The 54351-nt window shown below is 58.2% G+C and carries 42 protein-coding genes (1 of these 42 cut by a window edge); 34 read left to right on the top strand and 8 right to left on the bottom strand.

Annotated elements, in window-relative coordinates:
• Window positions 1–249 precede the first annotated feature (249 nt).
• The 8 genes from GT019_RS22055 to GT019_RS22020 all read left to right on the top strand — a co-directional run bounded on the left by GT019_RS22055 (window position 250) and on the right by GT019_RS22020 (window position 9220).
• The gene (locus tag GT019_RS22055) at window positions 250–711 is read left to right on the top strand and encodes a chemotaxis protein CheX (protein ID WP_161745473.1); all 462 of its coding nucleotides are present in this window, start codon (window positions 250–252) and stop codon (window positions 709–711) included.
• 106 nt (window positions 712–817) lie between these two features.
• A complete protein-coding gene (locus GT019_RS22050; RefSeq protein WP_161745471.1) occupies window positions 818–1597 on the top strand; it encodes an SDR family NAD(P)-dependent oxidoreductase in 780 nt (259 codons plus the stop codon).
• Between the two features lie 19 nt (window positions 1598–1616).
• Window positions 1617–3128, top strand: coding sequence for a DEAD/DEAH box helicase (locus GT019_RS22045; protein WP_161745469.1), 1512 nt, complete (start codon window positions 1617–1619; stop codon window positions 3126–3128).
• A gap of 375 nt (window positions 3129–3503) precedes the next feature.
• On the top strand, window positions 3504–4730 hold the full coding sequence (locus GT019_RS22040) for an S-layer homology domain-containing protein (protein WP_161745467.1): 1227 nt from the start codon (window positions 3504–3506) through the stop codon (window positions 4728–4730).
• Between the two features lie 161 nt (window positions 4731–4891).
• A complete protein-coding gene (locus tag GT019_RS22035; RefSeq protein WP_161745486.1) occupies window positions 4892–5668 on the top strand; it encodes an ABC transporter ATP-binding protein in 777 nt (258 codons plus the stop codon).
• Window positions 5652–6896, top strand: a complete 1245-nt coding sequence (locus GT019_RS22030) for an ABC transporter permease (RefSeq protein WP_161745464.1) — start codon at window positions 5652–5654, stop codon at window positions 6894–6896. The genes GT019_RS22035 and GT019_RS22030 overlap by 17 nt, the downstream gene beginning before the upstream one ends.
• A 576-nt stretch (window positions 6897–7472) precedes the next feature.
• A complete protein-coding gene (locus GT019_RS22025) occupies window positions 7473–8348 on the top strand; it encodes a copper amine oxidase N-terminal domain-containing protein (protein ID WP_328804019.1) in 876 nt (291 codons plus the stop codon).
• Window positions 8349–8365: 17 nt separating this feature from the next.
• On the top strand, window positions 8366–9220 hold the full coding sequence (locus tag GT019_RS22020) for a P-loop NTPase family protein (RefSeq protein WP_161745461.1): 855 nt from the start codon (window positions 8366–8368) through the stop codon (window positions 9218–9220).
• Between the two features lie 24 nt (window positions 9221–9244).
• Here GT019_RS22020 and GT019_RS22015 read toward each other — a convergent pair whose 3' ends face one another.
• On the bottom strand, window positions 9245–9970 hold the full coding sequence (locus GT019_RS22015) for a sulfite exporter TauE/SafE family protein (protein WP_161745459.1): 726 nt from the start codon (window positions 9968–9970) through the stop codon (window positions 9245–9247).
• A gap of 546 nt (window positions 9971–10516) precedes the next feature.
• Here GT019_RS22015 and GT019_RS22010 point away from each other — a divergent pair.
• Window positions 10517–12817 carry a glycoside hydrolase family 97 catalytic domain-containing protein gene (locus tag GT019_RS22010; RefSeq protein WP_161745457.1) on the top strand — a complete coding sequence of 767 codons (2301 nt, stop codon included), beginning with the start codon at window positions 10517–10519 and terminating at the stop codon, window positions 12815–12817.
• A 213-nt stretch (window positions 12818–13030) separates the two neighbouring features.
• Here GT019_RS22010 and GT019_RS22005 read toward each other — a convergent pair whose 3' ends face one another.
• The gene (locus GT019_RS22005) at window positions 13031–14782 is read right to left on the bottom strand and encodes a sensor histidine kinase (protein ID WP_161745455.1); all 1752 of its coding nucleotides are present in this window, start codon (window positions 14780–14782) and stop codon (window positions 13031–13033) included.
• Window positions 14779–16362 (bottom strand): response regulator transcription factor, encoded by a 1584-nt coding sequence (locus GT019_RS22000; RefSeq protein ID WP_161745453.1) that lies wholly within the window; start codon window positions 16360–16362, stop codon window positions 14779–14781. The genes GT019_RS22005 and GT019_RS22000 overlap by 4 nt, the downstream gene beginning before the upstream one ends.
• Window positions 16363–16696: 334 nt before the next feature.
• Between GT019_RS22000 and GT019_RS21995 the strand changes: the two genes are divergently transcribed.
• The 4 genes from GT019_RS21995 to GT019_RS21980 all read left to right on the top strand — a co-directional run bounded on the left by GT019_RS21995 (window position 16697) and on the right by GT019_RS21980 (window position 23089).
• Window positions 16697–17662, top strand: a complete 966-nt coding sequence (locus GT019_RS21995; RefSeq protein ID WP_161745451.1) for an ABC transporter permease — start codon at window positions 16697–16699, stop codon at window positions 17660–17662.
• Between the two features lie 108 nt (window positions 17663–17770).
• Complete coding sequence (locus GT019_RS21990) at window positions 17771–18634, top strand: carbohydrate ABC transporter permease (RefSeq protein ID WP_201755512.1); 864 nt, start codon at window positions 17771–17773, stop codon at window positions 18632–18634.
• 158 nt (window positions 18635–18792) lie between these two features.
• Entirely contained in the window at window positions 18793–20442 is a 1650-nt protein-coding gene (locus GT019_RS21985; RefSeq protein ID WP_161745446.1) for an extracellular solute-binding protein, read from the top strand.
• Between the two features lie 85 nt (window positions 20443–20527).
• Window positions 20528–23089: a glycoside hydrolase family 97 catalytic domain-containing protein gene (locus GT019_RS21980; RefSeq protein ID WP_235948933.1), complete on the top strand. Its 2562-nt coding sequence runs from the start codon at window positions 20528–20530 to the stop codon at window positions 23087–23089.
• Between the two features lie 240 nt (window positions 23090–23329).
• Here GT019_RS21980 and GT019_RS21975 read toward each other — a convergent pair whose 3' ends face one another.
• Window positions 23330–23851, bottom strand: a complete 522-nt coding sequence (locus GT019_RS21975) for a GNAT family N-acetyltransferase (RefSeq protein WP_161745444.1) — start codon at window positions 23849–23851, stop codon at window positions 23330–23332.
• Between the two features lie 258 nt (window positions 23852–24109).
• On the opposite strand from GT019_RS21975, the gene GT019_RS21970 reads away from it, so the two are divergent.
• The 13 genes from GT019_RS21970 to GT019_RS21910 all read left to right on the top strand — a co-directional run bounded on the left by GT019_RS21970 (window position 24110) and on the right by GT019_RS21910 (window position 38391).
• The gene (locus tag GT019_RS21970) at window positions 24110–24988 is read left to right on the top strand and encodes a LysR family transcriptional regulator (RefSeq protein ID WP_161745442.1); all 879 of its coding nucleotides are present in this window, start codon (window positions 24110–24112) and stop codon (window positions 24986–24988) included.
• 217 nt (window positions 24989–25205) lie between these two features.
• Window positions 25206–26075: a transporter substrate-binding domain-containing protein gene (locus tag GT019_RS21965; protein WP_161745440.1), complete on the top strand. Its 870-nt coding sequence runs from the start codon at window positions 25206–25208 to the stop codon at window positions 26073–26075.
• 21 nt (window positions 26076–26096) lie between these two features.
• Entirely contained in the window at window positions 26097–26885 is a 789-nt protein-coding gene (locus GT019_RS21960) for an amino acid ABC transporter permease (protein WP_161745438.1), read from the top strand.
• Window positions 26886–27596, top strand: coding sequence for an amino acid ABC transporter permease (locus GT019_RS21955; RefSeq protein WP_161745436.1), 711 nt, complete (start codon window positions 26886–26888; stop codon window positions 27594–27596).
• Entirely contained in the window at window positions 27593–28345 is a 753-nt protein-coding gene (locus tag GT019_RS21950) for an amino acid ABC transporter ATP-binding protein (protein WP_161745434.1), read from the top strand. The genes GT019_RS21955 and GT019_RS21950 overlap by 4 nt, the downstream gene beginning before the upstream one ends.
• 21 nt (window positions 28346–28366) lie before the next feature.
• The gene (locus tag GT019_RS21945; RefSeq protein ID WP_161745432.1) at window positions 28367–29389 is read left to right on the top strand and encodes an LLM class flavin-dependent oxidoreductase; all 1023 of its coding nucleotides are present in this window, start codon (window positions 28367–28369) and stop codon (window positions 29387–29389) included.
• 93 nt (window positions 29390–29482) lie between these two features.
• Complete coding sequence (locus GT019_RS21940; protein WP_161745430.1) at window positions 29483–30655, top strand: amidohydrolase; 1173 nt, start codon at window positions 29483–29485, stop codon at window positions 30653–30655.
• 326 nt (window positions 30656–30981) lie between these two features.
• Window positions 30982–31461 carry a DinB family protein gene (locus tag GT019_RS21935; RefSeq protein ID WP_161745428.1) on the top strand — a complete coding sequence of 160 codons (480 nt, stop codon included), beginning with the start codon at window positions 30982–30984 and terminating at the stop codon, window positions 31459–31461.
• Window positions 31462–31500: 39 nt separating this feature from the next.
• Window positions 31501–32832: an LLM class flavin-dependent oxidoreductase gene (locus GT019_RS21930; RefSeq protein ID WP_161745426.1), complete on the top strand. Its 1332-nt coding sequence runs from the start codon at window positions 31501–31503 to the stop codon at window positions 32830–32832.
• Between the two features lie 182 nt (window positions 32833–33014).
• Window positions 33015–34250 (top strand): acyltransferase, encoded by a 1236-nt coding sequence (locus tag GT019_RS21925; protein ID WP_161745424.1) that lies wholly within the window; start codon window positions 33015–33017, stop codon window positions 34248–34250.
• Window positions 34251–34797: 547 nt separating this feature from the next.
• Complete coding sequence (locus GT019_RS21920; RefSeq protein ID WP_161745422.1) at window positions 34798–35760, top strand: ABC transporter permease; 963 nt, start codon at window positions 34798–34800, stop codon at window positions 35758–35760.
• A 15-nt stretch (window positions 35761–35775) separates the two neighbouring features.
• Complete coding sequence (locus GT019_RS21915; protein WP_161745420.1) at window positions 35776–36684, top strand: carbohydrate ABC transporter permease; 909 nt, start codon at window positions 35776–35778, stop codon at window positions 36682–36684.
• A 33-nt stretch (window positions 36685–36717) separates the two neighbouring features.
• The gene (locus tag GT019_RS21910; RefSeq protein ID WP_161745418.1) at window positions 36718–38391 is read left to right on the top strand and encodes a type 2 periplasmic-binding domain-containing protein; all 1674 of its coding nucleotides are present in this window, start codon (window positions 36718–36720) and stop codon (window positions 38389–38391) included.
• Between the two features lie 77 nt (window positions 38392–38468).
• Here the strand turns inward: GT019_RS21910 and GT019_RS21905 are convergent, their stop codons facing one another.
• Window positions 38469–40763: a helix-turn-helix domain-containing protein gene (locus GT019_RS21905; RefSeq protein ID WP_161745416.1), complete on the bottom strand. Its 2295-nt coding sequence runs from the start codon at window positions 40761–40763 to the stop codon at window positions 38469–38471.
• 103 nt (window positions 40764–40866) lie between these two features.
• Between GT019_RS21905 and GT019_RS21900 the strand changes: the two genes are divergently transcribed.
• Genes GT019_RS21900 through GT019_RS21890 form a run of 3 tightly spaced genes read left to right on the top strand, consistent with a single transcriptional unit; the run spans window position 40867 to window position 45574 of the window.
• A complete protein-coding gene (locus tag GT019_RS21900; RefSeq protein ID WP_161745414.1) occupies window positions 40867–41898 on the top strand; it encodes a carbohydrate-binding family 9-like protein in 1032 nt (343 codons plus the stop codon).
• A complete protein-coding gene (locus GT019_RS21895; protein ID WP_161745412.1) occupies window positions 41895–44537 on the top strand; it encodes a transglutaminase domain-containing protein in 2643 nt (880 codons plus the stop codon). The genes GT019_RS21900 and GT019_RS21895 overlap by 4 nt, the downstream gene beginning before the upstream one ends.
• The gene (locus tag GT019_RS21890; RefSeq protein WP_161745410.1) at window positions 44534–45574 is read left to right on the top strand and encodes a glycoside hydrolase family 18 protein; all 1041 of its coding nucleotides are present in this window, start codon (window positions 44534–44536) and stop codon (window positions 45572–45574) included. Before GT019_RS21895 ends, GT019_RS21890 begins: the two co-directional genes overlap by 4 nt.
• A 549-nt stretch (window positions 45575–46123) precedes the next feature.
• Here GT019_RS21890 and GT019_RS21885 read toward each other — a convergent pair.
• A complete protein-coding gene (locus GT019_RS21885; RefSeq protein ID WP_161745408.1) occupies window positions 46124–47428 on the bottom strand; it encodes an aminotransferase class I/II-fold pyridoxal phosphate-dependent enzyme in 1305 nt (434 codons plus the stop codon).
• A gap of 228 nt (window positions 47429–47656) precedes the next feature.
• Here GT019_RS21885 and GT019_RS21880 point away from each other — a divergent pair, with 228 nt between their 5' ends.
• Window positions 47657–48442, top strand: a complete 786-nt coding sequence (locus tag GT019_RS21880) for a helix-turn-helix domain-containing protein (protein ID WP_161745406.1) — start codon at window positions 47657–47659, stop codon at window positions 48440–48442.
• A gap of 73 nt (window positions 48443–48515) precedes the next feature.
• On the opposite strand, the gene GT019_RS21875 is transcribed toward GT019_RS21880, so the two are convergent.
• Complete coding sequence (locus GT019_RS21875; protein ID WP_161745404.1) at window positions 48516–49154, bottom strand: pyridoxamine 5'-phosphate oxidase family protein; 639 nt, start codon at window positions 49152–49154, stop codon at window positions 48516–48518.
• A gap of 130 nt (window positions 49155–49284) precedes the next feature.
• Between GT019_RS21875 and pdxR the strand changes: the two genes are divergently transcribed.
• Window positions 49285–50781, top strand: a complete 1497-nt coding sequence (gene pdxR / locus GT019_RS21870) for a MocR-like pyridoxine biosynthesis transcription factor PdxR (RefSeq protein ID WP_161745402.1) — start codon at window positions 49285–49287, stop codon at window positions 50779–50781.
• A gap of 62 nt (window positions 50782–50843) precedes the next feature.
• Here pdxR and asd read toward each other — a convergent pair whose 3' ends face one another.
• Entirely contained in the window at window positions 50844–51632 is a 789-nt protein-coding gene (gene asd, locus GT019_RS21865; RefSeq protein WP_161745400.1) for an archaetidylserine decarboxylase, read from the bottom strand.
• 149 nt (window positions 51633–51781) lie between these two features.
• Between asd and GT019_RS21860 the strand changes: the two genes are divergently transcribed.
• From GT019_RS21860 to GT019_RS21850, 3 genes are all read left to right on the top strand, one after another.
• On the top strand, window positions 51782–52072 hold the full coding sequence (locus GT019_RS21860) for a hypothetical protein (RefSeq protein ID WP_161745398.1): 291 nt from the start codon (window positions 51782–51784) through the stop codon (window positions 52070–52072).
• A gap of 107 nt (window positions 52073–52179) precedes the next feature.
• Complete coding sequence (locus tag GT019_RS21855) at window positions 52180–53331, top strand: glycosyltransferase family 4 protein (RefSeq protein WP_161745396.1); 1152 nt, start codon at window positions 52180–52182, stop codon at window positions 53329–53331.
• Window positions 53332–53699: 368 nt separating this feature from the next.
• On the top strand, window positions 53700–54351 hold the 5' portion of the coding sequence (locus tag GT019_RS21850) for a copper amine oxidase N-terminal domain-containing protein (RefSeq protein WP_161745394.1). Its footprint extends 275 nt past the window's final position; only the first 652 of its 927 coding nucleotides appear in the window; the start codon lies at window positions 53700–53702; its stop codon lies beyond the right edge, outside the window.

Genomic DNA, 54351 nt, shown 5'->3' with positions numbered 1-54351 from the left:
AAGTTTTGCGAGCGAAGCCCGCGGCCGGGAATCCGGCGAGGAAAGCAAAACTGCATCGGAAGCATAGGCTAAGTTTTGCGAGCGAAGCCCGCAGAACAGGCAATTTGAAGCATGGACATGGGGATAGTCGGGACATGAGTTCGACATATTTCCGCAAATATTGCAAGGAATAGTATACTTGGCCTAATTAATCCTGTATAATTGTAAGTAGTTTGAAAGAAATCGTCGAAAAAGGGGCGCTACTTCAAGATGAAGGCTGAGTATATTAATCCCTTCTTAGAATCCGCTAAAATCGTGATCGAACAAGTGATTCAAATCAGACCTTCAACCGGGCAGCTCGGCATTAAAGACATCAAATTCGTAGAGAACTACATATGGATTCAAATCGGCATCAACGGCCAAATGAACGGGGATATCGTATTCGGCTTAAGCGAGCAGGTAGCGCTCAAAATGGTTTCCGCCATGATGGGCGGCTACGCCATCGCCGAAATGGACGAGATGGGCAAAAGCGCGATCTCGGAGCTCGGCAATATGATCAGCGGCAATGCCAGCACGATGTTGTTCAATCAGGGCGTAAAGGTGGACATCACCCCGCCGAAAGTCGTGCATTCCGCGCAGGCCGCAGGCTTTACAGCGACTAAAGCACTGACCATTCCGCTTATCATGGATGGGATAGGCGAACTGGATATCCAGGTCCTAATTGCATCGTAGCATGATTCAAGCTCCTTTGGGAGCTTTTTTTCTTGTCCGTTTTCGTTGCGGGCCGCGGATTCGTTTTGCCTATTTGACCCCGTTGAAGTAAACTGAATGTCAGGTGATGCGCGTGTTACAAGGGAAAATCGTACTGATTACCGGCGCCGCGGGCGGCGTGGGAGCGGAGACGGCCAGGCAGCTGGCCGCGCTGGGCGCCATTCCGATCCTGACGGGGCGCGATATGGAGAAACTGGAACGGTTGTCCCGGTCGATCGGCGGAGAGCATGGCGTTTATGAGCTGGACGTGACGGATTTTGACGCCGTTCAGGACGTGGTTCGCCGGGTTGCGGGGACGTACGGCCGTATCGACGTGCTGCTCAACAATGCCGGCTACGGGGTCTTCGAACTATTCGAGGACGCGCCGCTGGAACGGTTCGAGGCGATGATGGACACGAACTACATGGGCGCGGTGCGCTGCGCGAAAGCCGTGCTGCCGGTCATGCGCGCGCAGGGCGGCGGACAGATCGTGAACGTCGCATCCATGGCGGGCAAAATAAGCACGGCGAAAGCATCCGGCTACGCGGCGACGAAGCACGCGGTGCTGGGCTTTACCAACGCGCTGCGCGCGGAGCTCGCGCCGCTGAACATCGCCGTATCGGCCGTCAATCCCGGGCCGATCGACACGCCCTTCCTGCGGACGGCGGATCCCGACGGGTCCTACGCCAGCCGCGTGCGCGGCTATATGCTGACGCCGGAGCGGGTCGCGGGGGCGATCGTGAACGTGATCCGAAAACGGACGCCGGAGGTGGACTTGCCGATGTCGGCGTCCATCGGGATCCGCTTGTACGGGCTGTTTCCGCGGTTTGCCGACCGGGTCGCGGGCCGATGGCTTAATCGAAAGTAAGCAAACGAGGAGTTTGATGATGACTGTGTCTTGGGAAACGTTGCAGCTGCAGCCGCAGCTGATCGAAGCGTTAAGAAGCAATAAGATCGAATCGCCGACCCCGGTGCAGGCGGATACGATTCCGCTGCTGCTGGCCGGCCATGATATTTCGGCCAAATCGCAGACGGGCTCGGGCAAGACGCTGGCGTACATGCTGCCGGCGCTCCAGTCGGTCGACACGGCGAACGCAGGCGTGCAGGTCATGGTGCTTGCGCCGACGCAGGAGCTGGCGATGCAGATTTTCCGCGTGTCGGAGACGTACGGCGAAGCCGTCGGCGTGAAGACGCAGCAGCTGATCGGCGGCGCGTCCATGCAGCGCCAGGTGGAGAAGCTGCGCGAGCATCCGCATATCGTGGTCGGCACGCCGGGGCGCATCCACGAGCTGGTGAAATCCGGCAAGCTGAAGCTGCACGCCATCCGGTTCGTCGTGATCGACGAGGCCGATCAGGTGTTTAATCTCGGCTCGACGATCGAAGTGGAAACCTTGCTCAAGGGCATGCTGCGCGACCGCCAGATCGCCTTCTTCTCGGCGACGAGGCCGCAGGCGATGGCGGACGTGGAGGAACGCTGGATGCGGGAGCCGCGGCAGGTCAGCGTCGATGCCGACCGTCAGGTCGGCAGCCGGGTGGAGCATTATTACGTCGTCAGCGAGCGGCGCGATAAAGTCGACACGGCAAGGCGGCTCATCCGCCTCTTGAAGCCGGCCTCCGCGCTGCTGTTCATCAACGAAACGGACGAGATCGCGAATTACGAGGCGAAGCTGAAGTACGAAGGCTTCTCGGTGGAGACGCTGTACGGCGATGCCGACAAGCAGCGCCGCGCGGCGACGCTTGCCCGGTTCAGGGACGGGCGCTGCCAGATTTTGCTGGCAACGGACGTCGCGGCGCGAGGTCTCGACATCGTGGATTTGCCGCTCGTCGTGCATCTGGATCCGGCCTTGGACGCCGATCATTACGTGCACCGTTCGGGACGGACGGGAAGGATGGGCAAGCCGGGCACGGTGGTGTCCATCGTTCTTCGCAACCAGCTGTTCATCATGGATAAATTCCGCAAGCAGCTCGGCATCGACCTGCAGGAGAAGACGATGTACCGCGGACGGTTATGGACGCCGGGCGAGGAGCAGGGGAATCGTCCGGAACAAGGCTACCGGCGCGAATCCGCTCCGCGGGTCGGGCGCGAAGGCAATACTTCGGGCGCGCGGCAAACGGACGGGCAGCGGCCGGAGCGGGCAAGCGCGGCGCCGGTTCGTCCAGGTCAGGCGGGCGCTTCGATAACGGCGCGCCGCTCGGCAGGCGGAACGGCCAATGCAGCGGGCGGCCAGACGGCGCGCGCTGCGGCCGGCCAAGGCGGAACGAAGCCTGCGGGCACGCCGAGCAAGCCGGGCGCTACTCCGGCCAAACCCGCGAAGTCCAAAAAAGAGCTGGAGCGGGAACGGAAAAACAAAGGGGCGCCGAAGTGGCTGAAAGCCAAACGCGACGGCGAGCCGCAATAGCACGGCAGCAACCGGAACCAGCCTTGGGCTGTTCCGGTTTTTTTGCATCTTTTGCGTGCAATTGGCGCGGTAAGCCGGGGCTCGTGTCATGCCGAAGCGGACTCGCGCAAGCGTGGACGAAAATGGATAACGAAGTCGTGCTGAAGGCGCGGTTTCGGCCGGACGATGCAGCCGGCTGAAGATTTTTTCTGCTTCGGGGCGGTCGTTGAAAACCCAGCATTATCAGGTATTCGGCCGAAGGCGACAGCAGCCTGTTGTATCGTAAGCCGACAATTGTCGCGGACGGCACCCCCTGAAAGCCCTTGCAGCCTCGCGAAGGATATGAGCGAAGGTAAAAAGCGGCCTGGACCGCATCGCGAGGAGAGTGGCATCACCATGAAAAAAGCCATGTTCAAGAAAGCGGCAGTGACATCGATGGCGTTACTGACCTTGGCAGGAGGCGCGGGAAGCGCATTTGCCGACGGTAAAGGTAACGGGCATGAAGATAAACACAACAGCGGCAAACACGACGATAAAGGCAATATCGGCAAACCCGACGATAAAGGCAAGGGCGGGATCAATCTTCATTTCAAAGACGAGGACGATCTCAAATGGGCCATGGAATATATCATTCGCTTGGCTTCCAAAGGCGTGTTCAACGGCTATGACGACGGCACGTTCAAGCCGCAGCAGCACATTACGCGCATCGAATCCATCGTGGCGGCGGTCCGCTTGATGGGATTGAAGGACCAAGCGGAATCCGCCGCGGAGATGGGCACGAAGCTGAACTTCAAGGACGCGGACCAGTTGAAGAAGAAGTATCCATGGGCGGTCGGTTACGTGGCCGTTGCTTTGGAGAAGGATCTCTTCACCGAGACGGACGATGCGATTCAAGCCGATAAACCGGCGACGCGCGTATTCGCGGCGACGCTGCTCGTGAAGGCGCTCGGCCTGGAAGCCGAAGCGAAAGCGAAGAGCAACTCGCAGCTGAATTTCCGCGACGCGGGCAAAATCCCGGCCGGCTCCGTCGGTTACGTGGAAGTGGCCATCGAGAAGAACCTGATCACCGGCTACGAAGACAACACGTTCCGTCCGAACCAGCCGGTTACGCGGGCCGAGCTGGCGGCTTTGCTTGACCGTACGGACGATCAACTCCCGGATCACGACGCGGCGGCGATCACGGGCAAGCTGAAGGCTTCCGCTTCGAACGGCATCATCACGGTCGTGAAATCCGACAACAGCGAAGTGGCGCTGGCGCTCGATCCGAACGTGTTCGTTTTCCGCGACAACGTGAAGGCTAACGTATCGGCGCTGAAGGCGGGCGACGAAGTGCTCGTGCGCACGTTCCAAAACAAAGTCGTATTCGTCGAAGTGACCAAATCGGCGGTCGACCAGCCGGCGGTGACGACGCAAACCGGCAAGTTCAATTCCTTGTCGCTGAACGCGCAAGGCCAAATCGCCACGATCTCGATCACGAAGGAAGTGAACGGCGGGACGCAGGCGTTGGTACTGAACGTATCCCCTACCGTTACCGTCGTCGGCAACGCGGCCTTGCTCGAGAACGGACATGCCGTCGAGCTGACGCTGCTGAACGGCGTCGTCATCTCCATCAAAGTCGTTTAAAGCGCCTCGCCGCAACGGCTCCGCAGCATTCGAGACCGGTTCCAGTCATGCCACATGACTGGGGCCGGTCTTTCTTATATAGAAGAAACGGGGCGCGCGGAGGAGCGGCGTTTTTCATTTCTTCGAAAATTTGGTAGTATTCAGGGTAGAACAAAGAGGTGATCGCGATGAAACCGGTATTGGAAGTCAAAGGGCTGACAGGCGGATATAGTCCCCGGCGGCCCGTGCTGCATGATTTGAATTTCGAGGTCGGCGCAGGCGAAATGGTCGGGCTGATCGGCTTGAACGGCGCCGGCAAGAGCACGGCGATCAAGCATATTCTCGGACTGATGCAGGCGCATGCGGGCGAGATCCGAATCGGCGGTCATACGCTCGCGGAGCAGCCGGAGGCGTACCGCCAAGCGCTGGCCTACGTGCCGGAGTCGCCGCTGCTCTTCGACGAGCTGACGGTGGAGGAGCATCTGCGCTTGACGGGCATGGCGTACGACGTGGAGGAAGCGCTCTTCGAGAAGCGCAGCGAGAGCCTGCTGGACGAATTCTACATGACGCCGAAGCGGCGCGCGTTCGCTTCGCATCTGTCGAAGGGCATGCGGCAAAAGGTCATGATCATGAACGCGCTGCTCGCGCGCCCGTCGCTGTACGTCATCGACGAGCCGTTCCTGGGGCTGGACCCGCTCGGGATCCGCTCGCTGCTGGATAAGCTGGTGGAGGTCACGAAGGAAGGCTCGTCGGTGTTCATGAGCTCGCATATCTTGTCCACGGTGGAGTCGTACTGCAGCCGGTTCATCGTGCTGCATCAAGGCGCGATCGTCGCGCAAGGCACGCTGGCGGACGTCTGCCAGGCGGCCGGCATGGCCCGCGGCGGCGGCGCGGGATCGCTGGAGGAAGCCTTCTACCGGCTGGTGGCGGATGGGGGATCGCATGGATCGTTCCATTGAGTCGTTATGGCGCAAGCGCGCCGGAGACTTCTGGCGCGGCAGCATCCCGTATTTCCGCGACATGACGCAAAGCGGGCTGCCCGGCGTCGTGATCATGCTCCTGCTCGCGGGGCTGGCCGGCTATGCGGTGCTGCTGCGGAATATGCCGGCCTCCTTTCCGTTTACGTTGGTCGGCGTCATCGCCTTGACGCCGGTCTTGTGCTGGAGTCCCCTCCGCACTTGGCTGCGGGAGGCGGACATCGTCTTCCTGGTGCCGCGCGAGGCGGAGATGCCCGCTTACCTGCGCAGGTCTTTCCGCTATAACGGGCTTGCCTGCGCCGCATTGGTGCTACTCGTCTGCGCGGTCTATATGCCGCTTTATCTGGCGGGACCGGCGACGACGCCCGTGCTGGTCATCGTTATATTCGCGCTGCTGCTCAAGCTGATGAACCTGTTCGCCGCCTGGCGAGAGCGGCAGCTTGTCGGGCGCGCCGGCAGACGGGCCATCCGGCTGCTGCGCTGGGCCTCGACCGCGATTGCCGCGGGCGCGCTGCTGCAGACGGAGCTCTGGAAGACGCTGCTGTATCTCGTCGTGATCGGCGGCTTGTTCTGGCTGCTCTATTCGCGGCAGTCCCGGTATCCGCTGCCCTGGCTGACCTTGATCGCCGAGGAGCAGGTGACGCGCCGGCGCTACATGGCCTTCTTCAGCGCCTTCGCCGACGTTCCGACGGAAACCGCCGCCGTGCGGTCCCGGCGGTATCTCTCCTGGCTGGCACGGTTCGTCTCTTACGGCAAACGGAGCGCGTTTACGTATTTGTACGCGCATACGCTTATCCGCACGGAGCTTGGCGGCATCGTCATGCGGCTAACGGGTCTCGGCATGTTCTCGGGCATGCTGTCCGCTTATTCGGGGCTTCTGCAGGGCTGGGGCTCGGCGGCCGTCTGTCTCCTGTTCGTCTGGCTGAGCGGCATACAGCTGGGTTCGCTGGCGCAGTCGCACAAGCATTCGGTCTGGCGCCTGGTCTATCCGCTGCCGGAGCAGACGCGTCATGACGCCGTGCTGCGCGTCGACCGCATCGCGGCTCTGATCTGCGCGGTCCTGATCTGGCTGCCGCATGGCATTCTGCTGCCGCGCAAAGGAGATCTCGTGCCCGCGCTCATCGCGCTGGCGCTGTCGCTTCTGTACGTGCTCGTGCTGCGCCAGGCGCGGATGAAGCGGCTGCTGAAGTTTGATCCGGAGGACGACTAGGGCTCCGGTGTTTGCGATGAGCGCTCTCGTGGTGCTCCGCACCAAAGTCGCGCTCATTCGCAAAACCTGCGCTGCAGTTTTGCTGGCCGGAGCTCCGAAGCGGGGCTCCGGTGTTTGCGATGAGTGCTCTCGTGGTGCTCCGCACCAAAGTCGCGCTCATTCGCAAAACCTGCGCTGTGCTTTTTGTGGGCCGAGGCTTCGAGCGGGGCTCCGGTGTTTGCGATGAGCGCTCTCGTGGTGCTCCGCACCAAAGTCGCGCTCATTCGCAAAACCTGCGCTGTGCTTTTTGAGGGCCGGGGCTTCGTAGCGGGGCTCGGGCTCCGGTTATTGCGATGAGCGCTCTCGTGGTGCTCCGCACCAAAGTCGCGCTCATTCGCAAAACCTGCGCTGCAGTTTTTCTGGCCGGAGCTCCGAAACGGGGCTCCGGTTTTTGCGTTTGGCGCTCTCTTCCGTGGTGCTGCGATTGCTGCGATTCAATGTCGCGGCGAACTTGGCGGGATCGAGAAACTTTGCGCAACCCTGGTTTACCTTGAGCGCCTAATGAGTGGGAATTGTTTCATAGGGAGCGTGATCGTGGTGAGCGGGGCTAAGCGGGCAATCGTTCTTTTTGTTCTATTGGGCAGTTTCTTTTTTTGGCGTTCTTCGGCGTTTGCCGCGCTTTTCGTAAACGGTCATGCCGTGCAGGACGAAGCGATCACGGTCGAAGGCAGCACGCTTGTCAAACTGCGCGCGCTGACGGATCCGTCATGGCTTGTGTTTGCCTACGACAACAAGACGCATATCGTCACGGCGCATACCAAGGACAACAGCAAGTTCCTGCAGATGAAGGTCGGAGAGAAGACGGCCGCGGTCAACGGCAAGCCCGTCGTGCTCGACGTCCCCGCCGTGGTCAAGAACGGTCTTACTTATGTTCCCTTGCGGTTTATCGGCGAGACGCTCGGCGTGCAGGTAACGAATAATGCCACGGAAAAGCGAGTGATCGTTCGTACGCCTAGAGGGCAATCGGACTATAAGATGCTTATGAACGGCGACCTGACGGAAGCACGGCGAATCGCGATCGGCTTGTCCCGTGTCTCGAACGGCTCCGTCCCTTCGTTTGACGTGAATTGGGAAGGGTGGAGCAGCACGAGCTATTCGTTCCCGGAGGGCGAGACGCTGCGCTTCACGGTGGAAATGGAAGGCGAAACCAGCTACTACGAGGTGAACGACGAAGGGCTTGCCGTGTTGAAAGGAAAGGTTTATCCGGAGAAGAATCAAGCATGGGGGACGGTGCCGAGCTTTGGCGCTTCGGTCTTTTTCTGGGATGAATTCATGGCCGGCCTGTTGGATTACGGAAGAACGGACGAAAACGGAAAACCGCTGCAAACCTGGCGGCTCGGGGATCCGGATAATCCGAACGGCTGGAACATCGTGCCGATCGACGGCGAGCAGCGCATCGATGCAGCGGCATAGGACAGGAGGCTTTACGCATGAACCCGAAATTAGCGTTGATCGAGGGGTTGCCGGGATTCGGGAAAACGACGACGGCTCTGCTCGTTCATGAAATTTTGACGGAAAGGAACCTACGCGCTCCGCTTTTCTTGGAGGGGAATCTGGATCATCCGGCGGATTACGACGGCGTCGCTCTTTTCAAGAACGACGAATGGGACGCCTTATTGGCTGCCCACGAACAGCATAGAGAACTGCTGAATCATCGCAGGATTGCGAAGGCCGGCGATAATCTGCTGCCCTATCGAAAACTGCTCCATGAGTCCGGCTCGATCTTCTCGGATGAATGGCTGCAGGCTATTGTAACGAAAGATATCTACGAATTATCGCTCGATCGGAACAGGCAGCTCGTAACGGATCGATGGCGATCGTTTGCGGAGAACGCTTCGGGCGGCACGGACGTCTTCGTTTTCGAATGCTGTTTTATCCAAAATCCCGTGACGATGGGCATGATTAAACACGGCGCAAGGAAGGAAGACGTCATCGGGTATGTTGTAGAACTGGCGGCGATTGCGGCGCGTCTGGATCCCTTATTGATCTACGTGGAGCAGCGCGATCTTGATCGTGCCTTCGGGAAGGCCGTGGCGGAAAGGCCGAAGGAATGGTCGGAGGGCTTCATCGACTACTATACGAACCAAAAGTATGGCAAAACGCACGGCTTCAAAGGGTTGGATGGAACGTTGAAGGTTCTGCGGGCAAGGAAGGAGCTGGAAGAGGAGATTTACAACGACCTACGGTTAACCAAAGTGAAGGTCGATAATGCTTCGTTCGATAGAGCTGCGTACAAGCAAGTATTAGCGGACATCCTGTCCGATTATTTCAAGCTTGCACGCTAGCCGGCAATGATAGGCGGGCAGCGATTATTGCATCGCCGCCCACAGCATGGCGATTCCGGAGCAGAGCATCAGGATGTCGAGCACATAACGGAACGAAGCGAGGCTCATGCGATGCACGAGGCGCTTGGACAGGAAGGTTCCGAGCATGAGGGAGGACCCGACGATCAAGCCTTGAAGCACGATCTTCGGCGGTAGCGCGCCCAGCTCGCGGAACGTGGCGAGCTTGCTGACGTAGAGCGCCAACGAACTGGCGGATTCCGTGGCCAGGAAGCCGCCCTTCGCGAGGCCGTAGGACGTGAAGGCGGGAACGCTCAGCGGGCCCGTGGAGAGCACGACGCCGGTCAGGAAGCCGATGACGGCCCCGGCGATGGCGAGCTGCCATAACTGGATGCGCAGCTTTTTGGCGTCCAGCCAGCGTTTGACGGGAATCATCGCCAGGAAGAACGCGCCGAGCGCGATATCCACGGCATGCACCGGAAGGACCAATAACGTCCGGGCGCCGACGGCAGCGGCGGGAATGCCCGTAACGGAGTACGCGAAACACGCTTTCCAATCGATTTCGCGCCGCCACGCGAATGCGCGGGTTAGATTCGCCATGACCGCCGCGAGCGCCATGATGGGCACGGCTTCCTTCGGACCGAACGCCATGACGAGCACCGGCAGCAGCATGATGGACGAACCGGTTCCGATCACGCCGCTGATCGCTCCGGCGGCCAAGCCTACCGCCAAGACAAGCAAATACGCTTCCAACTCAAGCACTCCTAGCCGCACGCCGCGCGTATGGCGGGCGTGTCTTTTTGTCTATCTAAATCCTATCACATTGCGGATCGGCAATCGATAGGAGAGAGGACATGCCGGGAGCGCCCCGGATAGTGGCAGTCTTCCTTGCTGGGAGGCTGCCTTTTTTTTGCGCGAGATCGAGTCGGTATCCCCGTCGTTGCGATCGGAGCGCGTGTCCGTTCGCCTCTAGCGCCGACGCAAGATCTTTCGTTTCCGATAGGATTCAGAGGAAATTGTGATAGATGACCTCTCCCCGTTCCCCCGATAATAGAGTCAGTCGACCGGTCTTAGGCGTGGAAAGGAGGGATATGAAGTGAAAGCGAATGCCCAATCATCCTTTGCAAAACAAGCCAACGAATTGATTTTCCTACGGACCGATACCTTGACTCCATAGGGCATTCGCGGATGATCGGCCAAGCATCCGGAATTCGGGACTTCCTTATCGGCAAGCATGCAGGGTTCGATCGGATGGCGTACTTCTTTAGCTTTGAGCGATTAATTGAGGGAGGGAAAATGATGTCATTCAAGAAAGTAGTAAGCTTCATCATGGTATGGACGATTATGCTTACGTTTGTACCTTCGGCGTTTGCGATCGATTCCGGAACGCAGCAAACCACATCGTCGCCTAATGGCTCGCTCACGGCGACGATGTACTTGGAAGGCGGGGAATTATTCTACACCGTTACCAAAAACGGCGCGACAATCGTCGAAAAATCGCGGTTAGGCCTAAAGACCACCGGTGCGGATTTCTACTCGGGCATGTCGTTCGTATCCACCGGCACAACGTCGTGGAACAATACCTACTCGATACCGGGCGGCAAAAAAAGCGTCTACACGGATAACGGGGTACAACGGGAATACGTCGTGTCGAAGGGCTCGGCTCAGCTTAAAATCTACATGCGGGTCTATAACGATGGATTCGGTTTCCGATACTATCTTCCCGGGCAGGGAGAGACGTTTATCGAAAAGGAATATACCGAATACAACTTTCCTAACGGCACAGGCGGATGGGGATACCCGCCGGTCAACACGTACGAGGGAACTTGGCAATATTACAATTCCACGACGTTAGACAGCAGTACGGTTACCATGCCTTTTTTGGCCTCGATCAACAACAACGCTTATTGGGCTTTATTTACCGAAGCGAATGTCTATAACGCCGGCGGGACTTATTGCCCTTCGATTCTCACCGGGAGCTCGGGACAGAACATGAAGTTTTCCTGCGGGGCCGACCAAGCCCAGTACGGAACGCAGATTCAAGCGGCTTTGCCTTTTCAGACGCCGTACAGGGCCGTGATCGTCACCGACAATCTGAACGATCTCGTCAATTCAACCCTGGTGCAAAACCTGAACCCGCCGTCCAAAATCGCCGACACCAGTTGGATCAAGCCGGGTAACGCCGCATGGTCTTGGTGGTCCGAGGACTATTACGGCGACCCGGGCGTTCCCGAAGGCTATCGCGAAGTGCCTTTTACTTACGCGCGCCAAAAAGATTATGTGGATTTCGCAGCTTCAATGGGATGGAAATATGTCACCGTCGACGCCGGATGGGTGAAATGGACCGACGGTACCATCGCGGATCTCGTCCAATACGCCGCCGCAAAGAACGTGGGCATCTTCATATGGGCAAGTCCGTATGTTCATACCCCCTATGGCGCGAGCAGGATGAATTTGCGTACATGGGCGAGCTGGGGCATTAAAGGCGTAAAAGTAGACATGACCGCGAACGAATCGCAGGTCGGGATGAGCTTCCTGGAGTCGGTAGCCGATTATTGCGCCGAGCTTCATCTGATGGTCTATTTTCACAACGCCACGAAGCCGGGCGGAGAAGAGCGTACTTGGCCTAATATTATAGGTTCGGAAGGGGTGCTTGGCTCCGAACGCTACAAATTGTACTGGCCGCCGGCGCCGACCGCCGTTCACAATACCACGCTTCCGTTCACGAGAAACGTGCTGGGCTCCATGGATTACACGCCCGTCGCGCTTAGCAACACGAACAAAAACACGACGCAGGGCCAACAATTGGCGATGTCGATCGTCTATGAAACCAAAATTCAAAATTATGCCGACTCCATCGACATCTACGGCAACTGGAAAGGCACGGAGCTTCTGCACGTCGTGCCGGCCTCATGGGACGAGACCAAGCTCCTTGACGGCTTCCCGGGTAGTCACGTCGTGATGGCAAGGCGAAGCGGTTCGGACTGGTATATCGGGGCGATGACCGACGCCGCGAGGACCGTCACGATTCCTCTTTCGAGCCTGAACCTGGGTTCCGGCAACTATACGGCTTATGTATATAAGGACGGAGCCACGGGAGAATCCATCAGTAAAGTGACAAGTACGGTGACATCCTCCTCCACGCTGACGATTCCTCTTCTAGCAACCGGAGGAGCCGCGGTTTTGATCTCGAAGACTACGGTGCCGAGCATGCCTAACGATCCTTATACGTACTACGAAGCGGAGAGCGCTACGCTTGCCGGCTCCGCTAATGTCGTAAGCTGCGTCAACTGCTCGAACGGCAATAAAGTCGGCAACCTGGGCAGTAATGGAGGCTCCGTGCAATTCAACGTGACCGTACCGGCAGCGGGGGCGTACAAAGTCAAGCTGAATTATCTGACGTCCGACGAGAGATGGCCTAACTACAGTCTGAATGGCGGAGCTAATACGTTGCTTAAAATCAGACTGGATTCGGGAAGCTTTAATGTCGTTCGAAGCTATGTGACAACCATGAATTTGAACGCCGGCAGCAATACGATCAAGTTCTCCTACCCCAATTGGGGGGCTGAAATCGACAAACTCGGAATTCTGGTACCGTAGCGCTCATTCGCGTTAAGGACGCGTTAACCCGGTTTTCTGCTTCGAGGTTTGCCGGAAGCAAGTCTCGAAGTCGGGTGGCTTTCGCTTGCCCGGGATTTGCTCGGAGGCGGCAATCGAACAAAACAAAGCAAAGGCGATGCCGGGGCAACACCCCGTGCACCGCCTTTGCTTTTTTTAGTATCGTCCATGCGCCCGGTTCGACTTTTAGCGATGTCAACCGTTATTCGGAAGTTGCTGCAAAGGGAGGATGATCCTGATTTTCGTGCCGCGTCCGGCTTCGCTATGAATGGTTACGCCGTAGTTTTCCCCGTAAGCAAGCTGCACGCGTTCGTGAACGTTTTTGATGCCATACCCTCCTTTCGATTCCGAGAGCAGCAGGTTCTCTGCTTGTTCGGAAGACATTCCGCAGCCGTCATCTTCTACTTCGAGCAAGAGCGCCGGAACGCCGACGTGTACGGATCGGTAAGCGCGGATAGCGATATTCAGGCATTGTTGATCATCATGCATGGCGTGATTAATGGCATTTTCGACAAAAGGCTGCAGCAGCAATTTTATTATTTTCTGCGCGGATAAGCTGTCGTCAATTTCCCAGCGCTCGATAAAGCGGTTATCAAAGCGCATATGCTGGATAGCCAGATAGTGCTTGGTAAGGGCGAGTTCTTGTTCCAGCGTGATATATTGATACCCCATATTCAGCGAGGTTTGATAGAATCTTGCGAGATGGTTTACGATTTTGCTTACTTCGCCATCGCCGTTTTGAATGGCCAGAGACGAGATGCCCGACAGCGTATTATAAAGAAAATGCGGATTAATCTGGCTTTGCAAGGCATAAAGCTCCGCATCGCGCTTGGCGATTTCCTTGACATACAGCTTGTCTATCAAATCTTTGAGACGCGTGCTCATCTGGTTGAAAGCCGCCCTTAATTGACCGATTTCGTCCGTGCTGTAATCATCGGGCAGGAGGGTGAAATTTCCTTGCTCGATTTGCGCTGCTTGAAGGTTTAATTTACGCAGACGGCGCGAAAGGTATTTGGCGATGACAACGATCATCGAGATGGATAAGACAAGGCTAAAAAGCGCGATGACGACAATTTGCAGAGCCGTTATGCGGGATGAACGCATGATATCATCAAGCGGGGTGAGGGATACGGTTTTCCAACCATGGTACATGGTGTTATACACCAGCAGAGCGGGATGTCCGTTCAGGGTGACGACTTCTTTATTGATTGACAGCTCGGGGCCGATGGCCTCGCTGAAGGACCGGTTTAAAAGCGATTTATCGGACGCGGAGATGATTTGATTATGTTCGTTGAGCAAGAAGACGCGTTTGTTTTGCTCTTCTTTTTCGATTAACCGGTAAAGCAATTCTTCATTGAGACCGATCGTAACCATTCCGTAAGATTGGTTTTGGGTATTATAGTTAAGAATTCGTCCCAAATAAACGACATTTTTCCCGTTTTTTTCTTGAATGATGTTGCTGAATATATTATTTCCATAGGTTTGATTTAATTGAGAAAGAAACTGAGTCGCTAGAAGGTCAGGCGTAATATGTTTGAGAAACAGACCGTCCTCCGGGAGCGTTTCATTGTTTACGTAGAGGTTAATGCTTGAAAGGTTGTTGTTCGCGGACAGCAGGCTGTATAAGAGTCCATCGATATATTTGTAGGCTTCGACGATAGGAATGTCGCTTGAATATGATTTCGTTAGATAAGCTTGCAAGGTTTCATCCGTATAAAGCAATGATAAAATTTGGCCAAGATTGTCCAATTGCGCATTTACGTTGCTGCTGATTTGTTGGTTGCTGCTATACATATTTTCGTAGGTCAATTCCAACAGTCGTTTCTCGGTACGATCATAGAAGAATATCGTAATGATTAGAAGCGGGATGATCGTGACGGCAATGAACATGATTAATAATTTTTGCAATAAAGATGAATGTTTGGAAATTCTTCTCAGTACATTCATGCTCGCTGTCCCTTTTCCGCGTGCGTACGGTATTGGTTGGGCGTGAGCCCCGTGCGTTTGAAAAAGACAGCGCCGAAATAGGAGGGGCTTTCATAGCCGACTCTTTTTGCAATGTCATGAATTCGAAGATTCGTGTCCCGCAGCATGATGCAAGCATTGTCCATGCGGATCTGAGTGACGTATTCGAGCAATGTTTTCCCCGTAATATCCTTGAAAATAGCTCGGAGATAGTTGGGGGAAAGGAAGACCAATTCCGCCAGCATTTCGATCGAAATAACCTGTCCGTAGTTTTTTTGGATGATCCCGCAAACTTCGTCGACAAGCTCGATATGCCGGTCGACTGGAGACGCTTCCAATTCGTCCATCATCATGTTCAATATTTGCCTCATGAGCGTTTTCATCGATTGCATGCTCTCCATCAGGGAAAGGCGTCCAAAGAACTTGGCATCCTGCACGATAATATCCTTCAACTGGCGGTTGTTAGCCGCAATGGCGGACAGCAGCGAATCGAATACCGACTTGGTATCGACAAAAACTTGACTGATATTTCCGGGTGGCAGACCGCCGTCGAAAAAGTCATGGAGCCATTCTTCCGCTTGGTCTCTGCGTTTTTGCTGCACGGCGGCAATCAAGTGCTCCGTTTTCGGAAAAGGCGTCTTGCGCCATGCGACGTCCATGTTTTCCCAGTCGTCGCTGATAAGTCCCGTGCCTTGAGTCGCAACCAGCTGTTTGCGCATTTGCAGCATCTTTGACCATTGCTTCGTAAAGGAATGCAGCGTTAGCGGGCTGCTTGCGAGGAATAGGGAGATCCAATGCATCGCATTCGCATTCTGATTGCGCCAATGCTCAAACGCGGCACGGTCCGATTGCCGAGTGGCAAAGATCCATTGGCCGTCGCGCAGTTTGGTCAGTACGCCGGGGATAAAACTGGGCAATCCGGCGATGAAAAATTCCAATCTTTCCACGAGGGAAAAATCATTGGGAGGTGCATCGATCAGGAGCGGATTCTCTGCCAACAGCATATATTCGTCGATGCTGATAAAAACAAAGGTAAACGTTTTGTTATCGGCGGGAAGATGCAAATGCTGATTGTAAATAGAGGTCACTTCATTCGCTAAGCCGGAGAGCAGATTACCGCCGATCTGGAGAAGCTCGCGCAGATATTCACCGGATTTTATGAGGGTGGAATTGTGATGGTTCTTCTGCTCGTCGCAGCGTTGGCGAACGATCTTCATCATGGCGGCCAGCTCTTCGTGGTCGACCGGCTTCAACAAATAGCCGCAGGCACCGTGTTGCAGCGCGGCGCGAGCATAATCGAACTCATTGTATCCGCTGAGAAAAACGATCTGGATGCTAGGGAAGCGGGCATGCACTTGCTTGCAGAGTTCAATGCCGTCCATGACGGGCATCTTAACGTCGGTAATCAGAATATGCGGTTGCAGGGCTTCTATCTTTTCCATTGCGTCCCGTCCGTTGCTGGCGGTGGCAATGACACGGCAGTGCATTTGTTCCCAGTTCACATAATTGGAAATGTTGTCCAAGGTGAGTCGTTCGTCATCGACTAAAACAACAGTGTACATAGATCCTCCGCGAATATCGTTAATAGTTAAGCGGGAACAAATAAGCCTAGCCCATACGGAAAAGTGAAACTGGAGAAAGTATATGATCGAACGTAGATAATGTCAACGACAAAGAGCGTGGGATGTCCAGCGCCAGCGCACCGGTTCACGGTGGGGGCTGCCATCGCCATCGCTTTTTTTACATTCATCTACCTTAAGCGCATCGCTCATCCTTCAATTGGGCGAAAGTTCTTTCGTTTCGGAGAGAAATCAGAAAATCGTGAGATAGAGATCGAATTTAGGATTCCGTATGATGAATACATCGATAAAAGTTTGGCGAAGAGGAGGCGGGGGAATGGAATTGAAAGATGAAAGCAACGCGGGAATGCCTCTGCTGAAGCATCCTACCGTTAAAAAGATGGTTCGGCAGCGATACGTCTATTTACTATTGATCCCCGGAGTCGTTTGGGCAGCGTTATTTTCTTATGCGCCCATGGTTGGTCTGTACATGGCGTTCACGGACTACAAGCCGGCTTTAGGGAATTTCTGGGGTTCCCTCTTTCATGCGAAATTCGTGGGATTTCAGTGGTTTGACTTCTTTTTCACGGGGCAAGATTTTGGGCGAGTGATGCGCAATACCTTGGTCTCGAGCGTGTTGACGCTGTCTATCGGGTTCGTTGTTCCGATCTTCATTGCCATCGCGTTGAATGAAGTCAGAATCAATTGGTTTAAGCGGGTCGTACAAACAACATCCTATTTCCCCTTTTTTATTTCATGGGTTGTCGCTGCAAGCATCGTGATGACGTTGTTGTCGACCGAAGGACCCGTAAATCAATTCTTGATGAATATCGGCGCCGTCAAACAAGGCGTTTTGTTCATGCAGGAAGGAAAGCTGTTCTGGATCATCATTGCCTTGTCGAATGCGTGGAAGGATATGGGATATAACTCCATCATGTATTTGGCGGCCATTGCCGCGGTTCCGCCGGCGCTATTCGAAGCCGCAAAAATAGACGGCGCCGGTCGCATGAAGCAAATCTGGCACGTCTTGCTGCCGACGATACGGCCAACGATCATTATTCTTTTGATTTTAAACATCGGCAATTTGATGAATACCGGATTCGATCAATATTTTTTATTGGGGAATTCGCTGAACAGGTCGTATTCCGACGTGGTCGATACCTATGCGTTTCGTTATGGCATTCAAAACGGGATGTTCTCGTACGCAGCTGCCGTAAGCATGTTCAAATCGGTCGTCGCATTTATTTTGGTGGTAAGCGTCAACAGCATCTCTAAAAAAATGGGCCAAACCCATCTGTTCTAAGTCATATGCGCGGTCGGGAGGAGCAAGGAAATGCAAAATGGAGTTGCACGGCGTTACAAGCCGGGTTCAATAAGCGAGTGGTTACGGCAACATATAGCGGAAACGATTATGGCAAATATCATCATTTACGGTTTCCTGTTGCTTATATTCGCCATTACGTTCTTTCCTTTCTGGTACATTTTTGTTTTGTCGCTCAATGATGCGTCGGCCCCTACGTATGGACAATTTATGCTGTGGCCGAGCGATTTCAGCTTGGGCAGCTACCGGACCGTTTTGCAGGACGAAGAAATATTAAATTCCTTCGTGGTGACGGTCGGCCGAACCGTCGTCGGCGTGCCGCTTACGCTGGCTTGCGTTTCGATGGTGGCGTATGCGCTAAGCAAAAGAGAGCTCGTGGGCTGGCGCGGCTTTAATTTGTATTTTGTATTTACGATGTACTTCAGCGGCGGCTTGATTCCCACCTATATGGTCGTGCGCAGCTTGCATCTCATCGATAATTTTTGGGTGTTCATTTTCCCCGGGATCATGAGCATTTTCTGGATGATCCTCGTGCGAACCTACATGGAGGGCATGCCGAAAGAAATGGAGGAAGCGGCACAAATAGAAGGCGCGAACGACATTCAGATTTTTTTGAAAGTCATGATACCCGTGTGTACGCCGGTGCTTGCCACGGTTACCTTGTTTTCGGCCATCAGTCATTGGAACGCATGGTACGATTCTTATATTTATACCTATAAAGATTCGTTGAAAACCTTGTCGGCCGTGTTGGTGAAAATTCTCAATCAGTTCCAGACAAATGATATGCTGAACACGTCGCAGCAGCTTGCGAACGAACAGCGAAAATTGCCGGTGTCCAGCGAGAGTATCCGTATGACGGTGACGATGGTAGCTACGCTGCCCATTATTGTCGTCTATCCGTTATTGCAAAAGTACTTCCTGCAAGGAATGCTCATCGGGGCAGTAAAAGGCTAATGGTTACGAATCACGAGGAAGTATTTTATCCGACTCTCCGAATCTTTTTCCGGTTCGGGACGCGGACTAAATAAAATCCCCTACAAGAGTAGGAGTGTGATGGTTCATCTGATTCGGCGAATAAAGAGAAGCTATTTACTAAACAGGAGGGTATGAAAATGAAAAAGAGATTCGTTTTGACAGCGGCGCTTGCAAGTATTTTGCTTTTGAGCGCGTGCAGTTCCGGAAACAAAAATTCGGATGTTAACTCGACCAAGGATGAAGCAACGAACAGCAAAGCAACAAACGGCAAAGCAACAAACGATACGCCGAAGAAGCCGATTACGTTGACTTTGTTCGATAAAAACGTGGGCGATCCGTTTACGAACCCCGTGGCGCAAGAAATCACGGATCGTACGGGCGTGTTTATCGAGATTCAGCAACCCACCGGCAATCCGGACGAGAAACTGAACCTGATGCTGGTCAGCGGAGATTTGCCCGATATCGCGCTGATCGACAGACGCGAGGCTACCTTGAACAAATACATTGCCGCCGGCGCTTTGATTCCTCTGAACGATTTGATCGAAGAGTACGCTCCGAATATCAAGAAGCGTTATGGCGACGTACTTTCCAAAAGCGTGTACGAGGACGGCAAAAATTATTATTTGAACAACTGGTACGGATTGGATCCGGATCCAAACTGGGCCATCAATATGCGCATGGATATCCTGGAGGAGTTCGGATACGGCGAGCGCGCCGCGGCCGGGGATTCCTTTACGCAGGATGAATTTCTGGATTTGCTGAGAAAGTTCAAGGCGAAATATCCCGAGGTTGACGGAAAACCTTCCATACCGATGACGGTAAGCGCTGACCACATGCCTACCATCATCGGCTCGTTCAAGGCGATGTACGGGATGAAAACGTATTACGAGCATGATGGCCGCCTTGAATTCGATGTCAGGGATCCGCAGTACTTGGCAATGATCAGATTCATCAATACGCTTTATTCGGAAGGCTTGCTCGACCGCGAGTGGGGAATCAATAAAGCGCAAAATTATGCGCAGAAAACGGCCAGCGGACGCGTATTCGCAACGGCGGGCGGTATCGTGAACGAAGCCAACAGCGCGTTTCGAACGCAATACGGCGAAGATACGCATCAACTGTTCTACGGATTCAAAGTGACGGCCCCGGGCGTCGATCCGAATAAAACGACTTACGGGCCGCGCAGTTCTTTGGGTTGGGACGGAGTCGGCATTACGAAAGCGAACAAGCATCCGGTGGAAACGATCAAATTTTTGGACTTCCTGGCGAGCGAAGAAGGCCAATATTTGCTGATGTGGGGCAAGGAAGGCATGAACTGGAATATGGAGAACGGCGTTCACGTGCCGACGCAGGAAGCGCTGGATGCCATCAGCAAAGATTGGGCGGCGTTCTCGAAATCAACCGGCGCTCGCAAATGGACATGGATGATCCGCAACGGATTGGGCGAAGACGGCACTCCGTATGACTTAATGTTCCGTTACAAGAGAGATAACGTGAATCAGCATGCATTGAAATCGATGGCCGGTTCGACCTGGGATACCGCGCTTTACGATGATCTCGGTCCGAAGAGCGGCACGCCCGACGCACTGAACGAACAAAAAATCAAGGATATTATCGACACCGGCTTTTCCAATATGGTGTATGCGCAGTCGCATGATGAAATCGACGGTATGTATGCGAAAATGATTGCCGAAATCGAAGCGAACGACGCGGTGAAAATCGAAGGCATTTACACGGAAAACTATAAAGCTCGTCTGGCATTGTACAATGCGGCCGAACAAAAGTAAGCCTTTGGCAAGCGAGAAGTGAATCGTTTTATTCCGGGGCAGGGTAACCCTGCCCCTACACCAAATGAATGGGCAGGAGATTACGATGATGTGGGAACTGCGTTCGCCGAATAAGGCTATTCGCATGACGGTCGGCAGAAATGCCGAGGGAGAGTTAGGGTACGCCGTCGAGCGCAATGGCCGTGCGGTCATAGAGCAAAGCAAGCTCGGCTTTGAAAGCGATTTGGAAAATTTCGCGACGGCATTTCGTTTTATAAAAGAAACGCGCGCGATCGTTGACGAGACCTATTCGCTGCCGGCGGGAAAAAAGGCCGTTTATGATAACCATGCGAACGAGATGTCCCTGCAATTTGCATGCGGGGCGTATACGTTCGTGCTGTGCGCTCGCGCGTATGACGACGGGGCTGCTTTTCGCTATCAAGTGCTGTCCGATATAGAGCAGCCTATGCAAGTCATTCGCGAAGCGACGAATTTCGCTTTGGCGGAGACCTACGACGATTTGTGGCTGCAGCATTTGAACAGCAGCTATGAAGCCACGTACGACCATACCGGATGGGAAGACAAAGCGGGCAGGGATTACGGAATGCCAAGCTTGTTCCACGCCGACAATGGCGGTTGGGTCATGCTGACGGAAGCGCAGGTGTATAACACGAACGGCAGCTATTGCTCCAGTCACTTGCGCGGAGCCGGAGGCCGCAGCCTGTCTTTGGAGTTCGCCCCGGAAGAAATGGGAAGGCCGCTCTCCTGCAAGCTGCCGTTCTCCTCTCCTTGGCGCGTCATCGTGGCGACGGACGATCTCAACGAATTGGTGAATACGACGATCAACTATAACTTGAATCCGCCTTCCGCGATCGAAGACACAAGCTGGATCAAACCCGGGCGTTGTTTATGGGGTTGGTGGGAATATATGAACAGCGCGCAGCTCTACACGGAGCAAAAACGCTATGTGGATTACGCGGCGGGGGTCGGATTCGAAGGGCTCACCGTGGACGCGGACTGGGATATTACGTGGCTGAAAGAGCTGTGCGATTATGCCCATTCGAAAGGCATCGTCGTATGGCTGTGGAGCGCCATGCAGTATATCGATACGCCCGAAACGGCGCGCGAGAAAATTGCGCTCTGGGCAAGCTGCGGGGTAGACGGGCTCAAGGTGGACTTCTTCCAGAACGATTCCCAGCACACGATGCGGCAATACGAGATGATTGCCGAGGTCATGACCGAGCATCGGTTGATGATTAATTTCCACGGAGCGACCAAATGCATGGGCGAAGGACGCACATGGCCGAATTTCCTGACGGCGGAAGGGATCCTGGGCCTTGAACACTATATGTGGAGCGGCTTGCCGGACGCCGAGCACAATTGTACGGTTCCGTTTACGCGCAACGTGCTCGGTCCGATGGATTATACGCCGACCGGATTCTCGAACAAAAACCGCAATACGACGCTGGCGCATCAGATGGCGCTTTCGGTCGTATACGAATCGGGCGCCGCGCACATTGCCGCTTCCATTTATTATTTGGAAGCGTGGAGAGGGACGGATTTCTTACGCCGCATGAAGCCCGCTTACGATGAGGTAAAGGTGCTGTCCGGATATCCGGGTCATCATGCAGCCATTCTGCGCCGTTCGGGAGAAGAATGGTTGATCGGCTGCATCACGAACGAAGCGATGATCGTGCGCCTGAAAATGGATTTTCTGCCCGAAGGCGAATTCGCGGCCGAAGTTTACGAGGATGACTCCAGCGGCGAAATGATGAAGGTAAGACGCTGCACAGTGACTAGCGAGACCGTGATCGAACTTCCGCTTAAGAAAAGCGGAGGCGCCGGCATTTATATCGCCAAAGAGATTTCGCCGTTGCCAAAAGGAATTGAATCCGGCTATATGAGCGGTGAAAGATCGGAATATTTGGCGCAAGAGGCGCAAACGCGGCAAGGGAGCGAGCCTGTCGAATACGAGAACGATCAGCAAGCCGTATTGCTGAATTTGAACGGCCGTCTTGTCTTTTCGGTGAAAACACCGGCCGAGCCGCAAACCGTAAGGCTGTTCTACGCGGCAAAAGAACCTTGGAAAGTGCGTATTAGCGACGGAATCAACCAAGTAGAGATGGATATGCCGCAAAGCGGATCCGTTAAGATATTCATGACGAGAGACGTGGTATTCCCTTTTTCGGGCGGCGAGAACGCGTTGTCCATCGAACGTATTGCAGGATCCGTGCCCGCGTTGGAAAAAATCCATATTATCGATAACAAACCGCAGCCGGAATTGTATGTGCCCGTCGGACAAGGCATCTTGAGCGGCGGCGCGGAATTCGTGTTGGACGCGTCGGGCGGCGAGAAGGTTACGGGTCTTGGCAATGGAGGCGAGCTTAAGTTTGACTCCGTTATGCTGCCGAAGGATGGCTATTATCTGATGCGCTTCGACTATTGCGCGGGGGAAAGCAGAGACCTCAGCGTAGAAGTGAACGGCGGAGCCCACACGTACAGGACGAATTTGCACACCACGGACGGCTGGGATTTCCCGACTTGGAGTATCAAAGATCAGCGCGAAATCCGCATCCGGATGCAGGCGGGCAAGAATACCTTGCGTCTATACAATGATCAAGGCCGGGCAGCTCATATCTACGGGTTTGCGATCACGGCGGATGAATGAGAAAGGACACCGTTGAATAGTGTTGCAGGAAACAAAGCATCCTCGGGGGCGAAGCCTCCTAAGGATGCTTTGTTTTTGACAAGGGGTTGCCACAATTGTTTTTCCCGTCCCGCCGATGGTTATTCGTATATATCGTTTTCGTCCATCCTTAGGTCGGATCATGAATGGTTTCGTCAGCCGTTGCACATGTACAAGGGAGAGAGGACAGGCCGCGAGCGCCGCGGATACCGGCAGCCTTCCTTACAGGGAGGCTGCTTTTTGCGCGAGATTCAGGCGATAGCCCTTGACCAGCGTTTCCCCGTTCATGATGTCGGTCTCGACGGCTCGTTCGAAGCCGAGTCTCTCGTAGAGGCTGACGGCGGAAGCCATCATGTCCGAGGTGTGCAGGTTCAGCCAGTCCGCGCCGAGCCGGACCGAACGCGCGGCGGCTTCGCGGATGAGCGCAGTGGCGATTCCTTTGCCCCGATGCTCCGGCGGCACGGCAAGCAGGCGGATGATCGGGTTCGTAATGCCGAGCTCCGGCGCGCCGTAGGCGGCTTCCGAGGAGAGAAACAGCTGCACGGAGCCGACGATGCGGCCGTCCTCCTCCGCGACGATTCTCGCCGCCGGCCGATCGCCGTCGAAGGAAGCGAGAATGGAATCGCGGTAAGGCTCCCATCTGTCCGCGGGCAGCGAATCCGAATATTGCGCGTAGGCGCCTATGGTGACTCCGATGACCGCATCGCGGTCGGCGCTTGTCACATCCCGAATGATCAACCCCATCGTGAATACCCCCTAATCGTTTGACGCGCGAGGACGCCTGCAAGTAAAGCTACGATATCGTTTAATTCCGACCATTGAAATAGGAAATAAAAAAATTCAATCCATCGATAGAAAGAAGCTATCGATCGTCTATGACATTCGTAAACCCAGGCAGTATAAGGGTCGAGCCCGGATTGACGCCGCATGAGCGTTGCTTTAGAATATTTGTAATTCCAAGTTAACGCATGCGAATAATAAAATATAAGGAGCGGACCGGATATGAACATCGAGAACATCGAGGCCTTCGTGTACGTGAATCATTACGGGAGCTTCAACAAAGCGGCCGAGGTGCTCTTCCTGTCCCAGCCTTCCGTCACGGCCCGCATTCAAACGCTGGAACGGGAGCTGGACTGCAAGCTGTTCGACCGGCTGGGCAAGCAAATCGCGCTGACCGAGAAGGGCAAGCAGTTTCTTCCCTACGCCCAGCAAATCATGCAGACGTTCCAGAAAGGCAAGCTGCACATGCAGCAGCGCAAAACGGTCCCGCACGAGCTGCGGATCGGCGCGACGGTGTCCGTCTCGAATTATCTCATTCCGAGCCTGCTGCCGAGATTGAAGCAGCGGTATCCCGAGCTTCATATCAAGCTGTTCACGTCGGGCACCGACGAGCTGGTGAACAAGCTGCACAACAAGGAGATCGACCTGGCGTTCGTGCGGAAGGTGGCGCACCCGACGTTGGCCTCTTATAAATTTTACGAGGATCCGATCAAACTATACGTGTACGAGGGGCATCCTTTCACGCGGAAGCCGGACGTCTCGATCGAGGAGATCAGCTCGCAGCCGCTCGTCTTCTTCGAATGCGGCTCGCTCGATTGGATGCGGGTGCACCGGGTGTTCGACAGCCTCGACCGGCAGCCGAACATCGAGTACCTCGTCGACAACTCCGAGTCGGCCAAGAAGCTCGTGCTGGAACGCGCCGGCATCTGTTTCCTGCCGGGGCTGTGCGTGGAGCAGGACGTGCGGGAGAGGCGGCTGTTCCCCATCGAGTTCGCCGAGATGAACGGCATCACGCTGCAAACGAACCTGATCTCGCGGAGCGGCGAGCATTCCCTGTTCGCGGATTCGCTGCTGGAGATCGGGCAGGAGCTGTTCGGCTAGCGATCGAATCTCTCCATCGACGAATAGAAAATCTCTATCGACAACCGGATTGACCGATGGGAGCCCCGGATGATAAATTAGTTTCAACCTAATTCCGATTAATTCGATTGGAATTGTAAAAATTATAAAACGGCGATCTACCATACCTGTGGAGGTCCGCATTTCGACCTTGGCCGAATAGCCGGGGCAACTCAAACACAGTGGGGGTAGATGAAAGATGAAGAAGACCATGATCGGCACGGCGGGATTGGCATTGGTGGCAATGACGGTGGTCGCGACGGGATGCGGCGCGAAGAACGACGCGAACGAGGCAGGCGCGAATGCGTCCGGCAGCGCGCAGACGGACAATGCCTCCGGCGGCAATGCGGCGGCGGACGTGAAGAAGATCATCGTCGGCACGGGCACGCAATTTCCGAAGGTATGCTTCCTGGACGAGAACGGCAAGCTGACGGGCTTCGACGTCGAGCTGGTCAAAGAAGTCGACAAGCGCCTGCCGGGCTACGAATTCGAGTTCCAAACGCTCGATTTCTCCAACCTGCTGCTCAGCCTGGAGACGAAGAAGATCGATTTCGTGGCGCACGAGATGGAGCAGAACCCGGACCGGGCGGCGAAATACTTGTTCAATAAGGAAGCGTACGCGCACTGGAAAACGAAGATCATCGTGCCGAAGGAGAGCAAGGCGACGTTCAAGAACCTCGACGACCTGAAGGGCAAGAAGGTGCTGACGACCGCGACGAGCGCCGAGGCGACGCTGCTCGAGACGTACAACAAGTCGCATGACGACGCGATCAAGATCGTCTATACGAACGGCGCGGCCAACGATACCGTCAGCCAGCTGACGAGCGGCCGGGTGGACGCGACGCTGGGCGCGGACTTCACGCTCTCGCTGATCGATCCGCAGGGCAAATTGGAGTCGGTAGGGGACGCGCTCGAGGAAGCGGACGTGCAGTTCGTCTTCCGCAAGGACGATCCGGACGAACAGAAGCTCGCGGACGCCGTGGACGGCGCGCTCAAGGAAATCAAGGACGACGGCACGCTGAGCAAGCTGAGCGTGCAATGGCTGGGCGCGGATTACACGCAAAAATAGAGTCGAAGGAGCGATAGGAAGATGGGCGAAAAGTTCGACATCAGCTATGTCTTCACGTTTTTCCCCAAGCTTGCGGGCACGCTGCAGACGACGCTGCTCATCGTGGGCGGGGCCTTGCTGACGGGACTGATCGTCGGCTTCCTCGTGGCGCTGCCCCGGCTGTACAAGGTGCCGGTCCTGCAGCGGATATCCCAGCTGTACGCTTCCTTCTTCCGGGGCACGCCGATACTGATCCAGCTGTTCCTGTTCTACTACGGACTCCCGGAAATCCTCAAGCTCGCGCATATCGACGTCAGCCGGGCGCCCGTCCTCGCGTTCGTCGTCCTGACGTACGGCCTGCATACCGGCGCTTACGTATCGGAGACGATCCGATCGGCCGTCGCCTCGGTCGACCGGGGGCAAGTCGAAGCCGCGTATTCCGTCGGCATGTCGGGCTACCAGGCGTTCACCCGGATCGTCATGCCGCAGGCGTTGGCGATCGCGGTGCCGGTGCTCTCCAACGTCATCCTCGCGCTGCTGAAGGATACGTCCCTCGCCTTCTCGCTCGGCGTGATGGAGATGACGGGCAAGTCGCAGTCGCTCGCGACGCTGACCAATCATTTCGTCGAAAGCTACATTTCCTTGGCGCTCATCTACCTGGTCATCAGCATTATCCTGGAGCGGCTGCTGCTGTTCCTGGAGCGCAGGCTGCTGCGGCATGAGAGCCGGCCGGCGGAAGCGTACCCGGTATTCCGGCGCGAGCGGTTCGGCCGTCTCCGCCAGTTCTTCACCCGCGAACGGCGCGTTCGCTTCAGAGAGGAGACGAGGTAAATGAAGCTGGATCCGTCGTTTATCTGGGAGGCCTTCGTCAAACTGCTGCCCGTGATTCCGACCACGCTGCTGATCACCGTCGTGTCCGTCGCATGCGGCTTCGTCATCGGGACGGCGGTCGCGTTCGTCCGTATCTACAAGGTGCCCGTGCTGCATCCGATCGCTTCCGCGTACGTCACGTTCATTCGGGGCACGCCGATGCTCACGCATCTGCTGATCATTTATTTCGGACTGCCGATGATTATCGACGCCGTAAGCGCGCAGCTCGGACTCGGCTTTCGTTCGGCATCCATCCCGATGATCGATTTCGCGTTTCTGGCCTTCTCCATCACGGCGGGGGGCTATATGTCGGAAGTCGTGCGCTCCGGCCTGCTGACCGTGAACCGCGGACAGATCGAGGCCGCGTACTCCGTCGGCATGACGACGCCGCAGGCGATCCGCCGCATCGTGTTTCCGCAGGCGATGGCGGCCAGCATTCCCAATCTGGCGAATTCGTTCATCGGCATGCTGCACGCGTCGACGCTCGCTTTCACCGTGTCGGTCGTGGAGATCTTCGCGAAGGCGCAGATCGTCGCCTCGACGAATTGGAAGTTCTTCGAGGCTTACTTGGCCGCCGCCGTCATCTTCTGGGGGCTCACGGTCCTCATCGAACGCGTTGCCGTTATCCTGGAGAAACGGATGAATCTGTACAATCGAGGTGGAGTCGCATGATCAAGCTGACGGGTATCACGAAGTCGTTCGGCAGGAATCAAGTCTTGCAGGGCATCGATCTGCAGGTGGAGAAAGGCGAGGTCGTCGTTATTCTGGGTCCGAGCGGCTCCGGCAAAACGACCCTGCTGCGCTGCATCAATTATCTGGAACGTCCGAACGCGGGACGGATCGCGATCGGCGATTTCGAGGTCGACTGCGAGCGCGCCGGCAAGAAGGATATCCACGCGCTGCGCGGCAAATCCGCGATGGTCTTCCAGCATTACAACCTGTTCAAGCACAAGACGGTGCTGGAAAACGTCATGGAAGGCCTCGTGATCGTGCAGCGGATGCCGAAGGAAACGGCGCGCCGCCGAAGCGTCGAGGTGCTGGAGAAGGTCGGGCTCGGCGAGAAGCTGGACGCGTACCCGAGCCAGCTGTCGGGCGGCCAGCAGCAGCGCGTCGGCATCGCCCGGGCCTTGGCGCTGGGTCCGGAGGTCATCCTGTTCGACGAACCGACCTCGGCGCTCGATCCCGAGCTGGTGGGCGAGGTGCTCGCGGTCATCCGTCGGATCGCGAAGGAAGGCATCACGATGATCGTCGTCACGCACGAGATGGGCTTCGCCCGCGACGTTGCGAACCACGTCGTGTTCATGGACGGCGGCGCCATCGTCGAGGAAGGCGCGCCGAAGGATATTTTCAACAAGCCGCAGGAAGAGCGGACGAAGCAGTTCTTGAAACGAATCATGCCGGAGCCGGCCTATTCCATCTAACGTCGCCAGGAGGGGAAAGCAATGGGCATTACGTTAAGCATATTGGATCAAACGCCGATTTATCCGGGGGAGACGGCGACGGACGCTTTTCGCCATACGGTGACGCTGGCCCAGCGGGCCGAAGCGCTCGGCTACAGACGATTGTGGGTATCGGAGCATCACGACTCGGAGCAGGTCGGCGGCTCGTCCCCGGAGGTGCTGATCTCGCATCTGCTCGCCAAGACGGAGCGGATCACGATCGGCTCGGGCGGCATCATGCTGCAGCATTACAGTCCGTACAAGGTCGCGGAAAATTTCAACGTGCTGTCCTCGCTCGCGCCGGGTCGCGTCGATCTGGGCATCGGCCGGGCGCCGGGCGGGCTGCCGCGGTCGACGCAGGCGCTGCAGCGCGGGGTTCAGGACCCGCCGTCCCTGACGGACAAGATCGTCGAGCTGGAGAAGTTCATCCACGACCGGCTGGAGGACGGACATCCGCTCGCGGGATTGAAAGCCTCGCCTTTGCCGGAGACGGCACCGGAGCTGTACGTGCTCGGCACGAGCGTCGGCAGCGCCGAGATCGCGGCGTCGCTCGGCCTGCCGTACGTGTTCTCGCAGTTCATCAACGGCGATGAAGACGTCGCGCTGGCGTCGTTCGCGGCGTATCGCGGGCAATTCAACTTCAAGAGCGGCCGGCAGCCGCAGGCGATCTTCGCCCTGGCCGCGATCGTCGCGGACAGCGACGAGGAAGCGGAGGGACTTGCCGGGAACCTCCAGCTGGTCAAGATTCATCTCGAGAGCGGCCGGACGTTGACCGTCGCCACGATCGAGCAGGCGGAGGAATACGGAAGGCAGTCCAACGAGAAATACCGCATCGAGGTGAAGGCGCCCGAGGTGACGAAGGGCTCCAAGGAAACGGTGCGCGCCAAGCTGCTGGCGTTGCAGGCGAAGTTCGGCGTCGACGAGTTCATCGTCACGACGAACGTGCCGAATTTCGAGAAGCGGCTCCGCTCGTTCGAGCTGCTGAAGGAAGCCTTTGCGGAAGTGCCGGCTTCGACGGTATTGTAGACGAGAGAAGCCCTGCCGCCAAGGCGGGCACGCGGCTGACTGCGGCGACCCTTGGCGGGGGCAAGACGCGTTTGCGCGCAAGGAGGAATCGACATGGCGGAACGATTGATCGAAGACGGGGAGGCAGGACTGCAGGAAAAGCTGGTCGGCATTCGCCGCGAGCTGCACCGCAATCCGGAGCTGTCGCTGGAGGAATACGAGACGACGGCGGCCATTCGCGGCTGGCTGGAGGAAGCCGATATACGGGTTCGCGACTACGGTCTGCGCACGGGTCTCGTCGCGGAGATCGGCGGTCTGTTGCCGGGGCCGGTCGTGGCAGTCCGCGCGGATATCGACGGGCTGCCGATCCAAGAGGAGACCGGACTGCCGTTCGCGTCCCGGATCCCCGGCCGGATGCACGCCTGCGGCCATGATTTTCATACCGCGGCCGCGATCGGCGCGGCGCTGCTGCTGAAGGCGCGGGAGCGCGAGCTGCGCGGCACGGTCCGGCTGCTGTTCCAGCCCGCGGAAGAGAAGGCCAAGGGCGCGCAGCAGCTGATCGCCGCCGGCGCGTTGGAAGGCGTGAGCGCGGTGTTCGGCATGCACAATAAGCCGGACCTGCCGGTCGGCACGGTCGGGATCAAGGAAGGCCCGCTCATGGCGGCGGCCGACGGGTTCGTCGTCGAGATCGCGGGGCAAGGCTCGCACGCGGCGGTTCCCGAAGCGGGCATCGACCCGATCGTGGCGGCGGCCCACATCATCACGGCGCTGCAGACGATCGTGAGCCGCAACGTCGGCCCGCTGCAAAGCGCGGTGATCAGCGTAACGAAGCTGCATAGCGGCACCGCGTGGAACGTCATTCCGGACAAAGCGGTGCTGGACGGCACGATCCGCACGTTCGACGAGCGGGTTCGGGAACAGGTGCTGCGCAGGTTCCGGGAAGTGGTCGAGGGCGTCGCGGCAGCCTGCGGGACGACGGCGGAGGTCCGCTGGATTCAAGGGCCGCCGCCCGTGACGAACGAGGCCTCGCTCGTGCCGCTCGCGCTGCGGGCCGCGGCGGACGCCGGGCTTCGGACGGTTGCGCCGACGCCGTCGCCCGCCGGCGAAGACTTTGCTTTCTATCAGCGCGAGGTGCCCGGGCTGTTCGTCTTCATGGGCACGTCCGGCGAGCGCGAATGGCATCATCCGGCGTTCGATATCGACGAGCGCGCGCTGCTGTCGAGCGCGAGATTTTTCGCCGGGCTGGCCGAGACGGCGCTGCTCGAACTGGCGCCGGAAAAGCAATAGCCGAACGAGTCGGCGCCCGCTTCGCTCGAAAAACGCAGCCTATGCTTCCGAAGCGGTTTTTCCATCGCGCCGGACGACTCGGCGCCCGCTTCGCTCGAAAAACGCAGCCTATGCTTCCGAAGCGGTTTTTCTATCGCGCCGGACAACCCGGCGCCCGCTTCGCTCGAAAAACGCAGCCTATGCTTCCGAAGCGGTTTTTCTATCGCGCCGGATAGCTCGGCGCCCGCTTCGCTCGAAAAACGCAGCCTATGCTTCCGAAGCGGTTTTTCTATCGCGCCGGATAACTCGGCGCCCGCTTCGCTCGAAAAACTTTAGGAGGTCCAAACATGACGGCCAATCCCATTGAAACGCTGCTTTTCGATTATTCGGTGCTTCATCAGCAGTTGAAACAGACGATCGCGGGCTTGACCGAGGATCAGCTGACATGGAAAGCGGCGCCCGGCGTGTGGAGCGTGACGGAGGTGCTGTCGCATCTGGCGGATCACGCGATCGTCGTCGGTTTTCGGATCCGCGAGATCGTGTCGGGCTCGGAGGCGAAGCTGCCCGGCTTCAAGCAGGACGCATGGGTGGCGTCCGGGCGTGCCAACGAAGGCGCGGCCGGCGACATTTTGGCTTTCTACGAGGCTTATCTGACGTACAACCTACTCCTGCTGAAACGGCTTGCGCCAGAGGATTGGGCCAAGACGGGCATCAACTTCAAGGACGAGACGGTTGCGCTTCGCGACGTCGTCTGGGGCTTCGTCAAGCACGTGCATAACCATATCGCGCAAATCGAACGCATCGCGTCGGCATACGTCGTCGTGTGAAGCTGCGGCAGCCCGCAGCGCATAAAGGAGGAGAAATCGATGAGCAAACCGCGGAAACAACTGAAACTCGGCGCCCTGCTGCACGGCGTGGGCGGCAATCCCGCGATGTGGCGTCATCCGGACGTACAGCCGGACGCCAGCGTGAATTTCGAGCTTTACAAGCAATGGGCGCAGAAGGCGGAGGCGGGCAAGCTGGATCTGATCTTCATCGCCGACGGCCTGTATATCAACGAGAAATCGATTCCGCATTTTCAGAACCGTTTCGAGCCGATCTCGCTGCTCAGCGCGCTTGCTTCGGTCACCAAGAACATCGGTCTCGTCGGGACGCTCTCGACGTCGTACAGCGAACCGTTCACGGTGGCGCGCCAGTTCGGTTCGCTGGACGTATTGAGCGGCGGACGCGCCGGTTGGAACATCGTCACGTCGCCGCTGGAGGGCTCGGCGCTGAATTACGGCAAGAAGGAGCATCCCGAGCATGATCTGCGCTACCGGATCGCGACGGAATACCTGGACGTGACGCGGGGGCTGTGGGATTCGTGGGAGGACGACGCGTTCGTGCGGGATAAGGCGACCGGGGTGTTCTTCGACCCGGCGAAGGTCCATGCTTTGAACCACGAGGGCGAGTTCTTCTCGGTGAAAGGGCCGCTTAACATCGCGCGCTCCAAGCAGGGAAGGCCGGTCATTTTCCAAGCGGGCTCCTCGGAGGTCGGCAAAAACTACGCGGCCAAGGAAGCCGATGCCATCTTCACGGGGCATGAGACGATCGAGGACGCGATCGCGTTCTACCAAGACGTGAAAGCGCGGGCGGTCTCCTTCGGCCGCTCGGCGGACGACGTGCTCGTCTTCCCGGGCATCGGGCCGATCATCGGCGCGACGGCGGAAGAAGCGGAGCGCAAATACCAAGAGGTCGCCAATCTCGTGACGATCGAGACGGCGCTGAACTACCTCGGCCGGTTTTTCGAGCATCACGATTTCTCCCAATATCCGCTCGACGAGCCGTTTCCGGACCTTGGCGACCTCGGCCGCAACAGCTTCCAGAGCGGCACGGACAAGATCAAGCGCGATGCCAAGGAGCGCAACCTGACGCTGCGCCAGGTCGCGATTCAATCCGCCACGCCGAGAAGCAAGTTCATCGGCACGCCGGAGCAGGTCGCGGACATCCTCGAGGAATGGTTCGTTCGCGGCGCGGCCGACGGCTTCATGCTGGCCGAGTCCGTCCCGAACGGCTTGACGGACTTCGTGGATCTCGTCGTGCCGATCCTGCAGGAGCGCGGCTTGTTCCGCACGGAATACGAGAGCGGCACGCTCCGCGGCAACTTGGGTCTGGCGATCCCGGCCAACCGGTACGCGAAGGAAGAAGCATCCATTTAATAGACGGGCCGCCATTCGCGCGGCAGCGGAGGCAGTTTCGCGGGTCGAAGACCTTTGCGGAGCTGCCTTTTCCCGTATCGTTGTAATTTTTTTCCGCGCGGCTTATAGTTTCAAATCATTTTGAAAACAGTATAAATAAGCAAGGCCGTCCAACGGCGCGCCGGAAGGGAGGACAGGCCACGATGACGACGAGACAGGATGCCGCCGAGCGACTGCCGCGCAAAGAGCGGGTGCCGGAGCTCGAGATGCTGCGGGGCATCGCGATACTGGGCGTGATGATGGTGCATGCGACGTCCTCGGCCGTGGTGACCGTGCAAAATTCCTTGCCGCGGGATGCATACATCATCCTCAACACGTTCTCGCTCTTCTGCGTGCCGGCGTTTATCTTCCTCTCGGGCTTCGTGCTCTTCTATAATTATGGCGATCGGCCGTTGACGTTCTCCGGGCTTCGGACGTTTTACAGCAAGCGATTCTTGCAGCTGATCGTGCCGTACGCGTTCGTATCGCTGGGTTACGAGCTGGTCGAGAACGCGCTGAAGCACCGCTCGCGGGAGTCCATCGAGATGCTGCGGCTGTTCGGAGAGCATCTGCTGACCGGCAAAGCGTACCCCCACTTGTATTACGTTGCGATCACCATTCAGCTGTATGCCTTGTTTCCGATCTTGCTGCTGCTCTTCCAGAAGCTTCGCCTGCCGGTCCGGCTGGCCGTTCCGCTCGGCTTCGCCGTCCAATGGGGCTTCTACCTGTTGAACCGGAACTACTGGCATATGGACGCGAAAGGGAGCTGGGCCTTTTCGTATTTCGCGGCGTTCCTGATCGGCGCCTACCTGGGCATGCGGTCCGACCGGTTGGCGCATTGGTTTCGAGGCAGCGACGGCGCGAATCGGCACCGGAGAGCCGGCATGTTGACGGCGGCTGCGCTTCTATGGCTGACCGCGACCGCCGGATTCCTGGGCATGTATATCGCGTACCGCACCGGCGCGTCGACGCCGAACGGCTATTGGTTCGAGATCGGCTACAACCTGTTCACGGTTCTGACCACCCTTGTCCTCTTGTTCGCTTGTTTCCGGCTCGCCAAGCTGCGGGCCGCCCGTCCCCTGTCCGCCGTGCTGTCCGATCTCGGCGCGCTTTCGTTCGGCTTGTACCTCGTGCATCCGTTCTTTCTGCTGCTGTACCACCGGCTGAAGCCGGCAAGCGGACAGCCGCTCGTCTATCATCTCTGGACGGCGGGCGGCTTCGTCTTCGCGCTCGTCGCCTCCGTGCTCGTCCTGCTTCTCGCACATCGCTATATCCGCGGCGCTTGGCTCGTCCTGGGGCAGGCGCCGGCCAAATTCCGCCCGAAGCTCGAGTCCGCGGCGGAAGCGGAGGCCGAGAACGGCCAGGCAGCCGACAGGCGGCTAACGGAAGCGACGGAATAAGGAGCTTCGGGCGATGGGAAAGCTTCCGCCAAGGGAAGAAGCGCAAGCACATTTCCCTCGTGCGGCGGCTCGCGCAACCATAGGAGCGTAAGAGGACGTTCAATATCCGAAGCCTTCGATATCCGAAGCATTCAGTATCAGCATACGAAAACTTCCATAGCAGGAAGAAGCACAGCAGGCTGCTCCGGGCGGAGCGGCCTTTTTGATATGTCATTTTTGCTATCGCGTCGCGTAGCCTTCCGGACCGTTCGATGCGGGTCGAAACGGTCGTTTTGCGGGCTGCCGCCCAGTCCGGCCCGATTGGCCAAAATTGCTTTCAACGCCGGTGCAGCCTGCAACCCCGCAAAAACGACATATTGTCCGCCTGTCGGGCGGATAGGCCAAACTTGCGCCAAGCCTGAAGTAGAGCGCTTTCAACGAAATGAGGGAAATGACATATTTACGCTGCGCTTGCCGTCCTCTATCGTTGAGGATGTGAACGCGTCAGGTAAGCTTACATAATGATGAGCCGACAACGTAACCTACCAATTCAGAAGGGAGTGATCCTATGCAGGATACGGATGCTGTCATCGCAAGAGGCACATCGTCCGAAACCGTACCGCCCAATCGAAGCCTATGGAAGAAGATCGTCCGCAACTGGGAATTGTATCTCTTCGTTGCGCCGGCGTTCCTCTACTTCCTTATCTTCTCCTATGGGCCGATGTACGGCATTCAAATCGCGTTCAAGAATTACATTCCGACAAAGGGAATCCTGGGAAGCCCGTGGGTCGGCTTCGATCACTTCGTGCGCTTCTTCCATTCCTATTACTTCTGGGACTTGATCTGGAACACGCTGAGCATCAGCTTGTACGAGCTGGCCGTCGGATTTCCGATCCCGATTATCCTGGCGCTCGCGTTCAACGAGGTGAGAACGGGCTTCTTCAAGAAGCTGGCCCAGACGGTGACGTACGCGCCGCATTTCATATCGGTCGTCGTCATGGCCGGGATGATCATTACCTTCCTGTCCCCGTCGACCGGAATGATCGTCCGGTTAATCGAAGGGCTGGGGTTCGGCTCGCCGGATTTCCTGACCGATCCCCGCTGGTTCAAGACGATGTACGTCCTGTCCGGCGTTTGGCAGAGCGCGGGCTGGGGAACGATCATTTATTTGGCGGCGCTCTCGGGCGTCGATCCCGGACTGCACGAAGCGGCCATCATCGACGGGGCATCGCGTTTCCAGCGCGTCCGCCATATCAACGTTCCGACCCTGCTCCCGACGATGACGATCTTGCTTATCTTGAACATGGGCAGCTTGTTCGGCGTCGGCTTCGAGAAGATCTTGCTGCTGCAAAACCCGCTCAACATGGATTCGTCGGACGTGATCTCGACGTTCGTCTACCGCTCGGGACTCGTGGATGCGCAGTACAGCTTCTCGACGGCGATCGGGCTGTTCAATTCGGTGGTGAATGCGGCGCTGCTGGTGCTCGTGAATCAGATCGTCCGCCGGACGAGCGAGAATAGTTTGTGGTAGGGAGGAGGGACGCGAATGTTAACCGGCGTGAAAGAAACCGGACGGGACAAACTGTTTTTGATCTGTAATTACCTCTACGTATTCGCTGCTTTCCTGATCGTGTTTTATCCCGTGGTGTATATCGTCAGCGCCTCCGTCAGCGATCCGAAGTACGTCGCCTCCGGCGAGATGTGGTTGTGGCCGAAGGGCATTACGTTCGACGGGTACCAAAGGGTGCTCGAGAATTCGAATATCTGGATCGGCTACTGGAACACCATCGTGTACACGGTGCTCGGAACCGCGATCAACCTGGCGGTGACGCTGCCGGCGGCGTACGCGCTGAGCCGAAAGGATTTCGTCGGACGCCACTTTTTTACCGGCATGTTCATGGTCACGATGTTTTTCGGCGGCGGCTTGGTCCCGACGTACCTGCTCGTCAAACAGCTGCACATGGTCAATACGGTATGGGCGATCGTGCTCCCTTCGGCCGCTTCGATCTGGAACATCATCGTCTCCCGCACGTTCTTCCAAAGCTCCATTCCGAGGGAGCTGCAGGAGGCGGCCCAGATCGACGGCGCGACGAACATGAAGCTGTTCGTCCGCATCATTCTGCCGCTGTCGATGCCGATTATCGCGGTCATGGCGCTGTTCTACGGCGTCGGCAATTGGAACAGCTATTTCTCGGCGCTGATCTACTTGAACGACAACGCCAAATACCCGCTGCAGCTGGTGCTGCGCCAGATCCTCGTGCTGCAGGAAATGAGCGCGCAGGGCGGCGGGGTGATCGATTCGTCCACGGCCACGGCGATGAACACCAAGGCGGAAATCGCGGCGTTGGTCAAATATGCCGTGATCATCGTGGCGACCGTTCCCGTGATAGCCGTCTATCCGTTCCTTCAGCGTTACTTCGTGCAGGGTGTTATGATTGGTTCCATAAAGGGCTGATCTTGCCATAATCAAATTAAGGGGGATGTTCGAATGAAAAATCTTCGCAAGCCTTCATCGATCGTACTGAGTCTTACCCTGACGGCGGCCATGTTGGCGGCCTGCAGCTCCGGGAACGAGAAGAACGGCGCGCCGGCCAACGATTCGGGAGGAGCCGCGAACGCGGAAAACGGAGCGAACGCGGGCAATGGAACGAACGCGAACGCCGGAACGGAAGCGAACGGCGTGAAAAAGGACGGCTTTCCGATCGTGGACAAGGCGCTCACGCTGACGATGATGTCGCAGGACGCGGGCGTCGCGGACTGGAAACAGATGGCCGTGCTTCAGGAAATGGAGAAGCTGACCGGCGTCAAGTTCGAGTATCAGCTTGCGCCGATCGACAGCTTCGAAGCCAAGAAGAACCTCGTCTTCGCGAGCGGCGACCTGCCGGACGTCTTCTACGGCGCCGATCTGAAGCCGGCGGAGCAAGTAACCTACGGCACGCAGGGCGTGTTGATTCCTTTGGAGAAATACATCGACGAGGGCTATGCGCCGAACCTGAAGAAGATCTTCGACGAGCATCCGGACATCCGCAAGTCGTTCACGACGCCGGACGGCCATATGTACGCGCTGCCCAACATCGATCTCTCCGCGGTCTGGTACCGCAGCCCGATGTGGTACAACGGCAAGTTCCTCCAAGCGCTGAAGGTGACGGAGCTGCCGAAGACGACGGACGAGCTGTACGATTACCTGAAGCGCGTCAAGAACGAGGACCCGAACGGCAACGGCAAGCCGGACGAAATTCCGCTGACCTCCGTCAAGCTGGATGACCTGCGGATGTTCTTCCTGGGCTTCTGGGGCATCTACGACGAGGCGGTATACTCGGACAAGGACGGCAAGGTGCACTATACGCCTCAGGAAGAAGGCTACAAAGGCTACTTGACGTTCATGAACCGCCTGTGGAAGGACGAGCTGCTCGACCACGAGACGTTCTCGCAAACGCCGGAGCAGAAGAAGGCCAAAGGGCAGAACAACCAGATCGCGCTGTTCAACGATTGGTTCCCGTACTTCACGCTCGGCGGCGAGCCGAGCGGCGACAACCCGATGATGACGCCGGTGAAGAGCGAGATTGCCGGTTCGCCGGTGTACGGCAAGCACCCGGGCATTTCCACCAACGGCACCTTCGCCATTACGAGCAAGGACCCGGCGCCGGAAGCGACGATGCGCTGGATCGATTACCTGTACGGGTACGACGGCGCGACGCTGTTCGCCCAAGGGCCGGAAAACACGCTGTGGAAATACAAAGACAAAGCGACGCACGAGAAAGAATGGCTGCCGGTTCCGGGAGGCGGAGACCGCGAGGAGTACCGCGGGAAGCTGACGCCGAACTACGGCATCCTCACGCCGGGCATGAGCTCCAGCGAGCTTACGAAGGGGCTGGGAAGCGAATTCGACGCATGGCTCGCGAAGGAAAACGCGGAGAAGCTGACGCCGATCGGCAAGGCGCCGTTCCCGAACGTCTACCTGACGAACGAGGAGCAGACCGAAGCGACGACGCTGCTGTCCGATCTGAACACGTACGTGACGCAGATGGAAGCGAAATTCGTCACGGGGCAAGAACCGATGTCCGGTTGGGACAAGTACGTCGCCCAGATCAAAAAAATGGGCGGCGACCGGATCGCGGAGCTGTATCAAGGCGCCTACGACAAGTGGAACGCGGGTAAATAAGCGATTGCCGCACGGAAAAGAAGCCAACTTGCCCGGTCGCCTCGACCGGGAGTTGGCTTCGCGTGTTTACGGCATGTTTACAGGTCTTCGGCGTCCGCGGCCGATTCGGCCAAGCCGTTTCCGGCGGCGAACATTTTCCGGTATTGGCCGGGGGTATAGCCGGTTTCCTTCTTGAATTTGCGAATGAAGTTCGGCGTGTCCAGATAGCCGACCGTCAAGATGATGTCCTTCAGCGGTTCGCCGGTCGTCGCGAGCCGGTGCATGACCTGCTCCAACCTGCGTTTCCAGATGTATTGGATAAAATTCAAGCCCAGCTTTTCCTTGAAGGAGCGGCTGAGGTGGGAAGGCGAGATGCCGAATTCGAACGCGACCGTCTCCAGGCTCAAGTTGGCGTCGACATAATGAACGTCGATATAGGCGGCGATCCGGTCGATGACCGACTGCTCTTCCTTCCGGTGGGTCTGCTCCACCTGGTTGCAGAGCTGGGCGGCCAGGTTCAGCAGGCCGCGCTCTAGCTCGTCCAGCGATTTGCCGTAAGCCGCGTTAGGCGCCATTTCCTGAAGCAGGCGGTGATGGCCGAGCTCGGAAGCGGTCTTCAGGATCGTGTTCAGCAGGTCGAAGCAGACGCAGCGCATGAGCAGCGCGGACAGCTCGGAGTGCTGCAGCCCGCGAACGGCGTCTTGGATCATCTGCGCCGACACGTCGTAATTGCCCTGCTTCAGGCTTTGGGCGAGCTTCATGAGCGTGTTGGCCGGAATCCAGACCGCTTGATCCGACGTGTAGGACAGCTTCTCGAAGTAGGTCACGGTGCCGCTGCCGGAAGACATCCGAAGCTCGAAGGCCGAACAGGCTTCGATGAACGATTGGTTCAGTTGATCGGGACTCGCGTAACAGGTTCCGACGCCGATGACCGGGATGAAATCGAACGCTTCCAGCATCATGCTCCGCACGGCTTCGACGATCTTCCGGACCTGTTCGAATTCTTCGGTGCCGCTGCCGGGATCGAAGCTGAGCATGAGGCCGAATTGATCCGGCTGCGACAGCTCGACGCCGTAGCCTTGGGCGGCCAGTTCCGGGAATTCCAGCTGGGCGAGCAGCTCGGCGATCTCCTGCCGCTCCGCTCTTCCGAGTTCCCCGTCCTGCTCCCAGCCGGCCACGAGGACGAAGTGCCTGGCGCGGTCGAAGCTCAAATCGAAGGCGTCCTGAAGCTCGGGCGTCAAGCTCTGGGCATTGCCGTATTTGAGCAGCAAGGACAGGAAGTGATTGCGGGCGAAAGGCTCTTGGAGATCGATGCGCGAGCTGTACTCCTGCAGGGCGCTTCGAATCCGGTCCAGCTCGTTGCCGGACGCGCCGTCCGCCGTGCCCGGCCGTTTGGCCGCCGACTTGGAAGCCGCGAACGCGACGAGCGTCGAGATCGGCAGGTACTGCGCCCTGGCCAGGAGAAGCGCGATGCCGGCTCCGGCGATCACCACGATGATGAACAGCATGATGATGAAGCTGCGCACGTGCAGGACGCTGCTGAAGAACTGGGCGCTCGGCATGATCGTCACGTACGTCCAGCCGTTCGATTCCGATTTGACGGACACGATCGAATGGGGTTTGCCGTTCAAGGTACGGTCGTAGATGCCGGGCGTCAGCGTATCGAACAGGGACTTCGCCTCGGCGGCGGACAGCGCCTCGCCTTGGCGGTTGTCCACGAGCGGACGGCCTTGGTTGTCCAGGATGTACGTCAAGCCTTGGTAATTGCCGAGGATGGAATCGATGAGGCCCGTCAGCTCCGGTTCCTTGATCAGGTACATGACCGTTCCGTGCGGATTCGGGTTGTTCGGCGTAATCGGAATCAGGTATGCCAGCATGGTCTCCTGCATGCCGTTCGGCTTGCTGACGCTGTCGGACGCGCGCATCGTCGGGTAACGGAAGGTATTCAGATCCCGGTACAGGGCATCCTTGTCCCAGCTGCGGAAGCGGACGTTCTCGGCGAACACGTCGTAGTCGTTCAGGCCTTTGCTGGAGTAGATTTTGCCGTCCTGATGAAAGTACAGGTAAATCTCGCCGATGATGGAGCTGGTCGCTTTGTATTGATCGAGGGCGGTTATGGCTTCCCCGCTGTAGATCGGGTCGTGCACCCGGTACGGAGTCAGCCGTTTGTCGTAGGAGATGCGGGAGGCGATTTCGCCAAGCTCTTTCATCCGCCCGTCGACGATGACCTTGGCCTGCGTCAACTGGGCGAGACGCGATTGCTCGATTTCGGTGCGCAGGTTCGTGACGGCGTTGTGATAGATAAAGACGGTCAGAAACACCAAGGGGATCAGTAAAATAAACAAGTAGGACCAGATGTATTTCAAAAACAGCCTGGATTTAAAATAGGTCATGCTTACTCGGCCTGCCTCCTTGCTGGATGCCCAACGTGCTCCAATTTGTTTACATAATAACAACAAAAACGGGGTTTGAACATCCCCGCCCGGAGGGAACGACATGATTCGAAGCGGAGTACCTGAACCGCAGATCGCCTATCAGCCTAATCATTACCTGTGCAAACGCGCCCCGGGGCCGCTCGTCTTGGACGGCCGCGTCGACAAACCGTTCTGGTCGGACGCGGAATGGACGGCGGATTTCGTCGACATCGAAGGCGATCTCCGTCCGAAGCCCGCGAAGCGGACGCGGGTCAAGATGCTGTGGGACGACGACTATTTTTATTTCGCGGCGGAGCTGATCGAAGACCAGATCTGGGCGACGCTCACGGAGCGGGACTCGGTCATCTTTCACGACAACGATTTTGAAATCTTCATCGATCCGGACGGCGACTCGCATCTGTACTACGAGTTCGAGATCAACGCGCTGAACACCGTCTGGGACCTGCTGCTCCCGAAGCCGTACCGAGACGGCGGCCCGGCCGTGAACGGGTGGGATATCGCCGGGCTTCGGACGGCGGTGCACATCGACGGCGAACTGAACCGGCCGCAGGCCGATAACCGGATGTGGAGCATCGAGGTCGCCCTGCCGTGGTCCAGCTTGAAGGAGTGCGCGCCGGAAGGCCGCCGCCCGGCCAAGGGCGAGTTCTGGCGCGTCAACTTCTCCCGCGTCGAGTGGCGGGCGGAAATACGGGACGGCGAGTACCGCAAGGTACTGGATCCCGGGACGGGCAAGCCTTTCCCGGAGGATAACTGGGTATGGTCGCCGATGGGCCTCGTCAACATGCATTACCCGGAGCTCTGGGGCTACGTGGCGTTCGCGGACGAAGAGGGCCCGGCCTCCTTCGCGCTGCCGCCCGATGAACGCGTCAAATGGGAACTGCGCAGGCTGTATTACAAGGAACGGAACTATTGCGAAGCCCACGGTTCGTTTACGGACGACCTGCGGCTGTTGACGGGCGGGGAAGCCTTGGAGATCGAACCCGTAATCGAGACGACGCGAAGCATGTTTCAGATCGCGGCGCCTTCCTCGGACGGGACCGCGGTCTACTGCATCCGCGAAGACGGAAAGCTATGGAAGGAGCCGATACGATGACGACGAAACAGCCCTGCGCATTTGATTTGGATCACGAGGAGATGGCGAGCATCGAGCGCAAGCTCCAAGAGAAACGGGCGGTCGCGCGACCGCGGGAACGGGAATTGTTCGGCGTGTTCGAGGAAGCGCTGACGGAAGAAGAAGCCTGGGCGCTGAAATATTTGTACGCGTACATGCCGGTCAACGACTTGGCCGATTACGACGGGCGCTTATTTCTGAGCCATGTGCGCAAGACGCTCGAGATTCGCGAACGGATGCCGTGGGGGACTCGCGTGCCCGATCGTTTGTTTCTTGCATTCGTCCTGCCTTATCGGGTGAATACGGAGAATATCGAGGATTCGCGCGGCGTGCTGCATGCCGAATTGGCGGAACGCACGCTGCCGCTCACGATGGCGGACGCGATCCTCGAGACGAACTATTGGTGTCACGAGAAGGCGGTCTACGTCGGCAGCGATCTGCGGACGCTGTCGCCGCTTTCCATGATCCGCAACGCGCGCGGCCGGTGCGGCGAGGAATCGACCCTCGCGGTCGCCGCGCTGCGCAGCATCGGGATTCCGGCGAGGCAGGTCTACACTCCGCTCTGGGCGCATTGCGACAGCAACCATGCATGGGTGGAAGCCTGGGCGGACGGCACATGGCATTACTTCGGCGCCTGCGAGCCGGAAGCCCGCTTGAATCAAGGCTGGTTCAGTCCGCCGGCTCGGCGGGCCATGCTCGTCAACACGCGAATCGCCGGAGACTACAGGGGGCCGGAAGACATCACGCTTGCCCACGAACGGTTTACGGAGATCAATCTGCTGGCGAACTACGCGCCGGCGCGGACGCTGACCGTCGCGGTGAAGGATGAGCAGGGGATGCCGGCGAGCGGCGCCCAAGTGCGGTTCGAGCTGTACAATATGGCGGAGTTTCAACCGATCGCCACGCTGCCGACGAACGAGCGGGGAGAGGCCGTGCTGATCACCGGTTACGGGGATCTGTTGATCCGCGCGGCGAAGGATGGTCGATGGGGCGAAGCTGCCGCCGTCGCCGATGCCGATCGCATAGAGATCGTGCTTGCCAGCGCCGGGCTGACCGTCGGCACGGTCGATCTGGACATGACGCCTCCGCCGGAACGCGAGGGCGAGGCGGGCGAATCGCTGCCCGAGGAGACGATCTCGCGTCATAACCGCCGCCTCGAAGAAGGCGCGAGGATTCGCGCCGCCTACGAGGCGACGTTCCTGAACGAGGTTCAAGCGGCCGAACTGGCCGGGACGACCGGACTGCCGGCGGACCGGGTATGGGACGTGCTGCGCAAAGCGCGCGGCAACAGCCGCGAGATCGCCGCGTTTCTCCGCGAGCATGCCGCCGTACATGGACAGTGGGCGCTGCTGCTGCTGGAGAGCCTGAACGAGAAGGATCTGACCGATACGTTCCGTCCGGCGCTCGAAGATCACCTGTTAGGCGCTTTGGACCGGCGGGGGGAGCTGCCGGAGGACGTATTCGTTCCCTATGTCCTCTGTCCGCGCGTGCTGCACGAGATGATCGTGCCGTACAGAAGGTTATTCCGTTCGGCGTTCACCGAAGCGGAGGTTACGGCTTTCCGGGCGGAGCCAAGCGCATTGGCCCGCAAGCTGGGCGAGGGCTACGCGCGAGAGGAAGACCTTCCGAACTTGAAGGGAAAGGGAAACCCGGCCGGCACCTTCAACCTGATGAAGGGCGACCGCATGTCGCTGGCGATTCTGTTCGTGGCGGTTTGCCGCAGTCTGGGCATCCCGGCGCGGCTGGAGCCGAGCGAGCAGAAGCCGCAATTTAGGGCCGGCGGCAGCTGGCAGTATGCGGTCATGGACGAAGACGCCGCGTTGGAGCAAGCAGCTGCGCATCCGGGAACGCTGCGTCTGCTGCGGGATGCCGAGGCGCCGGCGGAAGCGCCGGCCGCGGCCTATGCCGAGAACTTCACGTTCGCCCGATTGGAAAACGGCGTCTACAAAACGCTGCTGTATCCGCACGGCAAGACCGACGTGTACGATAAGCCGTTCGAGGCGGAGCCGGGCTCGTACCGGCTGACGACGGGCGTGCGTCTGAAGGACGGCACCGTGCGGGTGCGGTTCGCGTATTTCGCGGTGCGCGCCGGGGAGGAGACGAGCGTCGCGCTGACCTATCGGGAGGCGGAAGCCGAGCTGCCCGTGCTGGGGACGCTGGATGCCTCGGCTGCGGTCGCGCTGCCGGACGGAACTGGCAAGCGGCTGGAGGCGCTGCTCGGTCAGGATGGCGCGATCGCGGCATGGATCGAACCGGAACGGGAGCCGACCAAGCATTTGCTTCGCGAGCTTGGCGAGCTCGCCGATCGGTTCGCGGAGCTTGGGACGCCGATCGTGCTCCTCGTCGGCGACGCCGAGTGGACCGCTTCGTTCGACCCGTCCCACTATCCGAAGCTGCCGGCTGCCGTCGTCTTCGTACGGGATTCGACGTCGGCGGCGATGCCGGACGCGATCTCGCGGCCGCCGGCAAGCGAAGCGGGCTTCCCGCATCTCTTCGTCGTGGACGGGGAACGCCGGATCCGCTACGCGGCCTCGGGCTACAAGATCGGCACCGGAAAGGAAGCGCTCCGCGCGCTGTCCGGCTTAAGCTCGGTTACTATGGAAGGAGGTGCTCAAGCATGACGCCGCAGCCTTATATCGTCGGTTATGTCGTCGACAGCCAGCTTCCCCGGACGACGCGGGAGGACCTGGCCAAATTAACGCATGTGAACGTGGCCTTCGGCCATGTGCGCGAGGATGAAATTCATATCGGACACTTGAAGCATCTGGGTTGTCTGGCGGACATCAAGCGCGATCATCCCGGGCTTCGGGTCCTGCTGTCCGTCGGCGGCTGGGGAGCGGGCGGGTTCTCGGAAGCGGCGTCGACGGAGGCGGGGCGGGCCAGCATGGCGGCTTCGGCGATACGCGTCTTGGCGGAATTCCCGTTCGACGGCATCGACCTCGACTGGGAGTATCCTTGCTACGGCGAAGCGGATATCGCATCAAGCCCCGACGACAAGGCGAATTTCACGCTGCTGCTGCAGGCGATCCGCGAAGCGCTGGACGCCAAAGGCGCGCAGGACGGACGCCGTTATCTGCTGACGATCGCCGCCGGAGCCGATCAGTATTACGTGGACGGGACGGAGATGGACCGGGCGCAGCGGTACTTGGATTACGTGCAGCTGATGACCTACGACATGCGCGGCGGGTTCCAAATCCTGACCGGCCACCACACGAACCTGTATACCCCGCCGGGCGATCTGTTCCGCATCAGCGCGGACGCGTCCGTCAAGCTGTTCCTGGCGGCCGGCGTGCCTCGGGAGAAGCTGGTCATGGGCGTCGCCTTCTACTCCCGCATGTGGAACGGCGTGCCCGAGCGGAATCGCGGTCTGCACCAGATGGCGGCCGGCACCGGCGGCTACGGCCCGGACTTCACGGAGCTCGCGTCGGACTACATCGGCAAGAACGGTTACGTCCGCCATTGGGACGAGGAGGCCCGCGCGCCGTATCTCTTCAACGGCAGCAGCTTCATCTCCTATGACGACGAGGAATCGGTCGGACATAAATGCGACTATGTCAAAACCAACGGCCTCGCCGGCCTCATGTTCTGGGAATACGGCCTGGACCAAACGCATCGCCTGCTGGACGCGATGCACCGCGGTCTTCGGTCGGGTGTCTGATAATATGATTGTAGGGTGTATATAAAAAACGTGGCTGTCCGAAGTAGATCAACTACTTCGGGCAGCCACGTTTTCATTATTAAAAACCTGCCGCGCAGGTTTTGCGAATGGGAGCGACTTTGGTGCGAAGCACCACGGGAGCGCCCATCGCAAAACCGGAGCCCGACTTTGGTGCGGAGCACCACGGGAGCGCCCGTGGCAAAACCGGAGCCGCTCAACGCACTAAAAAGCCGTCCCCGTGGCAACCGGGAACGACGTTCTTTTAAATCCTGCCGCGCAGGTTTTGCGAATGGGAGCGACTTTGGTGCGGAGCACCACGAGAGCGCCCATCGCAAAACCGGAGCCCGACTTTGGTGCGAAGCACCACGAAAGCGCCCGTGGCGAAACCGGAGCCGCTCAACGCACTAAAAAGCCGTCCCCGTGGCAACCGGGAACGACTTTCTTTTAAAACCTGCCGCGCAGGTTTTGCGAATGGGAGCACCACGGGAGCGCCCATCGCAAAACCGGAGCCTGATCGCAAAACCGGAGCCTGATCGCAAAACCGGGGCCTTACTTGGCCGCCACGCCCACCTCTTGAGCGGCTTTGTAAATCGTATCGAACAGCTCTTCGAGGTTCTCTTCGTCAATGCAGGAGAACGCGACGCGCAGGTCGGTCTCGCCGAGCGCGATCGTGCCGATGCCGTACTCGTCGAGCAGGCGCATGCGCACGGCTTCCGCTTCCGCGCCGTTCAGCTTCAGGCACATGAAGTAGCCGGAATTGAACGGATAATAGCTCCAAACGTCTCCGTAGCGGCCGCTGTCGAGCAGGTTCTTCACGGTGTTGGCGCGGCCTTTCATGATCGCGAACTTTTCTTCCTTCTGCGCTTCGAAGTCCGGCGACTGCAGCGCCTTCAGCACGAACGTCTGCGACGGATGCGGTCCGCTCGAGATCGTCGCGCGGATGATGCCGAGCGTTTTCTGCTCCAGGGCGCTCAGTACCGCGTCGGAACCGTCCGCGTAGGTGATGAAACCGACGCGGAAACCCCATACGTACTCTTCCTTCGTCGCGCCGTCGACCTTGATCGGCAGGATGCGCGGGTGCGCGCCGGCCAGCTGGCCGAACAGCGACTCATGCATCGACCCTTCAAAGAAGAGCCCGAAGTAGGCGTCGTCGGTGACGGCCACGACGTTGATGCCGGCTTCGGCGGCATCGCGCAGCGCCGCGACGATCTCGGCGCCTTCTTCCGCGCCCGGCGTATAGCCCGTCGGGTTATTCGGGAAGTTCAGGACGACGATGGCTTTGCCTTTGCTCTTCTGCGCCAGCAGCGCTTCGCGCAGCCCTTGGCTGTTGAAGCGGTTGTCGCCGTCGTACAGCGGATATTCGACGATCGATGCCCCGCGGCGCACGCCGAAGGTCAGCTCGTAATTTTCCCAGTTTTTGTTCGGAATGATGACGGCGTCCCCTGCGTCCGCGAACAGGTCCGCAACGATGCTGAGGCCATGCGTGAGCGCGTTGGTCGCGATCGGGTTGCCGTACGTCTTGTTCGCAAGCGACGGGTTCTCTTTCAGCATCTTGGCGCGCCATGCGGTGCGCAGCTCGGGCTTTCCGGCCGGAGGCGCGTATTCGTACAGATCCTTCGGATTGTAGGCGGACAGCGTGTCTTGGATGACCTTCAGATGCATCGGCTGACCGTTCTCGATCGCGATGCCGATCGTTGCGTTGAATTTCTTCGCCTTCGCTTTTGCTTCGGCCGATTGGCTTAAGATGCCTTCCTTCGGAAAATAGAGGGCTTTGCCGAGTGTGGATAACATCGAGAAAACGTGGCCGTTCTCGCGCTCAATCGTCGCGTTCAATTGCTGGGCAAGTGGGTTCATGGACTTCATTCATCCTTCCGGTAGATCATTCTCGTAATTGGCTTCCGGCTGGAAACCGTTTAGGTGATATTATACCACTTTCCAAGAGCGGAAGGCCATGACCGCCCGGCTATTTTTCGTACAATATTTGAAATCGCCCGTCCGTTTCCGCGGCGAAGTTGGCAAAGGTTTCGCAGTATTGTATGATGGCTTCGACATTGTTTACCGCGAGGGGGAGGAAGCTGAAGGATGCTTCACGTATCGCCGAATTCGTTGCAATTAAAGCCGGCCTTCGCCAAGATCGTGTGCGAGCCGGGGTGGAAGTGGCAGAAGCGCGAGAAGCCGCTGGCCAATTACGACCTGTTCTATGTGTGGAGCGGCAGCGGGGAAGTGCTGCTGAACGGCGTGCCGGTGCCCGTCAGCAAGGGCAGCTGCTTCTTGTTCCGGCCGGGCGACTTCACGAGCGCCACGCATAACCCGCAGCGGCCGCTCGTGCTGACGTACATTCATTTCGACGTCAAAGAGCCGGTCGACATCGTCCCGCAATCGTACCGGATGCTTCAGGAGACGGTGGATTTCGAGTACTTGCTGTCCCGCTACGTCCGGCTGTTCCTCGTCAAGACGTACGCGGCCGAAGAGGAAGCGCAGCTGATTCTGAAGCAGCTCATCATCCATCTTCTGCGCGAGGACCGGGAAGGCCCCGTCGAACGCAAGGCGAGCAACCAATTGACCGAAGCGATCCACGAGGTCGCCAACTACATCCGCCAAAATCCCGGCATCGCGCACCGCGTCGAGGATCTGGCCGCGAGGGCTCAGCTTTCCCCGAGGTATTTCTCGATCAAATTCAAGGAAATGATCGGCACCTCGGTCCAATCCTACATGATCCGGACGCGGATCGAGCGGGCGCAGCATCTGCTCATGCATGCAGGGATGAACGTGACGGAGGTCGCGGACGCGCTGGGGTACCGGGATATTTTCTTCTTCAGCCGGCAGTTCAAGCAGTACACGGGAAAAAGCCCGTCGGAAATCCGCTAGGCGCGCTGCGCCTTGGCGGCCGGCCGGCGGGCTTTCTGCATGCAGCGGCCCGGGCCATGCGCCGATCGCGGGCTCAGTCCCCGGTCGCGCCTCCGGCATGCGGGCAATAGCGGTTCATGAGCGCGATCGTCTCCGCGTCGAGCGGGGCATCGCGCTCGGCCAGTTGGCCCGTGATGGATTCGCGGGCGGGCTGCTTCAAGTTTTGGCCGAATTTGAACTTGCCGCTGACCCGGTCCGCGTCGATGCGCACGACCGCGACGCCCTTGAGCCGGGGAATGTAATCCGGATCGGCCGCGTCGATCGTCTTGTAGCCCCCCTCCGGCTGCAGCTTGCGCATGAGCGCTTCCAGCGCGGCGGCTTTTTCCGCGGGATCGTCGACCACGACGGCTCGTCCGTCGAGCCGCACCGATTTGAAATACGCCGTCGCCGGGCAAGCCATCAGCGGGTCGCTGAAGTACGACGGGATGATCGCGTATTCCTTCGCGGCCATGAACGCGACGCGCTCGTTCGCTTTGAGCTGGGTCATTTTCTCCCCGATCCGGCTGCCGTGAAAATAGACCTTCCCGTTCACGTAGACGAAATTAAGCGGCGTCATCGCGGGCGCTCCCTCGGGCGTGACGGTGCCGAGAAAGCCGAAGCTCATCTCCTCCATGAAGCTTGCGATTTCCTCCGGATTGCTGCTTTCGTCAACTTCGAATTCCGTTCTGCGCATGTTCCATTCCTCCGCCTTCCTATTGATAGCCCCTAGCATACACCGCGCATTGACAATCAAAAAGATCCAATTATGATTAGTTTTATTGGACCACTTCATAGAGAAGCGAACTTTCGGGAGGATCGGCGCGATGGATTTGGATTTTCGCATTGCTTACGAACGGCATTACGGGGAGCTGGGGCGCAAGACGGAAGCGATGTTCCAAGCGCTGCGGGAAGGGATCGTGAACGGGACGCTTCGCGGCGGGACCAAATTGCCCTCGAGCCGGAAGCTCGCTGAGCTGTACGGCCTGTCGCGCGGTTCCGTGAACGCCGCGTACGACATGTTGATCGCGGAAGGCTTCGCCCGTGCCGAGCTCGGCAGCGGGACCTTCGTGGCGGCGGCCGTCTCGTCGCCGGGGGACAGCGAGGGCGGAAACGCTGGAGCGCCGCTCGCTTTATCGTCTTGGGGCGAGCGCCTCGTCGCGTCGAAAGCGCGGTTCGGCTTCGTGGAAAGCCACCCTTGGCTGCCCTTCGGCGCCGGGGAGGAGCAGGTGAGCTTCCGGCTGCGCGAGACGGACGCCGAGCTGTTTCCGGCGGAGGCGTGGAAATCCGCGATGCACGCGGAGATCCGGGACATGATGGCGGCGTTCCCGGCGGTGACGGCGCCCGTCGAAGGGTATCTGCCCCTCCGCGAGGCGATCGCGCGGGATCTGCGGCGCGAGCGCGGCATACGCGCCGGCGCCGCCAATATCTGCATCACGAACGGCTCCATGCAGGCGATCGCCCTGCTGACGATGCTGCTCGTGCAGCCCGGCATGCCGGTCGTCGTGGAAAATCCGGCCTATTCCGGCATCCGCCGCGCCGTGACGGCCCAGGGCGGTACCCTTGTCACCGCTGCCGTCGACGATCACGGCATCGTCCCGCAGGATTGGCGCGCGCGTCTGCTGCTCGTCACGCCGACCCGGCAATATCCGACCGGGGCGGTGCTCTCCGCGCGGCGCCGGGCGGAGCTGCTGGCCTGGGCATCGCGGCAGGGCGCCGTCATCGTCGAGGACGATTACGACAGCGAGCTGCGCTGGGGCGGTCGGCCGGCGGAGCCGCTCAAGGCGCTCGACCGCGAGGAACGGGTCGTCTACATCGGCACGTTCTCGAAGACGATGTTCGTGGATCTGCGCATCGGCTACGTCGTCCTGCCGGATTCGCTGCTAGAGCCGTTCCGGTTGGCCAAAGCGCTGCTTGAGCCGCATCCGTCGGCGCTCGTGGAGCAGCGGGCGCTGGCCCATTTTATCGGAAGCGGCGCGTATGCCAAGCATGTCCGGCGGATGAAACGGATCATCGGCCGCCGGCTGCTGGCTTTCCGGGAGGGAGTGGAGGCGCGGCTCGCGCGCTGGTTCCGCTTCGTGCCGGCGGACGCGGGGCTGCATATGTACGCCGAATGGCGGGGGGACGCCGAAAGTTATGCCGAGCTTCAGGCGCGCTGCTCGGCTCGCGGGGTCAATTGGTCGTTGGGCGATTCGTTGTGGGAGGGCGATGCCGCGCCGCCCTGCACGGCGTTATTCGGCTTCGCTCACTTACGGGAAGCCCAGATCTCGCTCGGCGGGGCGCTGATCGAAGCGGCCTGCATGGAGATGATGGCGGAACGTTAAAAAGCGGCAGGCTCGGGAGCCTGCCGCTTTGGCGTATGTATCGGTCGTTATGTATCGGGTCGTTACGGATTGCTCAGCGTGCCGAGCTTCTCGCCCATCCGTACCTTCAAGCCGGTCCGCAGATCGGCGCGCGGGGCGAAGCTGTCGTCTTCCGTCAAGAGCACGACGGTGGAACCGAATTCGAAATAGGCGAGATCGTCGCCTTTCTCCATCTTGTCGCGGAGCGGCAGCACGTATTTGATGCTGCTGACGTTCATGGCGCCGACTTTGACGATGGCGGTCTCGGCGTGCGCATGCCGCATGTACGTGATGAGACGCTCGTTGCGGCTCAGCACCCGGCGCATGTGGCGGAGGCCGAAGTCGTTGACGGGGTATACTTTGCCGGCGACGTGCTCGCGTTCCACGATCGTGCCGGCGATCGGCGTATGTATGCGATGGTAATCGGTGGGGCTTAAGTATAGGACCATATAGTAGCCGTTCTTGTAGTTCTCCAAGCGCGGCGAGCGGTTAAGCAGTTCTTCGATCGAATAATCCTGTCCCTTGACGTTCAGGATCGTGCCCTGCCGTATGGGGCCGCAGCCGGTAACGAGCGCGTCGACGGGGCTCACGAGCGCATCCGGGGCGGAATCGACTGGCCTGGAGCCGGGCTTCAGCCGTCGGGTGAAAAATTCGTTGAGCGTGCTGTATTCGTGCAGCTGTTTCTCGGCTTCCTGCACGGCAATGCCGTACATTCGGGCGAATCGCGGTATAAAGGGCCGGCTGGCGGGCGATTGCGCAAATCGGCCGGTCATGCGCGATATCCATTTCCGCGAGCTAAGCTCGGTCATGGATCGGAGCAGCCATTTGGTCATGCCGGTAATTCACGTCCTCTCTTGGATAAGGCCAGCATCTGGATGGTCTGCGACTAGTTTGACATATCGCGGGTTAATTATCAATAGAATACATTCCCACGGGTTTAAGCCGGCCGATGACTGCGAATGCTGGTTGTGAGGTGATTTCAATGATTGGATTCATACTGGCTGCCGTCATCATCGGAGGCATGCTGCTGACCTGGTTGAGGCACGCTTACCGCGGTGCGAAATGGCTGCTGGACGTGCTGGCGGCCGCGGCTTACCTGCTCTTCTTCTCGGAGGCGGCCCATGCCGTATTGAGGACGCTGCTGGACGATACCGTGTTCATGACGCAGGTGCACGAGGTGCTGCTCAGTCCCTTGTTTCTGGTCAGCGGCGGCTATCTCGGACCGTACGGCCTGAGCCTGCTCCTGGCGCAGCTGCTGCCGAGGAACAAATAGTTAGGCGCTTCGATTTGCCGGAGCAAGGCGCATGGCGGTTGCCGGCTTGCCAATCCCGCGTAAACTGTAACAGCACATTTTGTTACAGGAGAGGCGGTCTGCGCGCCATGGATAAACCCAAAGTCGCCTTCGTGACGCCGGGTACGTTTCCTCTGCCATCCCCAACCAGCAGCTCGGTCGAACGCGTCGTGGAAAAAACCGTGCCGCTCCTCGCTTCCCGTATCGAGGCCCATATCTACGGTCGAATCAGCCGTTCCCTCGGCAGGCGCGGAAAGTTGGGCATGGCGGTCATCGAACGGTTCCCGGCTGCCAATAAACAGACGTACATCCGGTGCGTGAAGCGCGCGATCGGCAAGCTTCGTCCCGATCTGCTTCAGGTCGAGAACCGGCCGCGCTACGTGCTGAAGCTGAAGCAGGCGCTGCCGAACAAACGCGTCTGGCTGAACCTGCATTCCAATACGTTTATCCGGGAACGGGCGATCCAACCCAGGACGCTGTCCCAATGTTTCCAATCCGCGGACCGCATCATCGTGAACAGCGAATTTCTGCGGGAGGATGCGGCCGGCCGCGTCCCCCAGTGCGCGGATAAGCTGCGGGTCGTCTACCCCGGCGTGGACATCGAGCGGTTTCCGTCCCAATTCTCGGCCGCCGGGGCGACTCAGCGGGCAGAGCTCCGTACCAGGCGGAAGTGGCTCGGCCGCAGCGTCGTGCTGTTCATGGGCCGGCTCCAGGAGATCAAGGGCGTGCATCATCTGCTGAAGCTGATGCCGCAGCTCATTCGCGCGCATCCGTCCGTGCTGCTCGTGATCGTCGGCGGCGCTTTCTACGGCTCCAAACGAACAACGCCTTACGTCCGCAAGCTGCACCGGATCGGCCGGACGATGCGGAACCATGTGCGGTTCGTGCCGTACGTGCCGTATTCGGAGGTGCCGAGCTGGTTTCTCGGCGCCGACGTGGCGGTCGTGCCTTCCGGCAGCCGCGAAGCGTTCGGGCTCGTGAACGTGGAGGCGATGTCCTGCGGCCTGCCGGTCGTGGCCACGCGTTCGGGCGGGATGAAGGAAATCATCGACGACGGCGTAACCGGCTACCTGGTCAACCCCGATCATGTCGTGTCGGAGATGCGCTCGCGTCTGCTGGAGCTGCTGTGCAATGATCAGCTGCGTCAGGACATGGGGCGCCAGAGCCGCAGGCGCGTCGAGCAGCATTTTACGTGGCGGCATTCGGCGGAACGTTGGCTGGAGCTGTTATCGGAGCCTTAAGGGCGGGCTACTGGCGTAAATGTAAAAATAAGGTTGAAATTTGTCGTCGTCCTGCGTACAATAAGGGAGTCATTATAGACGTACGCATTCTCACATGCAGCAGGAAGCACCTGTTTGCAGGCTGGTTTATTCAGCTTGCAGGCCGGTGCTTTTTTTCGTTCTCGCAGGCTGGGGAGCCGCGAAAACTTTGGGGATTTTTTAAGGGAACGGGTATCGTCGAAATCTAGCGAAAGGTGGTAGAATATGTTAATCGGTGGAGGTGCTTGGGGCGCCGGAGGATAGTGCGTCATATATATGGGCTTCCGAAGAAGCTGTGATACTAGCGGTAAATGTGCCGTGATGCATAAAATCCGGGGAGGACTTTGGACATGAAAAGGAATAGAATGATGACGGCTGTTTTGGCCGCGGCAGTATTGGCAGGCAGCATGATTGGAGGAGCTTCGGCTTTTGCGGATACACCTCGAATCGTATCGTCGAACATGCCCATTAAACTGTTATTTGATGCACGACAGTTGACTACGGATGTGGCGCCTGTGAATGAGGATGGGACAATACTTGTGCCGATTCGTTTCGTATCGGATAAGCTCGGCGGAAAGTTGACGCTGACGGGTAAGTTGATCAACATTGTGAAGGGTTCCAATACTCTGAATCTAACAATTGGAGCTTCTACAGCGACGGTGAACGGGAAGACAATTACGTTATCGGTGCCAGTGCGTGCGGTTTCAGGGCGAACTATGGTACCTCTCCGCGTAGTGAGTGAGGGATTGGGAGTCGCGGTGAAATGGGATGTTATCAATAAGTTTGTTTGGATTGGAAGTCAGGATGTACCGAAAATACATGATTTTAAGAAGCCTGGAGATATTAAGCCGTTTTTACCTTATTTTAAGGGAGCGCCTGAATATCTTCTAAATGGTGGATATGGAAGATATACTAACGCAACCGAAATAGAAATTAATGATTTCCCTTTTAGAGATGGTGTAAATACTTTCTATAGGATGGATTTAGCTTATGATCAAGATA

Origin of the sequence: Paenibacillus glycinis (genome assembly GCF_009909185.1) — a bacterium.
In the GTDB taxonomy this organism is placed as follows: Bacteria; Bacillota; Bacilli; order Paenibacillales; family Paenibacillaceae; genus Paenibacillus_Z; species Paenibacillus_Z glycinis.
This window is presented reverse-complemented; position numbering and strand designations above follow the sequence as displayed.

What these genes read in the sequence shown, in the direction of transcription:
- GT019_RS21930 (WP_161745426.1), top strand. Translation starts at nt 31,501, where the DNA reads ATGAGCAAACCGCGGAAACAACTGAAACTCGGCGCCCTGCTGCACGGC.
- GT019_RS21875 (WP_161745404.1), bottom strand. Translation starts at nt 49,154, where the DNA reads ATGCGCAGAACGGAATTCGAAGTTGACGAAAGCAGCAATCCGGAGGAA.
- GT019_RS21855 (WP_161745396.1), top strand. Translation starts at nt 52,180, where the DNA reads ATGGATAAACCCAAAGTCGCCTTCGTGACGCCGGGTACGTTTCCTCTG.
- GT019_RS21860 (WP_161745398.1), top strand. Translation starts at nt 51,782, where the DNA reads ATGATTGGATTCATACTGGCTGCCGTCATCATCGGAGGCATGCTGCTG.
- GT019_RS21910 (WP_161745418.1), top strand. Translation starts at nt 36,718, where the DNA reads ATGAAAAATCTTCGCAAGCCTTCATCGATCGTACTGAGTCTTACCCTG.
- asd (WP_161745400.1), bottom strand. Translation starts at nt 51,632, where the DNA reads ATGACCAAATGGCTGCTCCGATCCATGACCGAGCTTAGCTCGCGGAAA.
- GT019_RS21945 (WP_161745432.1), top strand. Translation starts at nt 28,367, where the DNA reads ATGGGCATTACGTTAAGCATATTGGATCAAACGCCGATTTATCCGGGG.
- GT019_RS22055 (WP_161745473.1), top strand. Translation starts at nt 250, where the DNA reads ATGAAGGCTGAGTATATTAATCCCTTCTTAGAATCCGCTAAAATCGTG.
- GT019_RS21915 (WP_161745420.1), top strand. Translation starts at nt 35,776, where the DNA reads ATGTTAACCGGCGTGAAAGAAACCGGACGGGACAAACTGTTTTTGATC.
- GT019_RS22020 (WP_161745461.1), top strand. Translation starts at nt 8,366, where the DNA reads ATGAACCCGAAATTAGCGTTGATCGAGGGGTTGCCGGGATTCGGGAAA.
- pdxR (WP_161745402.1), top strand. Translation starts at nt 49,285, where the DNA reads ATGGATTTGGATTTTCGCATTGCTTACGAACGGCATTACGGGGAGCTG.
- GT019_RS22045 (WP_161745469.1), top strand. Translation starts at nt 1,617, where the DNA reads ATGACTGTGTCTTGGGAAACGTTGCAGCTGCAGCCGCAGCTGATCGAA.
- GT019_RS21985 (WP_161745446.1), top strand. Translation starts at nt 18,793, where the DNA reads ATGAAAAAGAGATTCGTTTTGACAGCGGCGCTTGCAAGTATTTTGCTT.
- GT019_RS21890 (WP_161745410.1), top strand. Translation starts at nt 44,534, where the DNA reads ATGACGCCGCAGCCTTATATCGTCGGTTATGTCGTCGACAGCCAGCTT.
- GT019_RS22005 (WP_161745455.1), bottom strand. Translation starts at nt 14,782, where the DNA reads ATGAATGTACTGAGAAGAATTTCCAAACATTCATCTTTATTGCAAAAA.
- GT019_RS21975 (WP_161745444.1), bottom strand. Translation starts at nt 23,851, where the DNA reads ATGGGGTTGATCATTCGGGATGTGACAAGCGCCGACCGCGATGCGGTC.
- GT019_RS21940 (WP_161745430.1), top strand. Translation starts at nt 29,483, where the DNA reads ATGGCGGAACGATTGATCGAAGACGGGGAGGCAGGACTGCAGGAAAAG.
- GT019_RS21935 (WP_161745428.1), top strand. Translation starts at nt 30,982, where the DNA reads ATGACGGCCAATCCCATTGAAACGCTGCTTTTCGATTATTCGGTGCTT.
- GT019_RS21955 (WP_161745436.1), top strand. Translation starts at nt 26,886, where the DNA reads ATGAAGCTGGATCCGTCGTTTATCTGGGAGGCCTTCGTCAAACTGCTG.
- GT019_RS21905 (WP_161745416.1), bottom strand. Translation starts at nt 40,763, where the DNA reads ATGACCTATTTTAAATCCAGGCTGTTTTTGAAATACATCTGGTCCTAC.
- GT019_RS21950 (WP_161745434.1), top strand. Translation starts at nt 27,593, where the DNA reads ATGATCAAGCTGACGGGTATCACGAAGTCGTTCGGCAGGAATCAAGTC.
- GT019_RS21970 (WP_161745442.1), top strand. Translation starts at nt 24,110, where the DNA reads ATGAACATCGAGAACATCGAGGCCTTCGTGTACGTGAATCATTACGGG.
- GT019_RS22050 (WP_161745471.1), top strand. Translation starts at nt 818, where the DNA reads ATGCGCGTGTTACAAGGGAAAATCGTACTGATTACCGGCGCCGCGGGC.
- GT019_RS21895 (WP_161745412.1), top strand. Translation starts at nt 41,895, where the DNA reads ATGACGACGAAACAGCCCTGCGCATTTGATTTGGATCACGAGGAGATG.
- GT019_RS22030 (WP_161745464.1), top strand. Translation starts at nt 5,652, where the DNA reads ATGGATCGTTCCATTGAGTCGTTATGGCGCAAGCGCGCCGGAGACTTC.
- GT019_RS22040 (WP_161745467.1), top strand. Translation starts at nt 3,504, where the DNA reads ATGAAAAAAGCCATGTTCAAGAAAGCGGCAGTGACATCGATGGCGTTA.
- GT019_RS21920 (WP_161745422.1), top strand. Translation starts at nt 34,798, where the DNA reads ATGCAGGATACGGATGCTGTCATCGCAAGAGGCACATCGTCCGAAACC.
- GT019_RS21880 (WP_161745406.1), top strand. Translation starts at nt 47,657, where the DNA reads ATGCTTCACGTATCGCCGAATTCGTTGCAATTAAAGCCGGCCTTCGCC.
- GT019_RS21995 (WP_161745451.1), top strand. Translation starts at nt 16,697, where the DNA reads ATGGAATTGAAAGATGAAAGCAACGCGGGAATGCCTCTGCTGAAGCAT.
- GT019_RS21885 (WP_161745408.1), bottom strand. Translation starts at nt 47,428, where the DNA reads ATGAACCCACTTGCCCAGCAATTGAACGCGACGATTGAGCGCGAGAAC.
- GT019_RS21900 (WP_161745414.1), top strand. Translation starts at nt 40,867, where the DNA reads ATGATTCGAAGCGGAGTACCTGAACCGCAGATCGCCTATCAGCCTAAT.
- GT019_RS21990 (WP_201755512.1), top strand. Translation starts at nt 17,771, where the DNA reads ATGGCAAATATCATCATTTACGGTTTCCTGTTGCTTATATTCGCCATT.
- GT019_RS21980 (WP_235948933.1), top strand. Translation starts at nt 20,528, where the DNA reads ATGATGTGGGAACTGCGTTCGCCGAATAAGGCTATTCGCATGACGGTC.
- GT019_RS21965 (WP_161745440.1), top strand. Translation starts at nt 25,206, where the DNA reads ATGAAGAAGACCATGATCGGCACGGCGGGATTGGCATTGGTGGCAATG.
- GT019_RS21960 (WP_161745438.1), top strand. Translation starts at nt 26,097, where the DNA reads ATGGGCGAAAAGTTCGACATCAGCTATGTCTTCACGTTTTTCCCCAAG.
- GT019_RS22000 (WP_161745453.1), bottom strand. Translation starts at nt 16,362, where the DNA reads ATGTACACTGTTGTTTTAGTCGATGACGAACGACTCACCTTGGACAAC.
- GT019_RS22010 (WP_161745457.1), top strand. Translation starts at nt 10,517, where the DNA reads ATGTCATTCAAGAAAGTAGTAAGCTTCATCATGGTATGGACGATTATG.
- GT019_RS21925 (WP_161745424.1), top strand. Translation starts at nt 33,015, where the DNA reads ATGACGACGAGACAGGATGCCGCCGAGCGACTGCCGCGCAAAGAGCGG.